The following is a 55,733-nucleotide window of genomic DNA, read 5'->3' on the forward strand; positions in this document are numbered from 1 at the left end:
CAGGCCGGATATATGGCAGCAACCTGTACCTGCATCGATGAACGGAGCCTTGCAAGCCGGGAGGAGACCATATAGGGGTTCACAGCGCCCCCTCGACGGTCCGGCGCTCCGGGGCCTGTCGCCGGAAAAGCCTCGAGCATAATAGTCATCTTCGACTGCCTGGAATCCGAAGAAAAGCCCCGCGCTGCAGGGCAGGGCGGGGCGCTGGGGCAACGAGGGGCCGGTGCTATGCCTCGAGGCGGCGCTGCGGCTCGCCGCGGGCGGGGGCGTCGCCCGCGACGTAGTAGGGCGCGTCGCTACGCGGCAGCGGCTCGCGGCCGCGGATCCGGTCGGCGAGCTTCTCGGCCAGCATGATGGTCGGCGCGTTGAGGTTGCCGGTGGGGATCAGCGGGAAGAGCGAGGCGTCCACGACCCGGAGCCCCTCCACGCCGTGCACCCGGCCCTGGCCGTCCACCACGGCGTCCTCGCCCTCGCCCATGCGGCAGCTGCCGCAGGGATGGTAGGCGGTCTCGGCATGGGCCTTGACGAAGGCGTCCAGCTCGGCGTCGGACTGCACCTCGGGCCCTGGCGAGATCTCCCGGCCGCGGTAGGCTTCGAAGGCGGGCTGGTTGATGATCTCCCGGGTCAGGCGGATGGCGTCGCGGAACTCCTGCCAGTCCTTCTCGGTGGACATGTAGTTGAAGAGGATGCTCGGTGCGGCCTCCGGGTCCCGGGAGGCGAGGCGGATGCGGCCGCGGCTCTCCGAGCGCATGGAGCCCACGTGGGCCTGGAAGCCGTGGGCCTGCACCGCGCTCTTGCCGTTGTAGCTGATGGCGATGGGCAGGAAGTGGTACTGCAGGTTGGGCCAGGGCTCCTCGTCGCTGGTGCGGATGAAGGCGCAGGACTCGAACTGGTTGCTGGCGCCGATGCCGCGGCCGAGGAAGAGCCACTCGGCACCGATCTTCGGCTGGTTGTGCCACTTCAGCGCCGGGTAGAGGGAGATCGGCTCCTTGCACTCGTACTGGATGTACATCTCCAGGTGGTCCTGGAGGTGGGCGCCGACGTTGTCGTTGACGTGCACCGCCTCGATGCCGAACTCGTCGAGCACCTCGCGGGGGCCCACCCCGGAGCGCTGCAGGATCTGCGGCGAGGCGATGGCGCCGGCGCAGAGCAGCACCTCGCGGCGGGCACGTACCCGCTGCGCCTGGCCCTTGTGCTCATAGCGCACGCCCACGGCGCGCCTGCCCTCGAACTCGATGACGTCGGTGGTGGCCCGGGTCTCGATGGTCAGGTTGGGGCGCGGCTTCGCCATGTCCAGGTAGCCCCTGGCGGTGGAGGCGCGACGTCCCTTCGGGGTGACGAAGCGGTCCATGGGGCCGAAGCCCTCCTGGCGGTAGCCGTTGACGTCCTCGGTCTCGGCGTAGCCGGCCTGCCTGCCCGCCTCGATGAAGGTGCGATAGAGCGGGTTGTTGCCGGCCTTCGGGGTCGTGACGCTCACCGGCCCGTCGCCGCCGTGGTAGTCGTCGGGCCCGATGTCGCGGGTCTCGGCCTTCCTGAAGTAGGGCAGGCAGTCGGCGTAGGTCCAGTCCTCGAGGCCCGGCGCCTTGGCCCAGTTGTCGTAGTCCAGGGCGTTACCGCGGATGTAGCACATGCCGTTGATCAGCGAGGAGCCGCCGAGCCCCTTGCCGCGGCCACACTCCATGCGCCGGCCATCCATGTGCGGCTCGGGGTCGGTCTCGAAGGCCCAGTTGTAGCGCTTGCCCTGCAGCGGGTAGGCCAGGGCCGCCGGCATCTGGGTGCGGAAGTCGAAGCGGTGGTCGGGGCCGCCGGCCTCCAGCAGCAGCACCGATATGTCCGCCTCCTCGGTGAGGCGGGTGGCGAGCACGTTGCCGGCCGAGCCGGCGCCGATGATCACGTAGTCGAATTCACGAAGCTCGGACATGTCGCCTCCTTAAAAGACCGATTCGAAGGGGCCCATCTCCACCTGCACCGACTTGGTCTGGGTGTAGTGGGCCAGGGTCTCGAGGCCGTTCTCGCGGCCGACGCCCGACTGCTTGTAGCCGCCCACCGGCATCTCGGCGGGGGACTCGCCCCAGGTGTTGATCCAGCAGATGCCCGCCTCCAGGCGGTGAATCACCCGGTGGGCGCGGTTGAGGCTCTCGGTGAATACCCCGGCGGCCAGCCCGTAGTGGGTGTCGTTGGCGCGGCGGATCACCTCCTCCTCGTCATCGAAGGCGAGGATCGCCATCACCGGGCCGAAGATCTCCTCGCCCACGATGCGCATCTCGTCGTTGCAGTCGGTGAACACCGTGGGGGCCGCCCAGGCGCCCTGGCTGAAGTCACCGCTGTTCCAGCTCTCGCCGCCGGCGAGCAGGGTGGCGCCCTCCTGCCGGCCCAGGGCGATGTAGGAGAGCACCTTGGCCTGGTGCTCGAAGCTCACCAGGGGACCGAAGTTGACGCTCGGGTCCAGCGGGTCGCCGGCGCGGATGCGTGCCACGCGCTCGGCGATCTTCGCCTCGAAGTCGTCCTTCACCGAACGCTCGACGAAGACCCGGGTGCCGTTGGTGCAGATCTGTCCGCTGGAGTAGAAGTTGGCCATCATGGCGGCGTCGGCGGCGCGGTCCAGGTCGGCATCATTGAAGACCACGAAGGGCGACTTTCCGCCCAGTTCCATGGTCACCTCCTTGAGGGTGGAGCCGCCGGCGGCGGCCATCACCTTCCTGCCGGTGCCCACCTCGCCGGTGAAGGAGACCTTGTCGATGCCGGGATGCCCGGTGAGCAGGGCGCCCACCTCGCCGGCACCGTGGACCACGTTGAAGACGCCGTCGGGCAAGCCCGCCTCGGTGAGGATCTCGGCCAGCTTCATGGCGGTGAGCGGGGTCACCTCGCTGGGCTTGAAGACCACGGCGTTGCCGGCGGCCAGGGCCGGGGCCGCCTTCCAGCAGGCGATCTGGATGGGGTAGTTCCAGGCGCCGATGGCGCCGACCACGCCCAGCGGCTCGCGGCGGGTGTAGACGAACGAATCCTCGCGCAGCGGGATCTGGGTGCCCTCGATGGCGGCAGCGAGGCCGGCATAGTACTCCAGGGCGTCGGCGCCGGTGACGATGTCCACCGCAGCGGTCTCGCTGATCGGCTTGCCGGTGTTGCGGGTCTCGAGTTCGGCGAGCTCGTCGTTGCGCTCCCGGAGCAGCGCCACGGCACGCTGCAGGATGCGCCCGCGGGCCATGCCGCTCATGGCGGCCCATTCGCGCTGGCCGCGCCGGGCGGCCGCCACGGCGGCGTCCACGTCGGCCGCCGAGGCCTGCTGGACGCGGGCCAGCAGACTGCCGTCGAAGGGGTTCACGACCTCGAAGGTCTCGCCGGCGGTGGCGTCCACTTCGCGGCCGTCGATGTAGAGGGGCAGGGAATCGCGCTGGGTCATGGGGAGTCTCCTTCAGTCGGTGGTGGCGGTGGCAGCGAGCAGCTGGTCCAGGGTGTCGAGGGCCGTGCGGCGCGCCGAGTCGGCATCCAGGCCCCCCGGGGTCAGGGCGCCGCGCAGCCACAGGCCATCGATCACCGCGGCGAGGGTACGTGAGGCCTGGCGCGCCTCGTCGCGCGCCATGACGCGCCGGAACTGGGCGCACAGGTTCGAGTAGAGGCGGCGGTCGTTGACCTGCTGCAGCCGCGACAGCTGAGGCCGGTGCATGCTGCTGGCCCAGAAGTCCAGCCAGGTCTTGGCCACCGGACCGGTCACCTGGCTGCGATCGAAGTTGCCTTCGATGATGGCCCTCAGGTGCGACCGGGGGCTGTCGTCCACCAGGGCGCGTCGCCGTGCGGCCACGGCATCCCCCAGGTCGCTCAGGATCTGACGCATGGTTGCCTCCAGCAGGCCGTCCTTGCCGCCGAAGTAGTGGCTGATGATGCCGGCGGAGACGCCGGCGTGGCGGGCGATGCGCGCCACGGTGGCGTCGGCCAGGCCGACCTCGTCGATGGCCGCCATGGTCGCCTTGATCAGCTGCTGGCGGCGAATGGGTTCCATTCCTACCTTGGGCACCTCGAGACCTCCTTGTTGATGGGCAGAGTTGCTGGGCAGACTTGCCACCACACCGGTGAGCATGGTTAGGATAGACACAGCCTGCCATTTTTTTATTGAACGTTCAATCAATAACGTTCGATCGACACGTTCCCGGCCGGCATCGTCTCGCCTCGGCCTGTCGCCGAGCCCGTTTCGTCAGACATCCCAAGGAGGTTTTCCCATGACCGCATCTCCCATGACTCGCCGCCTGGCCCTGGGCCTGGGTGCCGCCGCCACCCTGGGGGCGACGCCGCTCTACGCCCAGGAGCCGGAAAGCTGCGCCACGGTGCGTTTCGCCGAGGTGGGCTGGACCGACATCACCGCCACCACCGCGCTGACCACCGAGGTGCTCGAGGCGCTGGGCTACGACACCCGCATCGACACGGTCTCCGTGCCCATCGCCTACCAGGGCATGAAGAACGACGACTTCGATGTCTTCCTGGGCAACTGGATGCCCTCCATGGCGTCGATCAGCGATCCCTACGTGGAGGAGGGCAGCGTCGAGCGGCTGGGGGCCAACCTGGAGGGCGCCAAATACACCCTGGCGGTGCCGCAGTACGTCCATGACGCCGGCGTCACCTCGGTGGCCGATCTGGCCGAGCACGCCGAGGCGTTCGACAGCACCCTCCACGGCATCGAGGCCGGCAACGACGGCAACGAGCTGATCCAGCAGATGATCGATGACGACGCCTTCGGCCTCGGCGACTGGCGGCTGGTCGATTCCAGCGAGGCGGGCATGCTCGCCGAACTGCGCGCCCGGGTACCGGAAGAGCGCTGGATGGTGTTCCTGGGCTGGGAGCCGCATCCCATGAATACCAACTTCGACATGGCCTACCTGGAGGGGGCCGACGATTACTTCGGTCCCGACCTGGGCGGCGCCACCGTCTACACCAACACCCGCGGTGGCTACGTCGAGGAGTGTGCGAATGTCGGGACGCTGCTTTCGAACCTCGCCTTCACCCTGGAGATGGAGAACCAGCTGATGGCCGAGATCATGGACGCGGGCGAGGATCCCCGGGATGCCGCCCGCGCCTACCTGCAGGCCAACCCCGAGGTGCTGGAAGCCTGGCTCGAGGGTGTCGAGACCCGCGATGGCGAGGAGGGCCTGGCCGCGGTACGCCGGGCGCTTGACCTGGACGCCTGAGGTGCCGGCGGTGGGCTTGCCAAGGGGCGGCCCACCGTGCATAATTCACCCCCGTCGCACGGCGCATTGGCGTCGGCGCATTGGCGTCGAGGCGGTGGAAAATGGCTACGTAGCTCAGCTGGTTAGAGCACATCACTCATAATGATGGGGTCCCCTGTTCAAATCAGGGCGTAGCCACCAGAACGCTCGCAAGACGCCCGCCAGGCCCTCGTCCCGGCGGGCGTTTTCCGTTGTGTGGCTGCCGGTTGCGGGGGCGTCGGAAGCCCAAACGGCCCTTGACCTGGCAGGCGTGATCCGTATACTACGCCCCGTACTCGACGCCGTTCCTCGATAGCTCAGTTGGTAGAGCAAGTGACTGTTAATCACTGGGTCGCAGGTTCGAGTCCTGCTCGAGGAGCCAACGTCGGTTCGAGTACGCTGCGGTAACGGTCGATCCTCGATAGCTCAGTTGGTAGAGCAAGTGACTGTTAATCACTGGGTCGCAGGTTCGAGTCCTGCTCGAGGAGCCAGCCGCCGCACCCCTCTGCAGTATCCGGTCATTCCCCGATAGCTCAGTTGGTAGAGCAAATGACTGTTAATCATTGGGTCGCAGGTTCGAGTCCTGCTCGGGGAGCCATCCGTATTTTCCTGTCGTCGCGCTGATGCCGCCGCGGGCTCCCGTCAGGGTTCCCGATCTCTTGCCGTGCCCGGATGACGGCCGGGTTCACCGCGCCGGTCCGGCGCTCGCCTCCGCGTCGCCTCCAACGCAGTGCGCCGGCCCCAGGGGCCGGCACACGGTGTGGCGGTGCTCGGTGATCGGGCCGTATCAGTCCCGGTTGGCCAGCCGGTAGCCGCCGCTGAGCTTCGCGTAGTCGAGCAGGATATGGGCGGCTTCCACCACCTGCACCTGCTCCACCGGCTCGTCGTCGCTCTCCTCGCCGCGGGCGTCGATCCACTCCTCGAGGGGGTCCAGGCCCAGTGCCAGGCGGCGCTGGTTCTCCAGGGCGAGCTGCTCGGCCTCCTGGGCCTCCACCTCGCGCTGGCGCTGTTCGCGGTTGAGGCTGACGCTGGTGTTCTGCTCGCGCATCCGGCGGGTCAGCTCGGCCTGCTGCTCCAGGTAGCGGAAGTTGGGCAGTTCCTCGGCGCGCTGGCGATGGCGGTCCTTGAGGGACTCCATGTGGCGCCAGGGCTCGCCGTAGTTGCGGTACTGCACCGAACGCACGGTGTCCCAGTCGAGGGCGTTGTCGAGGCTGCTTTCGCCGATCAGCGCCGGGTCGATCAGGCTCGGGAAGATGATGTCGGGCTCGACGCCGCGGTGCTGGGTGCTGTCGCCGGAGATCCGGTAGAACTTGGCACGGGTCAGCTTGATCTGGCCATGGGAGAGTTCGTTGAGGGTCTGCACCGTGCCCTTGCCGAAGGTCGGCGTGCCCATCACCAGGCCGCGGCCGTAGTCCTGGATGGCGCCGGCGAAGATCTCCGAGGCCGAGGCCGAGAGGCGGTTGACCAGCACGCCCAGCGGGCCGTCGTAGATGGCGCCGGCCTCGGTGTCGCCGTAGAGGCTGATGCGGCCGCGGGCATCCCGCACCTGCACGGTGGGGCCGCGATCGATGAACAGGCCGATCAGCGAGTTGGCCTCCTGCAGGGCGCCGCCGCCGTTGTTGCGCAGGTCGAGCACGATGCCCTCGACGCCCTCGGCCTTGAGGCGCTCGATCTCCCGGGCCACGTCGCGGGTGGTGCTGCGGAACTCCTCCTCGCCGGCCTGCCAGGCGTCGAAGTCCACGTAGAAGGTGGGAATCTTGATGCTGCCGATGCGGTGGATGCCGTCCTCGCGTTCGATCTCGATCACCTCGCCGCGGGCCGCCTGGTCCTCGAGGTTGACGGTGTCGCGGGTGATCTCGACGACCTTGGAGCGGGTCATGTCCACGGCCTGGGCCGGCACCACGTCGAGGCGCACCACGGAGCCCTTGGGCCCGCGGATCAGGTCGACCACGTTGTCCAGGCGCATGCCCACCACGTTGACCATCTCGCCCGCTTCCTGGCCCACGGCGATGATGCGGTCGGCGGGTTCCAGGGCCCCGGCGCGGTCGGCGGGGCCGCCCGGCACCAGGCTGGCCACCTTCACGTACTCGCCGTCGGACTGCAGCAGGGCGCCGATGCCTTCCAGCGACAGTCGCATCTGGATGTCGAAGGATTCGCCCTGACGCGGGGAGAGGTATTCGCTGTGCGGGTCGATGCTGCTGGTGACGGCGGCCATGAAGAGGCCGAAGACGTCCTCCTCGTTGGTCTGGCGAACCCGGGAGAGCTGACCCTCGTAGCGCTGGCGCAGGTTCTCGACCACCTGCTCGTCGTCCTGGCCGCTGATGGCCAGGGTCAGCGCCGCATTCTTCTGCCGCTTGAACCAGAGGTCGTCCAGCTCGTCCAGGCTCTCGGCCCAGGGGGCCTCGTCGCGGTCGATCTCGAGGCGCAGGTCGCTTTCGTAGCGGAAGGCCAGGCCCTCGTCCAGGCGCTCCAGCAGCCATTCGAAACGCGCCTCGGCGCGCTGGTGATAGCGATCATAGAGCGCGAAGGCATCGTCGAGCTCGCCGTCCAGCAGGGCGTCGTCGAGGCGTTCCTCCAGATGGCGGAAGTCGGCGACATCATCGGCCAGCAGGAAGGCCCGCTGGCCGTCGAGGACGTCCAGGTAGCGCTCGAAGGCCTGGCGCGACCAGGCGTCGTCGAGGCGGATGTCGGCATAGTGGCCGTAGCGCAGCGACTCGGCGACCTCCACGGCCGCCTGGCGCTGCGCATCGGTGGGTTGCGGCTGGGCCAGCGCGACGGTGGCGACCAGCAGCAGCCCGACCAGAGCAGTGGTCGAACGCCCCAGGTTGGCAAGCAGGCTCATCAATGAAGCACTCCCGGTTTCATGTACACTCTATTCCCTTGACCCTCGCCCGGTTCATGAGTTGCGTGAACCGAGCAGGCATTGTAGCAGCTTCGGTTGTCATCCCATGACATCTATGTAGAGGAACCCATGTCCCAGGACGACCTGGTCGAGCGTCTGCTCGACTTCCTGCGCCGCTCTCCCACTCCCTGGCATGCCGTCGCCAGCATGGCGTCGCGCCTCGAGGCCGCCGGCTTCCGGCGGCTCGACGAGCGCGAGCCCTGGCAGCTGGCCCCCGGCGAGCGGGTCTACGTGACCCGCAACGACTCCTCGATCATCGCGCTGCAGCTGCCCCGCGAGCCGCTGGCCGCGCTGCGCATGATCGGCGCCCATACCGACAGCCCCGGCCTGCGTCTCAAGCCCCATGCCGCCCAGAGTGCCGCCGGCTGGCTTCAGCTTGGCATCGAGATCTACGGCGGCATGCTGCTCGCGCCCTGGTTCGACCGCGACCTGGGGCTGGCGGGGCGGGTCCATGTGCGCCACCCCGACGGTCGCCTGGAGGGCGTGCTGCTGCATGTCGACCGGCCGGTGGCGATCATCCCGAGCCTGGCCATCCACCTCGATCGCGAGGCCAACAACGGGCGGGCCATCAACGCCCAGACCGAGATGGCGCCGGTGCTCCTCCAGGGCGGCGGGTCGCCGGACCTGGAGCGCCTGCTCAAGGCGTGGCTTGCCGAGCAGCATGGCCTGGAGGACATCGAGCTGCTCGACTTCGAGCTCGGCCTCCATGACACGCAGCCGCCGAGCCGGGTCGGCGTCGAGGGGGAGCTGATCGCCAGCGCCCGGCTCGACAACCTGCTCTCCTGCTTCGTCGGGCTGGAGGCGCTGCTCGCCTCGGATGGCCGCCAGGGGGTGGTACTGGTGGCCAACGACCACGAGGAGGTGGGCAGTGCCAGCGCCTGCGGGGCCCAGGGGCCCTTCCTCGGCGACGTGTTGCGGCGGGTCTGCGGGCAGTTGGGGCAGGGCGGCGATGAGGCCATCATCCGCCTGATCCAGGCGTCGCGGATGATCTCCTGCGACAACGCCCATGCGCTGCACCCCAACTTCCGCGACAAGCACGATGCCGCCCACGGGCCGGCGCTCAACGGTGGCCCGGTGATCAAGGTCAACGCCAACCAGCGCTACGCCACCAACAGCGCCACGGCGGCGATGTTCCGCGACCTCTGCCGCCAGGCCGAGGTGCCGGTGCAGACCTTCGTGACCCGCGCCGACATGGGCTGCGGCAGCACCATCGGGCCGATCACCGCCACCGAGCTCGGGGTGCCGACCCTGGACGTGGGTGCCCCCCAGTGGGCCATGCACTCGATCCGCGAGACCGCGGGCAGCCACGACGTCGCCTACCTGGCCCGGGTGCTGACCGCCTTCTGCAACCGCCAGGTGCTGGACTGACGGCGAGGCCGCGGGTCCGAAAACGACGAAACCCGGCGCCGAGGCGCCGGGTTTCTGCTGTCTGGTGGCTACGCCCTGATTTGAACAGGGGACCCCATCATTATGAGTGATGTGCTCTAACCAGCTGAGCTACGTAGCCGTACAACGGGGGCGAAGTCTACGGCCCGGCCCCCGGGATGTCAAGTGCGCGGCGGTCAGACGTTGAAGCGGAAGTGGATCACGTCGCCGTCCTGGACGATGTACTCCTTGCCCTCCAGGCGCCACTTGCCGGCGTCCTTGGCGCCCTGCTCGCCGCCCAGGCTGACGAAGTCGTCATAGGCAATGGCTTCCGCACGGATAAAGCCCTTCTGGAAGTCGGTGTGGATCACGCCGGCCGCCTCGGGGGCGGTGGCGCCCACCTTGACGGTCCAGGCGCGCACCTCCTTGACCCCGGCGGTGAAGTAGGTCTGCAGGCCGAGCAGGGCGTAGCCGGCGCGGATCACCCGGTCGAGGCCCGGTTCCTCCATGCCCATCTCGTCGAGGAACATGGCGCGCTCCTCGTCGTCGAGCTCGGCGATCTCGGCCTCGAGCTGGTTGCACACCGGCACCACCACGGCGCCCTCCTCGGCGGCGATCTCGCGGACCACGTCCAGGTAGGGATTGGCCTCGAAGCCGTCCTCGTTGACGTTGGCGATGTACATGGTGGGCTTCAGCGTCAGGAAGCCGAAGCCCTTGAGCTGCTTCTGCTCGTCCGCGTCGAGGCCGAAGCTCCTCAGCGGCAGGCCCTCGGCCAGGTGGGGCTGGATGCGCTCGAGGATCGCCTTGGTGGCGATGGCCTCCTTGTCGCCGCCCTTGGCGACCCGCACCAGGCGCTGGATGGCGCGCTCGACGGTGTCGAGGTCCGCCAGCGCCAGCTCCATGTTGATGATCTCGATGTCGGAACGCGGGTCGACCTGGTTGGCCACGTGGATGACGTTGTCGTTGTCGAAGCAGCGCACCACGTGGGCGATGGCCTGGGTCTCGCGGATGTTGGCCAGGAACTTGTTGCCGAGCCCCTCGCCCTTGGAGGCGCCCGCCACCAGCCCGGCGATGTCGACGAACTCCATGGTGGTGGGGATCACCTTCTCGGGCTTGACGATCTCGGCCAGCGCGTCGAGGCGCGGGTCGGGCATCGGCACGATGCCGACGTTGGGCTCGATGGTGCAGAAGGGGAAGTTCTCGGCGTCGATGCCGGACTTGGTGAGGGCGTTGAAGAGGGTCGACTTGCCGACATTGGGCAGGCCGACGATACCGCAGTTGAAACCCATGGGATCGTCCTGGAAAGCGTGTTCGCGATTGGAAGGTGGCGACTATTCTACAGGCGCTAGGCGCTCGTGAAACTGTGCAGCCGGTTCATGGCCTTCGCCCACTGGCCGTCGAGGGCGTCGGGCAGGGTGGCCAGGCACTCGTCGATGGCCGCCTCGATGGCGCCGTGCTCGGCCTTGCCGGGGCGCCCCAGCACGTAGTGGGTGACCTGGCGCGAGTCGCCGGGATGGCCGATGCCGATGCGCAGGCGGTGGAAGCCGCGCTCGTTGCCCAGGGCGCTTGCGATGTCGCGCAGCCCGTTATGGCCGCCGTGTCCGCCGCCGGTCTTGTAGCGGGCGGTCCCGGGGGGCAGGTCCAGCTCGTCGTGGGCCACCAGCAGCTCGTCCGGGGCGATCCGGTAGAACTGGCAGAGCGCCGCCACCGCGCCGCCGCTGCGGTTCATGAAGGTGGTCGGGTTGAGCAGGTGGAGGTCGTGGCCCTCGAACTGGACCCGTGCATGGAGGCCCAGGAACTTCCGGTCCGGGCGCAGTTCGCCGCCGCCGCGGCGGGCCACGGCCTCCACCAGCCAGGCGCCGGCATTGTGTCGGGTGGCCTCGTAGTCGGCACCGGGGTTGCCCAGTCCGATGATCGCTCTGACCTGGCTCATGGGGGTTGCCTCCAACCAATCATCTGGAATGATTCTTGACGTCGCTTTAGCGGCGGCCACAAAAAAAATCAAGCGCCGAGGCGCTTGATCGGGAAGGGGAGGGGCCGTGCCGGGCACGGCCCCGAGGCGGGCGCGATTACTCGGCGCTTTCGCCGCCTTCTTCACCTTCGGCGCTCTCTTCGCCGTCTTCCTCGCCGCCGCGGACCTTGGGCTTGGTGATGCTGAGCACGGCGTTATCGTGGTCCTCGCCGTGGGTCAGGTCGACCAGGATCACGCCGGCCGGCAGGGTCAGGTCGGAGAGGTGCAGGGTGGTGCCCAGCTCGACCTCGGTGATGTCGACTTCCAGGAAGTCGGGCAGGTCCTTGGGCAGGCAGCTGATCTGGACCTCGTTGGAGAGCACGTGCAGCTCGCCGCCGTCGTCCTTGATGCCCTTGCACGTCTCCTCGCCCACCACGTGCAGCGGCACGTTGATGGTGATCTCGTGGGTGGCGTCCACGCGCAGGAAGTCGGCGTGGGTGACCAGCGGCTTGAAGGGGTGGCGCTGCAGGTCACGCACCACCACCTGCTCGCTCTTGCCGTCGACGACCAGGTTGATCACGGAGGAGAAGAAGGACTCGTCCTCGATGGCCTTGTAGAAGGCGGACTTCTCGAGGGAGATCGGCTGCGGTGCGGACTCGCCACCGTAGACGATGGCCGGCACCTGGAGGTTCGCACGACGCAGGCGGCGGCTCGCACCTTTCCCCAGGTCGTTACGAACGCTGGCGTTAAGGGTAAAATCGGACATGATGTTGCCTCTTGCTTGAAGTAGGGAAAGCGCCGCGGCCCGCGACCTGACCGTGACGTTTCCGGGAGCCCCGAAGGGCGTTGCTCCGGCGCCTGTTCCCTGGTGCTGTGACTCAGTGGAACATGGCGCTGACGGATTCCTCGTTGCTGACCCGACGGATCGCCTCGGCGATCAGGCCGGCCACGCTCAGCTGGCGGATCCGGCCGCTGCGCCGCGCGGTATCGGACAGCGGGATGGTATCGGTGACGACGACCTCGTCGAGCACCGAACCGGTGATGTTGTCCACCGCCGGTCCGGACAGGATCGGGTGGGTGGCGTAGGCCACGACGCGGTGGGCGCCATGCTCCTTGAGGGCCTCGCCGGCCTTGCAGAGGGTGCCGGCGGTGTCGATCATGTCGTCGACCACCACGCAGTTGCGCCCCTCGATCTCGCCGATGATGTGCATCACCTGGGCCTGGTTGGCCGAGGGGCGACGCTTGTCGATGATGGCGAGGTCGGCGTTGAGCTGCTTGGCGATGGCCCGGGCGCGCACCACGCCCCCCACGTCGGGGGAGACCACCACCAGGTTCTCGTAGTTCTGGCGCTCGATGTCGTCGAGCAGGATCGGCGAGCCGTAGACGTTGTCCACCGGCACGTCGAAGAAGCCCTGGATCTGGTCGGCGTGCAGGTCCATGGTCATCACCCGGTCGACCCCGGCCTTGACCATCATGTCGGCGACGATCTTGGCGGAGATCGGCACCCGGGCGGAGCGCACGCGACGGTCCTGACGGGCGTAGCCGTAGTAGGGCACCACGGCGGTGATCCTGGTGGCCGACGCCCGGCGCAGGGCATCGATCATCAGGATCAGTTCCATCAGGTTGTCGTTGGTCGGTGCACAGGTGGACTGCAGGACGAACACATCCTTGCCGCGCACGTTCTCGTTGATCTCGACGGCGATCTCTCCGTCGCTGAACTGCCCGACCGTGGCATTGCCCTGGCGGGTGTCCAGACTCTCGGCGATCTTCCTGGCGAGTTCGGGATTGGCATTCCCGGCGAAAACCATCAATTTTGACACGCGCGGCCACCTATGCAGTGTTTGGGGATCTCTGGGGGACATGTCGCCTGGCCGGTGCGCAAAACGCGGCGGTGGGGCCCGTCAGCGATCCAGGGCGACATGAAGAGGAGAGCGGTTCAGGCCGCGGGCCTTGAAGGCCTGCCAGCGTTCCCGGGCCCGGGCCAGCAGGCGGTCGGCCTCGGCCTCGTCGTCCAGCCTGGCAAAGACGCAGGCGCCGGTGCCGGTCAGCATGGTCGGTGCCCGCTCCGACAGCCAGTCGATCGCTTCGGCCACTTCGGGATAGAGGGCCCGGACCGTGGCCTCGCAGTCATTGCGCCAGCTCGACGCTCCCCCCTGCAGTGCGCGCGCCATGGTAATCGGGGGGGTGTCGCGTGTCAATTCGACCGCCCCGAACACCGCAGGGGTGGAGACCGCCACGCCGGGGTGGATCACCACGAACCAGGGGGTGTCGAGGTCCACGGGGATCAGCCGCTCGCCGACCCCTTCGCCCCAGGCGGCGTGGCCACGCACGAAGACCGGGACATCGGCGCCCAGGCGCAGGCCGAGGTCGGCCAGGTGCGCGAGGGAGAGCCCCAGCTGCCACAGCCGGTCGAGGCCGAGCAGCGCGGTGGCGGCATCAGAGCTGCCCCCGCCCAGGCCGCCCCCCATGGGCAGGCGCTTGTCGAGGTGGAGTTCGGCCCCCAGCCGGCAGCCGGTCTCGGCCTGGAGCAGGCGGGCGGCGCGCACGATCAGGTTGTCCTCGGGGGCCACGTCGGGGAGCTCGGGCGTCAGGCGGATCTCGCCGTCGCCGCGGCGGCCGAGGTGCAGGGTGTCGCCGTGGTCGAGGAACTGGAACAGCGTCTGCAGCTCGTGGTAGCCGTCGGGGCGGCGGCCGGTGATCAGCAGCAGCCGGTTGAGCTTGGCCGGCGCCGGCAGGGTCATCGTCGCATCGCTCATGGCGCGGTTTCAGTCCTCCACCACCGGGCGCCAGTCGTTGACCACCAGGGTGACGCGCAGGTCGCCGTAGGTCATGACCAGCCGGCGCGGCAGCCACAGCGTCTCGGCCAGGACCCAGTCGCGATAGTCGATCTCCCAGCCGTCCTGGGCGATGCGCCGGGGGAAGCCGAGTTCGTCGTGCTCGATCCGGTGGCGACTGCCCTCGGCCGGCAGGCCGCGTACCCAGTCGGAGAGGGCGCCGAGGGGCAGCGACCAGCCGAGCTGCTCTTCCATCAGGGCCTCGGGGGTCTCGGCCTCGAAGCGGCCCTCGCCGGTGGTCAGTGAGAAGCGCCCCTCGCGACCCTCCAGGGTGCTGCGGCCGCTGCCGAAGGGGCCGCTGATCAGCAGGCGATAGTAGTGGGGGTGCTGGCTCCAGTCGAGGTTGGCGCTGGTCGATTCCTGCGGGGTGCGCAGCCCGGCCTTGCCGGCCAGCACCCAGGTGTCCAGGGCCGCGAGCCGCTCTTCCTGGGCCTCCCACTGGCCGGCGGCGCGCTCGCCGTCGGGCACCGGGGTCCGCCCGGCGCAGCCGGCCAGCAGGGCCAGGATCAGCAGGAGGGGCAGCGGTCGCAGGAAGCGTGGCGGTGTCATGGCGGGTCTCGTCCGGTGGGTGGCGGCAGGCTCAGGGGGCCAGTTCGGGGAGGCGCTCGAGCAGCTCGTCGAGCACCGGGCGATCATCGAAGAGCTCGAGGGCCTCGCGCACCAGCTGGCGGGCCTCGTCGCGCCGCTCCAGCACCCACAGGACCTCGGCCAGGTGGGCGGCGATCTCCTGGTCGGGCAGGGTGGCGTAGGCGCGTTCCAGCCAGGGCAGGGCGCCCTCCGGGTCGCCGAGGCGGAAGCGGACCCAGCCCATGCTGTCGAGGATGGCCGGGTTGCCGGGCTCGAGGTCGTGGGCGCGCTCGATCATCTCGCGGGCCTCCTCCAGGCGCTCCTCCAGGCCCAGGTCGGCCAGGGTGTAGCCCAGGGCGTTGAGCGCCATGGCGCTGTCCGGGTTGCGCTCGATGATGCGTCCCAGGTCCCGCTCCATGGCCTCCAGGTCGCGCTGCTCCCAGGCGCGCATGGCGCGCAGGTAGAGCAGCTGCTCGTCGTTGGGGGTGCGGTCCAGCTCCCGGTCGAGCAGGGCATCGGCCTCGGCGGTGAGCCCTTCGCGCTCGAGCAGCTCCACCTCCAGCGAGACCAGGTCGGAGAAGCTGGCCTCGTGGCGCAGCCGCTCGATGCGCAGGAAGGCGCGGGCGTCGAGCAGGCGGTCGTCGGCGATCAGCATCTCGGCGGCACGCAGCCGGGCGGCCAGGAACTCGTTCCCCTCAGCGACCTGGCGGTAATAGAGGAGGGCGTTGTCCACCTCGCCCTCCGCCTCGGCGATGGCGCCGAGCAGGTAGAAGGCCATGGGCGGGGTGTCGGGGGCATCGACCAGCGGCAGCAGCAGGCGCCGGGCCGGTTCCGGATGGCCCTCGTCGAGGTAGAGGCGCGCCAGGGCCAGGCGCAGCTCGTGGTTGCCGGTATGGTCGTCGAGCAGGGCGTCGGTCTGCGCCTCGGCGGCGGCCACGTTGCCCAGCCGCAGCTCGCTCTGGGCGATCAGCAGGATGAAGCGCGCATCCCCCGGCGAGACGGCCAGGCCGCGGCGGGCGGCATCCCGGGCGCCGGCGTGGTTGCCGTTCTCCTGGGCCAGCCTGGCGCGGGTCAGCCACAGCGCCGGCAGCTCCGGGGCGCTCTGGCCCAGGCGCTCCAGGCGGCGCCGGGCCGCGTCGTTGTCGCCGGCGGCCACCTCGAGCAGGGCGGTGGCCAGCTCGGCATCGTGGCGCCGGGCGCCGGGGCCGGTACGCGCCAGGTGGTCCCGCAGCCGCGCCAGCAGGGGGGCGGGGTCGGCCCCCTCGGCCAGCGCCGACTCGACGAAGGCCGCCAGGTCGCTTTCCCCGCCGCGCTCGACGAGCCGCAGCCGCTGTTCGAGGGCCGCCGGCCAGTCGCCGCGCTGGATCGCCAGGCCGGCCAGCAGGCGAGAGGGGGGCTCGTCGTCGGGTGCCAGCCGCTGCCACTCGCCGGCGGCGCGTGCCAGCAGCTCGGGGTCGCTGCTGAAGCTGGCCGCCAGCGCCGCCCGGGCGGCCAGGGCGGCAGAGCCATAGCGCTCGGTGGCCGCCAGGTAGCCCAGGGTGGCCCGGCGGTAGTCGCCGCGCTGCCCGGCCAGTTCGGCGGTCAGCAGGCCGGCCAGCCCCTCGGCATCCAGGCCGCGCGTGACGGGCGGGGCGCCGGCCATGGGGTCGTCCTCCGCGCCCCCGGGGGCGTCGGCGGCGGGCAGCGCCTGGCAGCCGGCGACCAGGGTCGCCAGGGCCAGGGGGGCCAGGCCAGCGCGCGTGGCGCGACGAAGGGTGTCGAGTCCGGATGGCATGAGCGTCTCGTTCATAAGGCCGAGCCGCCAGCATAACGGCTCGGCCGGTGCGGGCAAAGGACATCGCCCTTGCGCCGCGTCATCTCCTGGCGCGATAGCCCGGCACGGGGCGCCCAAGGGGATTTCGCTGTGGTAGACTCATGGCCTTCATTTCACGACTCCGCCGTTGCCGGATGCCACTAGCGAAGACCTCCGACGCATGACGCTGCTTGCCCTGGGAATCAATCATCGGACCGCGACCGTGGAGGTGCGTGAGCAGGTTGCCTTCACGCCGACCCAGCTGGAGTCGGCGCTCGGCGAACTGCGCGGCCTGCCCGAGGTCAAGGAGGCGGCGGTCCTCTCCACCTGCAACCGCACCGAGCTCTACTGCATCACCGAAGAGCAGGGCGAGCGGGTGGTGCTCGACTGGTTGGGACGCTTCCACGGCCTGGCGGTCGAGGACCTGTCGCGCTGCGCCTACCACTACCTGGACAACGAGGCGGCACGTCACCTGATGCGGGTCGCCGTGGGGCTCGACTCCATGGTGCTGGGCGAGCCCCAGATCCTCGGCCAGCTCAAGGACGCCTACCAGGCCAGCCGCCACGCCAGGGGGCTCGGCAAGGAGCTGGAGTGCCTCTTCCAGCACACCTTCGCCGTGGCCAAGCAGGTGCGCACCGAGACCGGTATCGGCCGCAACCCGGTGTCGGTGGCCTATGCGGCGGTGAGCCTGGCCAGCCGGATCTTCGATGACTTCGGCCGCGCCCGGGCGCTGCTGATCGGCGCCGGCGAGACCATCGAGCTGGTGGCGCGCCACCTGCACGAGGCGGGGGTGCGCCAGCTGACCGTGGCCAACCGCACCCGCGAACGGGCCGAGCTGCTCGCCGCCCCGCTGGCCGGCCGCGCGATCACCCTCGACGAGATCCCCGACGCCCTGGTGGACGCCGACATCGTCATCTCCTCCACCGCGGCGCCCCTGCCGATCCTCGGCAAGGGGATGGTGGAGCGGGCGCTGAAGAAGCGCCGCCACCGCCCCATCTTCATGGTCGATATCGCCGTGCCCCGGGACATCGAGCCCGAGGTGGGCCAGCTCGCCGACATCTTCCTCTATACCGTCGATGACCTGCAGGAGGTGATCGAGGAGAACCGTCGCCACCGCCAGGTGGCCGCCGACCAGGCCGAGTCGCTGATCGAGCACGGCGTGGGCGCCTGGCTCCACGAGCGGCGCATCCGCGGCGGCGGCGAGCTGATCCGCGACTACCGCGAGAGCGCCGTGGCGCTGCGCGAACTCTCCGAGCAGCAGGCCCTGGCCCGCCTGGCGCGCGGCGAGGATCCCGAGGCGGTGATCCACCGCCTGGCCCACCAGCTGACCAACCGCCTGCTGCATCGCCCCACCGTGGCGCTGCGCGAGGCGGCCTCCGCCGAGCGCCACGACCTGCTCGAGGCCGCCGCCACGCTGCTGCTCGAAGCCTCCCCCGACAAGACCCGATAGGACCGATTCATGAAAGCATCCCTGCGTCAGCGCCTGGACGCCTTCGGCGAGCGCTTCGAGGAGCTCTCCGCCCTGCTGGCGGAGCCCGAGGTGATCGGTGACCAGTCCCGGTTCCGCGACTACTCCCGCGAATATGCCGAGCTCGAGGCGCTGGTCGAGGCCTGGCGCGAGTATCGTGCCATCGAGGGGGACATCGAGGGCGCCGAGCAGCTCGCCTCCGACAGCGACCCGGAGATGCGCGAGCTGGCCGAGCTGGAACTGGCCGAGGGGCGCGAGAAGCTCGAGGCGCTCGACGTGCGGCTCAAGCAGCTGCTGGTGCCCCGCGACCCGGACGATGACCGCAGCGTCTTCCTCGAGGTGCGCGCCGGTACCGGCGGCGACGAGGCGGCGCTGTTCGCCGGCGACCTGTTCCGCATGTACGCCCGCTACGCCGAGAAGCGCGGCTGGAAGGTGGAGGTGGTCAGCGCCAGCCACGGCGAGCAGGGCGGCTACAAGGAGATCATCTCGCGGGTCAAGGGCGACGGCGTCTATGCGCGCCTCAAGTTCGAGTCCGGTGCCCATCGGGTGCAGCGGGTGCCGGCCACCGAGTCCCAGGGGCGCATCCATACCTCCGCCTGCACCGTGGCGGTGATGCCCGAGGCCGATGCGGTGGGCGACATCGAGATCAACCCCGCCGACCTGCGGGTGGATACCTTCCGCTCCAGCGGCGCCGGCGGCCAGCATGTCAACACCACCGACTCCGCCATCCGCATCACCCACCTGCCCAGCGGGGTGGTGGTGGAGTGTCAGGAGGAGCGCAGCCAGCACAAGAACCGCGCCAAGGCCATGTCGCTGTTGGCTGCCCGCCTCAAGCAGAGCGCCGAGTCCTCCGCCCGCCAGGCCCAGGCCGACGAGCGCAAGAGCCTGGTGGGCTCGGGGGATCGCAGCGAGCGCATCCGCACCTACAACTTCCCCCAGGGGCGGGTCACCGACCACCGCATCAACCTCACCCTCTACAAGCTCGGCGAGGTGATCAGCGGCGAGCAGCTCGACGAGGTGATCGAGCCGCTGATCCACGAGTACCAGGCGGAGCAGCTCGCCGCCCTGCAGCAGGAGGCCTGACGTGCCGGGCGGGAGCGTGCGCCTCGATGCGCTGCTGGCCCGGGCCGCCGGGCGGCTGCAGGCCGCCGGCTCGCCCACGGCGCGCCTGGATGCCGAGGTGCTGCTCTGCCACGTGCTCGGCGTCGACCGCACCTGGCTCTACACCTGGGGGGATCGCCCGGCGCCGACCCTCGAGCGCGCCCGCTTCGAGGCGCTGGTGGCGGCCCGTGCCGCCGGCCGGCCGGTGGCCTACCTCACCGGGGAGCGGGAGTTCTGGGGGCTGCGGCTGGCCACCGACCCCAGCACCCTGATCCCCCGCCCCGATACCGAGACCCTGGTGGAGGCGGCCCTGGAGCGGGCCGTGGCGGCCGGCGGCCGGCTGCTCGACCTGGGCACCGGCAGCGGTGCCATCGCCCTGGCGTTCGCCAGCGAGCGACCCGGCTGGCGGGTGCTCGGCGTCGACATCCGGCCCGAGGCGGTGGCGCTCGCCCGGCGCAACGCCGAGCGCCACCGGCTGGGCAACGCCGCGTTCCGGCAGAGCGACTGGTTCTCGGCGCTGGGCGAGGGCGAGGCCGCCGAGCGCTTCGCGCTGATCGTCTCCAACCCGCCCTATCTCGCCGATGACGACCCGCACCTGGCCCGTGGCGACGTGCGCTTCGAGCCGCGCTCGGCGCTGGTGGCCGGGGAGCGCGGCCTGGCCGACCTGCGCCGCCTGGTGGACCAGGCCCGCGGCCACCTGCTGCCCGGCGGCTGGCTGCTGCTGGAGCACGGCGCCGAGCAGGGGGCGGCGGTGCGCGAGGCGCTGGTGGCAGCCGGCTATGGCGAGGTCGCCTCGCGGCGCGATCTCGGCGGCCACGAGCGGGTCAGCCTGGGGAGGACGGCGGGGCGTTGAGCCGGGCCTCTGGCGCCGGGACGGCCCCGCGCGACAGGCGTCGTCCTCGAGGCCCGGGGCGTTGAGGGGGCGGCTGGCAGTGGTGCGCTCGGCTGTGGTACACCTTCAGCAGGTGAAATTTCCAGCCGCCGCCGTGATTTCCGGACCGAACACCACAGCGCCCCTGCCGGCCCGGGTATTTCCAGTCGAATCGCCTGTCATGGTGGCGGGCCCAGCCACTCCTCCGACCGGCGTGAACCCAGACGACAATGAAAGCCAAGACCCGCTCGCTCGACCGCATCGACCTGAAGATCCTGCGCTGCCTGCAGGAGAACGCCCGCATCTCCTACGTGGACCTGGCCGCCCAGGTGGGCCTCTCCACCACGCCGTGCCTGGAGCGCGTCAAGCGCCTGGAACGGGCCGGGGTGATCCGCGGCTACAAGGCGGTGCTCGATCCCCGGGCGCTCAAGGCCAACCTGCTGGTGTTCGTCGAGATCAGCCTGGAGACCCAGTCGCCGGCGGTGTTCGACGAGTTCCGCCGCGCCGTGGCCAAGCTGCCCCAGATCCAGGAGTGCCACCTGGTGTCGGGGCAGTTCGACTACATCCTCAAGTGCCGGATCCCGGAGATGTCCGCCTATCGCCAGCTGCTCGGCGACGTGGTGCTGACCCTGCCCGGGGTCAAGGAGTCCAAGAGCTACGTGGTGATGGAGGAGGTCAAGGAAGAGTTCTCCCTCCACGTGCCCGATATCGAGGAGTTCGACAGCAAGTGAGTCCCCCCATGAACGACCGGGCGCTGCTGCGCTACAGCCGCCAGATCATGCTCGAGGCCATCGACATCGAGGGCCAGGAGCGGCTGCTGGCCGGCCATGCCCTGGTGGTCGGTGCCGGCGGGCTCGGCTCGCCGGTGGCCCTCTATCTCGCCGCCGCCGGGGTCGGGCGCCTGACCCTGGCCGATGCCGACGCGGTGGAGCTCTCCAACCTGCAGCGCCAGATCGCCCACGGTGAGGCGGACCTCGGCCGCAACAAGGCGGCCTCGGCCCGTGAGTCGGCGCTGGGCCTGAACCCCGAGTGCCGGATCGAGGCGGTGGAGACCCACCTGGCGGGCGAGGCCCTGGCGGCGGCGGTGGCCGCGGCCGACGTGGTGCTCGACTGCACCGACCGCTTCTCCAGCCGCTACGCCATCAACGCCGCCTGTCGGGCCGCCGGGGTGCCGCTGGTCTCGGGGGCGGCGATACGTTTCTCGGGCCAGCTGGCGGTCTTCGATCCCCGCGATCCCGAGGGCCCCTGCTACGCCTGCCTCTACCCGCCGGACGACAGCGGCGACGAGGCGCTCTCCTGCGCCGAGAGCGGCGTGGTGGCGCCCCTGGTGGGGCTGGTCGGCAGCTTCCAGGCCCTGGAGGCGATCAAGCTGCTCAGCGGCGCCGGCACGCCCCACCGGGGGCTCTCCACCTTCGACGGCCTCACCGGCCAGTGGCGCCACTTCCGGGTGCCCCGCGACCCGGCCTGCCCGGTCTGCGGCGGCTGAGGCCATGGCGCGCCACCAGGCCTTCCCGGGCCGCGTCACCGACTTCGATATCCGCCTGCTGCGGGTCTTCCGCGCGGTCGCCGAGTGCGGCGGCTTCTCCGCTGCCGAGGCGGAGCTCGGCCTCAGCCGCTCGGCGATCAGCCTGCACATGGGTGACCTGGAGCGACGGCTGGGCCTGCGGCTGTGCCGGCGAGGGCGCGCCGGCTTCTCCCTCACCGAGGAGGGGCGCGAGGTGCTGGAGGCCACCGAGACGCTGCTGGCCAGCCTCGAGACCTTCCGCACCGAGGTCAACGCCCTGCATGACCACCTGCGTGGCGACTTCAACATCGGCATCACCGATACCCTGGTGACCCTGCCCCGGATGCGCATCACCCACGCCCTGGCCGAGCTCAAGGCGAGCGGCCCCGAGGTGCGCATCAACATGCAGATGGAGCCGCCCGGCGAGATCGCCCGGGCGGTGCTGGACGGCCGCCTCCACCTCGGCGTGGTCCCGGACGTCAACCTGCCCGCGAGCCTCGAGGCGCGCCCGCTCTACCACGAGGTCTCGCGCCTCTACTGCGGCGCGGGGCACCCGCTGTTCCGGGCCGACCCCGCCCCCTCGGCGCTGGGCGAGCTCGATGCCGTGGTGCCCTCCTACCCGCTGCCCGAGGGGGCACGACGCCAGCATGCCCGGCTGCACGCCACCGCGACCGCCTCCGATCGCGAGGGCGCCGCCTTCCTGATCCTCACCGGGGCCTACATCGGCTACCTGCCCGAGCACCAGGCGGCCTCCTGGGTGGCGGAGGGGCGCCTGCGCCCGCTGTGTCCCGATGATTGTCATTTCTTGACGCCCTTCGTGGCGATCACGCGTCGCGACCGCCGCCCGAATCGCGTGCTGGATGCCTTCCTCGAGGCGCTGGGCAGAGGTGGCGACGAGGACGTCGCAGCCGGCGAGGGCGAGACCGCGGGGAAGCGTTGTTATTGAATACTTGACATCGACTGTCCGCCTGGTGTCAAACTGAGGGGGCACAGGATGCCGATCCCAACAACAACCAGCGCACCGCGCACGACCGCAAGGGCTCCCGACATGTCATCGCTGAACCAGCGCCCCACCTCCTGGTACCGCGACTCCATCGCCGTCGACCTCGGCCCCTGCCCGCCCCTGGCGGGCGAGGTCCGCGCCGACGTCTGCGTGATCGGCGGCGGGGTGACCGGCTGCTCGGCGGCGCTGCACCTGGCCGAGCGCGGCTACCGGGTGGTGCTGCTGGAGGCGGAGGAGATCGGCCACGGCGCTTCCGGGCGCAGCGGCGGCCAGATCCTGCCGGGGCTGGGTACCGACATCGCCACGGTGGCGCAGGCGCTGGGCCTCGAACGGGCCCGGGAGGTCTGGGAGATGAGCCGCGAGGCGGTGCGCCTCACCGCCGACCTGGTCGAGCGCCACGCCATCCCCTGCGACCTCGCCTGGGGCTACCTGCATGCCGCGGTGAAGCCGCGCCATGTGGACGAGCTCAAGGCCTTCCGCGATCGCCTGGCCCGCGACTACGGCTACCAGGCCCTGACCTGGCTCGAGGGCGACGCCCTGCGCGAGCACGTGGTCACCGACGCCTACCCCGGGGCGCTCCTCGAGAGCGAGGGCGGGCACCTGCATCCGCTCAACTACACCCTGGGCCTGGCCCGGGCCGCCCGCCAGGCCGGCGCCACCCTCCATGCGGGCAGCCCGGTGGTGGAGGTGCGTCCCGGCCGGCCCGCCGTGGTGGCCACCGCCCGGGGGCGGGTGACCGCCGACTTCGTGGTGATGGGCACCAACGCCTTCCAGGGCGGGCTGGTGCCCCAGCTCGAGGGTCGGGTGATGCGCGCGGCCAACTACATCATCGCCACCGAGCCCCTCTCGGCCGAGCGCGCCGCCCGGGTGCTGCCCAGGAACGATGCCCTGTCGGACGCCAACTTCGTGCTCGACTACTACCGCCTCAGCGCCGATCGCCGGCTGATCTACGGTGGCGAGGTAAGCTATACCGGGCGCGAGCCGCGAGGGCTCCAGGCGCGGATGGACGCCAAGATCGCCAGCCTCTTCCCGATCCTGCGCGGCGTGGGCATCGACTACCGCTGGGGCGGCGAGGTGGCGATCACCCTCAACCGCGCGCCGGACTTCGGCCGGGTGGAAGGCAACCTCTACTATGCCCAGGGCTACTCCGGGCACGGCATGGCCCTGGCGGGGCTCGCCGGCAAGCTGATGAGCGACGCCATCGCCGGGCAGAGCGAGCGCTTCGACGTCTTCGCCGCCATGCCCCACCGGCGTTTCCCGGGCGGCGAGCGGCTGCGCACGCCGCTGCTGGTCCTGGCCACCACCTTCTACAAGCTGCGCGATCGACTCTAGCGACCGCCCGACGACCGGGCGACAGACGAGGTTCCCATGAAAGACCTGGAAAGCTGGCTCAAGGAGCGGCATATCACCGAGGTGGAATGCCTGGTCTCGGACATCACCGGCATCGCCCGCGGCAAGATCGCCCCGGTCTCGAAGTTCGTGGCCGAGAAGGGCATGCGCCTGCCCGAGAGCGTGCTGCTGCAGTCGGTGACCGGCGACTACGTCGAGGACGAGCTCTACTACTCGCTCCTCGACCCGGCCGATATCGACATGGTCTGCAAGCCGGACCCGGATGCCGCCTACCCGGTGCCCTGGGCGCTGGAGCCCACCGCCCAGGTGATCCACGACTGCTTCGACAAGATGGGCAACCCCATCGAGCTCTCGGCACGCAACCAGCTCAAGAAGGTGCTGGCGCTCTATGCCGAACAGGGCTGGCAGCCGGTGGTGGCCCCGGAGATGGAGTTCTACCTGACCAAGCGCTGCGAGGACCCCGACCTCCCGCTGCAGCCGCCCATCGGCCGCAGCGGGCGCCAGGAGACCGGCCGCCAGTCCTTCTCCATCGACGCCGCCAACGAGTTCGACCCGCTGTTCGAGGACATGTACGACTGGTGCGAGGCCCAGGGGATCGACATCGATACCCTGATCCACGAGGAGGGCACCGCCCAGATGGAGATCAACTTCCGTCACGGCAGTCCCCTGGTGCTGGCCGACCAGGTCTTCCTGTTCAAGCGCACCATGCGCGAGGCGGCGCTCAAGCACGACGTGGCGGCCACCTTCATGGCCAAGCCGGTGACCAACGAGCCGGGCAGCGCCATGCACATCCACCAGAGCGTGCTCGACGCGAAGAGCGGCCGCAGCGTCTTCTCCAACGACGACGGCACCATGAGCCAGCTGTTCCTCCACCACCTCGGCGGGCTGCAGAAGTTCATTCCCGAGGCGCTGCCGCTGATGGCCCCCAACGTCAACTCCTTCCGTCGCTTCCTGCCCGATACCTCCGCCCCGGTGAACGTGGAGTGGGGGGAGGAGAACCGCACCTGCGGGCTGCGCGTGCCGGATTCCACGCCCCAGAATCGCCGCGTGGAGAACCGCCTGCCGGGTGCCGACGCCAACGCCTACCTGGCCATCGCGGCGAGCCTGCTGTGCGGCTACCTGGGCATGATCCAGAAGGTCAATCCCTCGGCCCCGGTGCAGGGCCGCGCCTTCGAGCGGCGCAACCTGCGCCTGCCCTTCACCCTGGAGCAGGCCCTGGACCGCATGGAGCACTGTGCCGAGCTCGAGACCTACATGGGCAGCAAGTTCGTCACCGGCTTCGTGGCGGTGAAGCGGGTGGAGAACGAGAACTTCAAGCGGGTGATCAGCTCCTGGGAGCGGGAGTTCCTGCTGCTCAGCGTGTAGCAGGCCGCCGTGCGCCCGCGGGCGCACTCGCCAGCGTTGAGACCGCCGCGAGGCAGGCTGGGTACGCTGGGTCACAGTCGGACGAGCCGTTGGGGCTGCCGATAACAACAAGCGACGAAGAGGTGACAGGATGATGCACAGCAAGCGACTCTCCCTGGCCGTGGCCACCGCCAGCCTGGCGCTGGCCGCCGCCGCCGCCCAGGCCAACGAGGTACGCATCTACAACTGGTCGGACTACATCGCGCCGGACACCCTGGAGAAGTTCACCGAGGCCACCGGCATCGAGGTGGTGTATGACGTCTACGACAGCAACGAGGTGCTCGACGCCGCGCTGCTGGCGGGCCGCTCGGGCTACGACGTGGTGGTGCCCTCCAACCACTACCTCACCCGCCAGGTCAGCGCCGGGGTCTACCAGGAGCTGGACCACGACAAGCTGCCCAACCTGGCCAACCTCAACCCCGACCTGATGGACGACCTGGAGTCTGTGGATCCCGGCAGCCGCTACTCGGTCCCCTACATGTGGGGCACCAACGGCATCGGCTACAACGTCGACCGGGTCACCGAGATCCTCGGCGAGGACGCGCCCACCGACTCCTGGGCGCTGATCTTCGAACCCGAGGTGACCGCCGCGCTGCGCGAGGGGGGCTGCGGCATCTCCATGCTCGACTCCGGCGACGAGATGCTCTCGCCGGCCATGGCCTACCTGGGCCTCTCGCCGCTCTCCGAGGAGCGCGAGGACCTGGAGGCCGCCGGTGACCTGATCGCCGCGGTGCGCGACAACATCACCTACTTCCACTCGTCGCGCTACATCTCGGACCTCGCCAACGGCGACATCTGCGTGGCGGCGGGCTACTCCGGCGACATCTTCCAGGCCGCCGATCGTGCCGAGGAGGCCGGACGCGACTTCACCATCGCCTACAGCATCCCCAAGGAGGGCGCGGCGCTGTGGTTCGACATGATGGCGATCCCCGCCGACGCGCCGAACCCCGACAACGCCCACGCCTTCATCAACTTCATCCTCGAGCCCGAGATCGCCGCCGCGATCACCGAGTACGTGGTCTATGCCAACCCCAACCGGGCGGCCAACGACTACCTCGACCCCGAGATCCTCGCGGACACCTCGATCTATCCCGACCAGGCGGTGATGGACAACCTCTACGTGGCCGAGGAGAAGCCGCTGGCCGTGCAGCGGATCCGCACCCGGGTCTGGAATCGCGTCAAGTCCGGCATGTAGCCATGACCGGCCGGCCCGCCGGGCCGGCCCCCGACAGTCGCGGCGGCCCGGCAGCGGGCCCCGCGCCAGACAACTGCCACGGAGACCCCACCATGGCCCCATCCCAGACGGCGCTCTCGGGTCGCGAGCGACCCGACGCGGCGGCCGACACCGCCCGGCCCGGGAGCGCCCCCGGCCGTCGTCCCAGCGACGACGTGCTGGTCGAGATCCGCCGCATCACCAAGCGCTTCGACGGGGCGCTGGCGGTGGACGACGTCAACCTGACCATCCGCCGGGGGGAGATCTTCGCCCTGCTGGGGGGCTCCGGCTCCGGCAAGTCGACCCTGCTGCGCATGCTGGCGGGCTTCGAGAAGCCCAGCGACGGGCAGATCCTCCTCGACGGCCAGGACATCACCGCCATGCCGCCCTACGAGCGGCCCATCAACATGATGTTCCAGTCCTACGCGCTCTTCCCGCACATGACGGTGGAGCAGAACATCGCCTTCGGCCTCAAGCAGGACCGGCTGCCCCGGGACGAGATCCGCGACCGGGTCGCCGAGATGCTCAAGCTGGTGCACATGGAGGCCTTCGCGAAGCGCAAGCCCCACCAGCTCTCCGGCGGCCAGCGCCAGCGGGTGGCGCTGGCGCGGTCACTGGCCAAGCGGCCCAAGCTGCTGCTGCTGGACGAGCCCATGGGCGCGCTGGACAAGAAGCTGCGCACCGAGATGCAGCTCGAGGTGGTGCAGATCCTCGAGCGGGTCGGGGTGACCTGCATCATGGTCACCCACGACCAGGAGGAGGCCATGACCATGGCCGACCGGGTGGCCATCATGGCCGATGGCTGGATCGCCCAGGTCGGTACCCCCATGGATGTCTACGAGAGCCCGGCGAGCCGCATGGTGGCCGAGTTCGTCGGCACCGTGAACCTCTTCGAGGGGGAGATCGTCGCCGACGAGGCCGACCACTGCATCATCGAGAGCCCCCAGCTGGGCCGGCGGATCTACATCAGCCACGGGGTCAGCACCCAGGCCGACGAGCGGCGGGTGTGGGTGGCGGTGCGCCCGGAGAAGACCTGGCTGGGTCGCGAGACGCCCGAGGGCGACTACAACTGGGCGGCGGGCACGGTGGAGGACATCGCCTACCTGGGCGGGCTCTCGGTCTACTTCGTGCGCACCGAGCAGGGCCACCTGGTCAAGGTCAGCATGACCAACGTCGAGCGGCGCGGCGACCGGCCGAGCTGGGACGACCGCGTGTTCATCCACTGGGACGACCGCAGCGCCGTCGTCCTGCATGACTGAGCCCGGCTCAAGGTGAGGTCCGACATGACGCCATCTCCCGTCCCGCGGCTGCGCCGCTGGCTGCGCCCGCGCCGCGGCTGGGTCATCGCCGTGCCGCTGGTGTGGCTGACGCTGTTCTTCCTGGCGCCCTTCGCCATCGTGCTCAAGATCAGCCTCTCGGAGGCGGCCATCTCGGTGCCGCCCTACGCGGCGATCCTCGACTACAGCGCCGAGACCCTCAACGTTGCCCTCAACCTCGGCAACTACCTGTTCCTGCTCTCCGACTCCCTCTACGTGTCGGCCTACTGGGGCTCGGTGAAGATCGCCTTCCTCTCCACCGTCTTCTGCCTGCTGATCGGCTACCCCATGGCCTACGCCATGGCCCGGGCGCCGGCGCGCTGGCAGCTGGTGCTGCTGCTGCTGGTGATGCTGCCCTCCTGGACCTCCTTCCTGATCCGCGTCTACGCCTGGATGGGGATCCTCAGCAACACCGGCCTGCTCAACAACCTGCTGCTGTGGGTCGGGCTGATCGATTCGCCGATCCGCATGATGAACACCAACTTCGCGGTGATGCTGGGCATCGTCTACGCCTACCTGCCGTTCATGATCCTGCCGCTCTACGCCAACCTGACCCGGCTCGACGGCTCGCTGCTGGAGGCCGCCTCGGACCTGGGCTCGCGGAAGTTCAACACCTTCCTCAAGGTGACCCTGCCGCTCTCGAAGGGAGGCATCATCGCCGGCTCCATGTTGGTGTTCATCCCCGCGGTGGGGGAGTACGTGATCCCCGAACTGCTCGGCGGCCCCAACACGCTGATGATCGGCAAGGTGCTGTGGGAGGAGTTCTTCCACAACCGCGACTGGCCGGTGGCCTCGGCGCTCGCCATGGTGATGCTGCTGCTGCTGCTGATCCCCATCGCGCTGTTCCATCGCTACCAGTCCTGCGAACTGGAGGAGTGACATGACCCGCAAGCCCTCGTTCACCACGGTGATGCTGATCCTCGGCCTGCTGTTCCTCTACCTGCCGATGGTCGTGCTGGTGTTCTACTCCTTCAACTCCTCGCGGCTGGTCACGGTGTGGGCGGGCTTCTCCGGGCGCTGGTACCTGGAGCTGCTGCGCGACCGCCAGATCCTGGCGGCGGTATGGACCAGCCTGCGCATCGCCTTCTTTGCGGCCTCCATGGCGGTCTGCCTGGGCACCCTGGCGGCCTTCGTGATGACCCGGTTCGCCCGCTTCCGCGGCAAGACCGCGCTCTCCAGCATGGTCACCGCACCGCTGGTGATGCCCGAGGTGATCACCGGCCTGTCGCTGCTGCTGCTGTTCGTGCAGATGGCCCAGATCATCGGCTGGCCGGCCGACCGCGGCATGGTCACCATCTGGATCGCCCACACCACCTTCTGCAGCGCCTACGTGGCGGTGGTGGTCTCGTCGCGGCTGCGCGAGGTGGATCGCTCCATCGAGGAGGCGGCCATGGACCTGGGCGCGCCGCCGGTGAAGACCTTCTTCCAGATCACCCTGCCGGTGATCGCCCCGGCCCTGGCCGCCGGCTGGCTGCTGGCCTTCACCCTGTCGCTTGACGACCTGGTGATCGCCAGCTTCGTCTCCGGCCCCGGGGCCACCACCCTGCCCATGGTGGTGTTCTCCTCGGTGCGCATGGGCGTCTCGCCCAAGATCAACGCCCTGGCCACCCTGATCATCCTGACGGTGTCGCTGGCCACCTTCCTGGCCTGGTACTTCATGCGCCGCAGCGAGGCGCGCCGCCGCCAGGCCCTGGCGGCGGCGGAGGAGGGGGCCTGAGCCGGCCGGGGCGGGCGCTCCAGCGGGGCGCGGCAGCCTTCCTCCTCGAGTGTTGAGCAATCCATGTCACGTGGATTGTAGTGTCACCGCCTGTGCGGGTATCATCGTTAATATCCGTTGATTAAAATCACCATCCGGGAGCTCCCATGTCTGTCTCGTTCGACCGCGGCCATGCCGCATCCTGGTATGCGGCGACCGCCAACCCGGCGCCGGAGCGCCCCGCCCTGGACGGCGAGATCACCTGCGATGTCTGCGTGGTGGGGGGCGGCTTCACCGGCATCTCCGCCGCCCTGCACCTGGCCGAACGCGGGCTCTCGGTGGTGGTACTGGAGGCCGTGCGGGTCGGCTACGGCGCCTCCGGGCGCAATGGCGGCCAGATCGTCAACAGCTACAGCCGCGACATGGACGTGATCGAGGCGAAGTACGGCGCCGAGACCGCACGGGCGCTCGGCGACATGGCCTTCGAGGGCAACCGCATCATCCGCGAGCGCGTGGCGCGTTACGGCATCGACTGCGACCTCGCCGACGGCAACCTCTTCGCCGCCTGCAACGCCAGGCAGCTGGCGGGGCTGCGCGAGCACCAGGCGCTCTGGGAGCGCTACGGCTACCGGGAACTCGAGCTGCTGGAGGGCGAGGCGCTGAAGCGCGAGGTGAACAGCGAACGCTACGTGGGCGCGCTGGTGGACCACGGTGGCGGCCACCTGCACCCCCTCAACCTGGTGCTGGGCCAGGCCGCGGCGCTGGAGTCGCTGGGCGGGCGCATCCTCGAGCACTCCCCGGTCACCGCCGTGGAGCACGGCGAGCCCGTCACGGTGCGCACCGCCGGCGGCTGCGTGCGCGCCGAGCGGGTGGTGATGGCCGGCAACGCCTACCTGCGCGGCGTGCTTCCCGAGATCGAGGGGCGCTCGATGCCCTGCGGGACCCAGATCATCACCACCGAGCCGCTGGGTGAGGCGCGGGCCCGCGAGCTGATCCCCAACGGCCTGGCGGTGGAGGACTGCAACTACCTGCTCGACTACTATCGCCTGACCCGCGACAACCGCCTGCTCTACGGCGGCGGGGTCAACTACGGCGGCGACGACCCCGCCGACATCGAGGGCGTCATCCGGCCCAAGATGCTCAGGACCTTTCCGTCGCTTGCCGACGTGAAGGTGGAGTACGCCTGGAGCGGGACCTTCCTGATGACCCTGAGCCGCCTGCCCCAGTTCGGGGTGGTCAACGGCAACGTCTACTACGCCCAGGGCTATTCCGGCCACGGCGTGACCTGCACCCATCTGGCGGGCAAGCTGATCGCCGAGGTGATGCACGGCCAGGGCGAGCGCTTCGACGCCTTCGCCGGCCTTCCCCACCTGCCGTTCCCCGGCGGGCGCCTGCTGCGGGTGCCGCTCTCGGCACTGGGCGCCTGGTACTACTCGACCCGCGACCGCCTGGGCCTCTGAGGCCGGCCTGTCCTCGACCGTGGTCCGGTCGCCCGCGACCTCCACGCCGCGGCGTCCGGTGCGGGTGTCGCCGCGGGGAGACAGTCGGTCAGATAATGTGGAAGCCGGCCACCACGGCTCCCGCGGGCGGTCCGTAGGCCTATACTGTGGCACGACCGGGCGGAGCAGGATGCACCGCCCCTCATCGTCCTTTCTTTTCCCTTCGTCATGCACGCCTGGAGCGAGCCTGCGGCCACGAGGCCTTGAATCGTCAGTCCAAGAGGCGCCCCTGCGCCCTCCAGGAGGTGAACAATGAGCAAGTCGATAATGGTAGGAACCACCCTGGCCGTGCTGGGTCTTGGCGGCCTGGCCTTCGGTGCCTGGCAGGTCCAGCAGCAGGAGCGAGGGCCGGAGTACGCCGAGATCGTCGGCGTCGAGGCCCTGTCGCGCAGCGTGGAGACGCCTCGCGAGGTCTGCGAGGAGGTGGTGGTGCAGGTCGCGCCCCAGGCCGCCCCGAGTCAGGGGGGAAGCCGCGACCCCCACCGGGTGGTCGGCACCGCCGCGGGGGCCATCGTCGGCGGCCTGCTGGGCAACCAGGTGGGCGGCGGCAGCGGCAAGAAGCTCGCCACCGTGGCCGGCGCCGTGGGCGGCGGCCTGGCCGGCCGCGAGGTGCAGGAGCGCGTCGAGGCGCGCCAGCACGCCCAGGCGGCCCAGTCCCAGGCGCCGCAGACCACCACGCGCCAGGAGTGCCACACCGTGGTGGAGACCCATCAGGAACCCGACGGCTACGAGGTGACCTGGCGCTACGGGGAGGTCATGCAGACCAGCCGCCTGGACCGCGCGCCCCAGGGGGATCGTGTGCCCCTCGAGGAGGGGCAGCCGAACTGGGAAGCGGCGATCCCCGCGGAGGGGTGAGGCGAGGCGGGCGGCGGCGCGCTCAGCGCAGCCGTTCCCGCAGCCGGTAGTAGCCCATGCCGGCGGCCAGCAGGGCGTTGCCCAGGCGGTCGCCGAAGGGGACCCGCCAGTGCCTCACCTCGGCGAAGGCGTCGAAGGCCTCCAGGCTGCCGCCGACCGCCTCGGCGAGGATCTCGCCGACGATGTGGGAGGTGGCGATGCCGTGCCCCGAGTAGCCCTGGGCGTAGTAGACGTTGGGGGACAGTCGGCCCAGCATGGGCACGCGATTGATCACGATGCCCGCCATGCCCTGCCAGGCGAAGTCGATCGCTACCCCCTCGAGCTGCGGAAAGGTGTGCTCCAGGCGCGGGCGCAGCTCGGCGGCGATGTCCGGCGAGTGGCGTCCCGAGTAGTTGGCCCCGCCGCCGAACAGCAGCCGGCGGTCGGCGGTGAGCCGGTAGTAGTCGAGCACGAAGCGGGTGTCGTAGACCGCGAGGTCCTCGGGGTTGATCGCGGCCGCCGTGGCGGCGTCCAGCGGGGCGGTGGCGACGATCCCCAGCGAGGCCGGGAAGAGCCGGCCGCCCAGCCGCCGCCGCTCCAGGCGGTGATAGGCGTTGCCGGCCAGGATCACGCTGTCGGCGACCACCCGGCCGCGCTCCGTGACCACCGCCGGCGCCGCCCCGTGGGTGATCTCCATCACCGGCGAATCCTCGAAGATCAGCGCGCCGAGCCCCGCGGCCGCCCGGGCCTCGCCCAGGCAGAGGTTCAGCGGGTGCAGGTGCATGTTGTAGTCGTTGCGCAGGGCGCCATGGTAGCGCCGGGTGCCGAGCAGCTCACCGACCCGGTCCCGGTCCAGCCAGGCGACGTGGTCGCCCATGCCATGGGCCTGGCAGGCCTCGAAGTCGTCCCGCAGCGCCGCCAGGTGGCTCGGCTGCCAGGCGGCCTGCAGGTGGCCGTGCTTGAGGTCGCAGCGGATGGCGTAGGTCTCGACGCGGCGGCGGATGATCTCGTGGCCCCGCCAGCGCAGGTGCCAGATGAAGTCCGCGGCCTCCTCGCCCAGGGTGCGGCGCATCTGCCGCCGCATGGTCGCCTCCCCCGAGAGGCTGCCGGTGACCTGGCCGCCGTTGCGCCCGCTGGCCCCCCAGCCGATCCGGTTGGCCTCGACCACCGCGACCCGATAGCCCCGCTCGGCGAGCTCCACCGCCGTGGCCACGCCGGTGAAGCCGCCGCCGACGATGGCCACATCGACGCGGTGCTCGCCCTCCAGGCGCGGATAGCCGGATGCCTCGACGATGGAGGCGGCGTAGTACGAGGGGCCGAGGGGCTCAGACATGGCGCAGGTACCAGTCGTGCTCGAGGCGACTGACGTGCTGCATGGCCTGGTCGCGCTCGGCGCGGCGGTTGGCCAGGAACACCCCGAGGAAGTCCTCGCCCAGCGCCGCGTTCAAGGGCTCGCTGGCCTCGAGCAGGTCGAGGGCCTGGCACCAGCTGTTGGTGAGGCTGGGCGGGAACTGCTCGTAGGCGTTGCCGGTGACCGGCGCGGGCGGGCTGAGCTCTCCGGCCAGGCCGTGCTCGATGCCGGCCAGCAGCGCCGCCATCAGCAGGTAGGGGTTGGCGTCCGCCCCCGCCACGCGGTGCTCGAGGCGACGCGCCGCGTTGGGGCCCGAGGGGATGCGCACCGCCACCGAGCGGTTGTCGAAGCCCCAGGTGGGCGCCATGGGCACGTAGAGCCCCGGCTGGAAGCGGCGGAAGGAGTTCAGGTTGGGGGCGAACAGCGCCATGCTGGCCGGCATCAGGTCGAGCAGCCCGGCGATGGCCTGCTTCAGCGCAGGGGTGCCGAGCGGGTCCCCCGCCTCGGCGGCGAAGACGTTGTCGCCGGCCGCATCCAGCAGGCTGACGTGGACATGGGTGCCGTTGCCCGCCTCCAGGCCGTAGGGCTTGGCCATGAAGGTGGCCTCGACGCCGTGGTTCTGCGCCACCCCCTTGATCAGCCGCTTGAGCAGCACCGCGGCATCGCAGGCGGCCAGGACGTCGGCGCCGTGCCGGAGGGTGATCTCGAACTGCCCCGGGGCGCACTCCTTGAGCATGGTGTCCAGGGGCAGGCCCTGGACCTCGGCGGCGGCCTGCACCTCGCCCAGGAAGGCGGCATACTCGTCGAGCTCGGTGACCGAGTAGAGCTGGCTCTGGGACGCCCGCTCGCCGGTGGCCGGCGAGCACGGCGGCTGGATCATGCCCCGTTCACCCCGCTCGCGGTCCACCAGGTAGAACTCCATCTCCACGGCGACCACCGGGGTCAGGCCGCGGGCCGCGAGACGCTCCAGCCGGCGGGCCAGCACGCGACGCGGTTCGGCGAAGAAGGGCGTGCCGTCGGCCTCCTCCATCGCCATCAGCAGCTGGGCCTGGCGGCCCCCGCGGCGCCAGGGGGTCGGCATCAGGGTGCCCGGCAGGGGCCGGCAGACCCGGTCGCCGTCGCCGATCGCCAGCCCCAGGCCGGTCTCCTCGATGGTGTTGCCGAGGATGTCCAGGGCGTACACCGAGGCGGGCAGGTTGATGCCCTGGGTGTAGGCCTTCTCCAGGCTCTCGCGGCCGATGCGCTTGCCGCGCAGCACGCCGTTGAGGTCGCTGATCAGCAGGTCGATGGCATCGACCTCGGGGTGGCGGGCGAGAAAGGCCCTGGCCTCGGCGGCGGCATCTGACGACATGACGATAGAATCCCCAAGTTGGCTAACGCATGGGGCACACTGTGTGATGGAGGGTGCATGTTGTCAAATTCTTTACGCTCGGCCGCGGCGCGTCCCGTGCCTGTCGCCCCGGGAAGAGGCGGCCTCTATTGCCCAATGTCGTCGGATCGGGTGTGGGAGGCAATGGCTTGGCATCCACTTCGTGACCGGTTATGTTGAGCAAAGCATAACATCCAGGTCCATCGACGAGAGGAGAGCGCCATGTCGACCCGGCCCCTGGTGGGCGTGATCGCCTGCCGACGCGAGGTGGAGGGACATCCCGCCCACATGGTGACCGACAAGTACCTGGCCGCGCTGCGCGAGTTCGGCCTGGCGCCGGTGATCCTGCCGGTGTGGGAGGACGCCGTGGCCGGCGACCTGCCCGACCACCTGGACGGCCTGCTGCTGACCGGCAGCTATACCAACGTCGAGCCGCATCGCTATGGCGCCGAGCGCGTGCCGGAGAACACCCGCGACGACGCTCACCGCGACGCCGCCGCGCTGGCCTGGATTCCCGCGGCCCTGGACCTGGGGCTTCCGCTGCTGGGCATCTGCCGCGGCTTCCAGGAGATCAACGTGGCGTTCGGGGGCACGCTCCACCAGGCGGTGCAGACGGTGCCGGGCCTGATGGACCACCGCGAGCCCGAGGGGCCCCGCGAGACGCAGTACGCCCCCTCCCACGACCTGGCCATCGTGCCGGCCGGCCGGCTGGCCGCGCTCCACACCGAGCCCGCCGCGCGGGTGAACTCGCTGCACCAGCAGGGCATCGCCGAACTGGGGCCGGGGCTCGTCGCCGAGGCGCACGCCCCGGATGGGCTCATCGAGGCCATCTCGGTACGCGACGCGGCCGGCTTCGCCCTGGCGGTGCAGTGGCACCCCGAGTGGCGGCCCCGCGAGCACCCCCTCTACCGGGCGCTGTTCGAGGGCTTCGCGGCCGCCTGCCGGGAGCGACATGCGGCGCGGGCGGCCGCCCGCCAGGGAGACCGCCATGCAGACGCCTGACTACCAGCGGCTGGACCGCGCCCACCACCTGCATCCCTTCACCGACTTCAAGGCGCTGGGCGAGGAGGGCAGCCGCATCATCGAGCGCGCCGAGGGGGTCTATATCCATGACGCCGAGGGCCATCGCATCCTCGACGGCATGGCCGGCCTGTGGTGCGTCAACCTCGGCTATGGCCGCGAGGAGCTGGTGGCCGCGGCCACCGAGCAGCTGCACCGGCTCCCCTACTACAACAACTTCTTCAAGACGACCCACCCGCCGGCGGTGAAGCTCGCCGAGAAGCTCTGCCGCCTGGCGCCGGCGCACCTCAACCATGTGTTCTTCACCGGCTCCGGCTCCGAAGCCAACGACACCGTGCTGCGCATGGTGCGTCGCTACTGGGCCCTGAAGGGAAAGCCCGAGAAGCAGTGGGTGATCGGCCGCGAGAACGGCTACCACGGCTCCACCGTGGCCGGCATGAGCCTCGGCGGCATGGCGCCCATGCATGGCCAGGGCGGCCCCGGCGTGCCGAAGATCGCCCACGTGCGCCAGCCCTACTGGTTTGGAGAAGGGCGGTTTGGAGAGGGGCGGCCGGCCGGCCAGGATCCGGAGGCCTTCGGCCGCGAGTGCGCCGCGGCGCTGGAGGCGAAGATCCAGGAGTTGGGAGAGGATCAGGTGGCCGCCTTTATCGCCGAGCCGGTGCAGGGGGCCGGCGGCGCCATCATCCCGCCGGCGAGCTACTGGCCGGCGGTAAAGGCGGTGCTGGCGAAGTACGACATCCTGCTGGTGGTGGACGAGGTGATCTGCGGCTTCGGCCGCCTGGGCGAGTGGTTCGGCAGCGTCCACTACGGCCTCGAGCCCGACCTGATGCCCATCGCCAAGGGGCTCTCGTCCGGCTACCTGCCCATCGGCGGAGTGCTGGTGGGCGACCGGGTCGCCGAGACCCTGATCGAGGAGGGTGGCGAGTTCTTCCACGGCTTCACCTACTCCGGCCATCCGGCCTGCGCCGCGGTGGCGCTCAGGAACCTGGAGCTGATGGAGGCCGAGGGGGTGGTCCAGCGGGTGCGCGACGACGTCGGCCCCTACCTGGCGGAACGCTGGGCCGCGCTCGCCGGCCACCCCCTGGTCGGCGAGGCGCGCTCGCTGGGGTTGATCGGCGCCCTGGAACTGGTCGACCCCGCCAGCGGCGAACGCTTCGACAGCGCCCGGGGCGTCGGACCCCTGTGCCGCGACCTCTGCTTCGCCGGCGGCCTGGTGATGCGCTCGGTGGGTGATACCATGATCATCTCGCCGCCATTGGTGATCTCCCATGCCGAGATCGACGAGCTGATGGAGAAGGCCCGCGCGGCACTGGATGCCACCCTGGCCCGTCTGGCCACCCCGACCACCCCGACCACCCCCAAGCAGGAGGAGAGCCTCCCATGAGCCGCTCCCACCCCCCGAAGACCCATGCCGACTGGCAGGCCCTGGCCGCCTCCCTGACGGACGAGAAGGGGCTCGAGACCCGCGCCTTCGTCGACGACGCCTTCGTCGAGGCCGCCAGCGGCGAGACCTTCGCGACCACCAACCCGGCCACCGGCGAGACCCTGGCCCATGTCGCCAGCTGTGACGCCGCCGATGCCGAGATCGCCGTGGGCCACGCCCGGGCGGCCTTCGACGGCGGTGCCTGGTCGCGCCTGGCGCCGGGCCGCCGCAAGAAGGTGCTGCTGCGCCTGGCCGACCTGATGGAGGCCCACAAGCACGAGCTGGCGCTGCTCGATACCCTGGACATGGGCAAGCCGGTGGGCAGCTCGCTGGGCGACATGGCCGGGGCGATTGCCTGTTTCCGCTACCAGGCGGAGTGCATCGACAAGCTCTACGGCGAGGTGGCCCCCACCGGCGAGGAGACCCTGGCGCTGGTGCTGCGCGAGCCGCTCGGCGTGGTGGCCTCCATCGTGCCCTGGAACTTCCCGCTGATGATGACCGCCTGGAAGGTCGCCCCGGCGCTGGCCGCCGGCAACAGCGTGATCCTCAAGCCCTCGGAGAAGTCGCCCCTCTCGGCGCTGCGCCTGGCCGGGCTGGCCAGGGAGGCCGGGCTGCCCCGGGGCGTCTTCCAGGTGCTGCCGGGCTTCGGCCACACGGTGGGCAAGGCGCTGGCCCTCTCCATGGGGGTGGACTGCCTGGCCTTCACCGGCTCCACCGCGGTGGGCAAGCAGCTGATGCAGTATGCCGGCGAGTCCAACCTCAAGCGGCTCTACCTGGAGTGTGGCGGCAAGTCCCCCAACCTCGTGTTCGCCGACTGCCGGGACCTGGACCGGGTGGCGAAGCACGCCGCGGAGGCGATCTTCCACAACCAGGGCGAGGTGTGCATCGCCGGCTCGCGGCTGCTGGTGGAGAACACCATCCGCGAGGCCTTCATCGACAAGGTGGTGGCCGCCGCCGAGACCATGCAGCCCGGTGATCCCCTGGACCCGGCGAGCTTCATGGGCGCCATGGTCGACGAGACCCAGTATCGCCGCGTGCTGGACTTCATCCGCCAGGGCCAGGAGGAGGGCGCCCGGCTGCGTGTCGGGGGCGAGGCCCTGGAGGGTCCGGGGCTGTTCATCCCGCCCACGGTATTCGATGGCGTGATGCCCGAGATGACCATCGCCCGGGAGGAGATCTTCGGCCCGGTCCTCTCGGTGTTCGGCTTCGACCGCGAGGAGGAGGCGGTGGCCATGGCCAACGACAGCCCCTATGGTCTGGCCGCGGGGCTCTGGAGCCAGGACATCGACCGCATCATGCGCGTGACCCGGCGCCTCCATTCCGGCCAGGTGTTCGTCAACAACTGGGCCGGCGGCGACCAGACCATGCCCTTCGGCGGCGTCAAGCAGTCGGGCAACGGCCGCGACAAGTCCCACCACTCCCTGGAGGAGTACTCCGAGCTCAAGAGCGTCTGGATGTCGCTGGCGACCTGACGCCATCGCGACGCGACAAGGCCGGCGCCATGGGCGCCGGCCTTGTCGTTGCGGGAGGAGCGGGTGTCAGCCGGGGCCGCCGCCGGCACTCCCCCCGGCACCAGCGCCATTACCGGCACCCCCGGCACCCCCGCCATTACCCGCACCGCCACCGGCGTTACCGGCGCCGCTGCCGCCGGCGTTACCCGCATTGCCAATACCTTCCGCTGCCGCTGCGCCCATGCCGCCGTCCCGGGCATCGCTGCTGCGCCCATCGCTTGCCGCGTCGCCCACGGCCGTGCCGTCCACGCCTCCGTCGCTGACCGCTTCCCGGGCCGTTTCCAGGCCGAATACCGCGGCTTCGGGGTTGTTCTCGATGGCCGCATCGAGGCTGTCCTGCGCCTGCGAGGTGACGGGCTCGCTCTCCTCCACGACCACGTCGTTGACGGCCTCTTCCTCGGCCTCCTGGGCCAGTGCCGCCATGGGCATCAGCCCGATGGCCAGAAGCGCCATGGTACGGGTTGCCATCGTCATCTCATGTCCTCCCCAGGGTAAAGCAAGTCTCGCTGCCGGCCGCCCTCCTGGTGGGACCGGCGCGTCATGGTTTCCCTTCGGACACCTGCGTGTGGCCTCTTGTCGGTGTGGCCTGGTGACAGGATGCGGTAGGCGTGGCAGCGAGGCAAGGGGGCGTCAGGAGGCTTTTATATGTACAGATACTTTTCCCTGTATAGCATCTGTACAGAAAATGGCATAGTCTGGCGTCACTGCCACGACAGGAGAAGACCCATGTTCGGACTCTTCAAGACGGACCCGACCAAGAAGCTGCAGAAGGCCTACGAGCAGAAACTGGAGCAGGCGATGCATGCCGCACGCAACGGCGACATGCGCGCCAACGCCTCGCTCACCGAGGAGGCGGAGGCGCTGCGTGCAGAGATCGAGAAACTCAAGAAGGGCTGACGCCGCGCGGGGTCAGAAGGCCCGGGCGGGGGTCGCGCAGCTCACCAGGCGGCAGGGCTCGCTGCCCGGGTTGCGGAAGCGGTGGGGCACGTTGGTCTCGAAGTAGTAGGCCTCGCCGGGACCGAGCAGGCGGGTCTCGGCGCCGATGGTGATCTCGATCTCGCCCTCCAGCACCACGCCGGCCTCCTCGCCCTGGTGGGCGATCATCTCGCGGCCGGTGTCGGCGCCGGGCGGGTAGGTCTCCACCATGAACGAGAGGGCGCGATCGCGGCGGTCGGCCCCCACCAGCTTGTAGATGACGTCCCCCGAGCCCACGTCGGCCAGGTCCTCGGCCGAGTAGAACACCCGGCGGCCGTTCTCCAGGTCCATGGTGAAGAAGTCCCCGACGCTCATGGGAATGGCGTCGAGGATCTTCTTCAGCGAGCTGACCGAGGGGCTGACCTTGCCCTGCTCGATCAGCGACAGGCTGGAGTGGGTCACCCCGCAGCGCTTGGCCAGCTCCCGCTGGGAGATGCCGCGCAGGGTACGCAGCGCGCGCAGCCGCGCGCCCACATCATCCGCCATGCCGTGCTCCCCCTGCCCGGGTGGTGCCCGCGTGCCCGGCCATCAGCAGAGCGCGTCCAGCTTCTCTTTCAGCAGGGCGTTGACCTGCTGGGGATTGGCGGTGCCGCGGGAGGCCTTCATCACCTGGCCGACGAAGTAGCCGATCATCTTGCCGCGCTTGTCGGGCTCGGCGTCGCGGTACTGGGCCACCTGGGCAGGGCTGTCCGCGATCACCTGGTCGATCATCGCCTCGATGGCGCCGCTGTCGGTGACCTGCTTGAGGCCCTTGGCCTCGATCACCTCGTCGGCGCTCTGGCCCTGGCCGTTCCACAGCGCCTGGAAGACCTGCTTGGCCGCCTTGCCGTTGATGGTGTCGTCCATCACCCGCGCGATCAGCCCGCCGAGCTGGGCGGCCGAGACCGGGCTGTCCTGGATCGGCAGGCCCTCGCGGTTCAGGGCGCCGGAAAGCTCGCCTTGCACCCAGTTGGCGGCCTGCTTGGCATCGCCGCAGGCCTCCTTGACCGCCTCGAAGTACTCGGCCATCTCGCGGCTCGCCGAGAGCACGCCGGCGTCGTAGGCGGAGAGGCCCAGTGCGTCCTGGAAGCGGGCGCGCTTCTCGTCGGGCAGCTCCGGCAGGCGGTCGCGCAGGTGGTCCACGTAGGCCTGGTCGAGCACCACCGGCAGCAGGTCGGGGCAGGGGAAGTAGCGGTAGTCGTTGGCCTCCTCCTTGGTGCGCATGCTGCGGGTCTCGTCGCGCTCGGGATCATAGAGGCGGGTCTCCTGCACCACCGTGCCGCCATCCTCCAGCAGCTCGATCTGGCGCTCCACCTCGAAGGCGATGGCGCGCTCGACGAAGCGGAAGGAGTTGACGTTCTTGATCTCGGCCCGGGTGCCGAACTCGGCCTGGCCCGCCGGGCGCACCGAGACGTTGACGTCGCAGCGCATGGAGCCCTCGGCCATGTTGCCGTCGGAAATCCCCAGGTAGGTGACGATCGAGTGGATCGCCTTCAGGTAGGCGGCCGCCTCCTTGGCCGAGCGCATGTCCGGCTCGGAGACGATCTCCAGCAGCGGGGTCCCGGCGCGGTTGAGGTCGATGCCGGTCATGCCGTGGAAGTCCTCGTGGAGCGACTTGCCGGCATCCTCCTCCAGGTGGGCATGGTGCACCCGGATGCGCTTGGTGCCGCCGTCGTCCAGGGTGATCTCCACCTCGCCGGGGCCGACGATGGGGTGGTACATCTGGCTGGTCTGGTAGCCCTTGGGCAGGTCCGGGTAGAAGTAGTTCTTGCGGTCGAACACCGAGACCTCGGGGATCTCGGCGTGGATGGCCAGGCCGAACTGCACGGCCATGGCCACGGCGGCCTCGTTGAGCACCGGCAGCACTCCGGGCATCCCCAGGTCAACCGCGCAGGCCTGGGTGTTGGGCTCGGCGCCGAAGGCGGTGGAGGCGCCGGAGAAGATCTTGGAGCGGGTGGCGAGCTGGACGTGCACCTCCAGCCCGATCACGGTTTCCCATTGCATCAGAGGGTCTCCTCGGCGATGGCCGGCCGACGGCGGTGCCAGTCGGTGGCCTGCTGGAACTGGTGGGCGACGTTGAGCAGGCGCGGCTCGGCGAAGTGGGTGCCGAGTATCTGCAGGCCCACGGGGCGGCCCTTGACGAAGCCCGCCGGCACGCTGATGCCGGGGATGCCGGCCAGGTTCACGGCGATGGTGTAGATGTCCTGCAGGTACATGGAGACCGGGTCCTTCTTCGCCCCCAGGTCGAAGGCGGGCGTGGGCGAGGCCGGGCCCATCAGCACGTCCACCTCCTCGAAGGCGTCGAGGAAGTCCTGGCGGATCAACCGGCGCACCTGCTGGGCCTTCTTGTAGTAGGCGTCGAAGAAGCCCTCGGAGAGGGTATGGGTGCCGATCAGGATGCGCCGCTTGACCTCCTCGCCGAAGCCCTCGGCGCGGGAGCGCTTGTAGAGGTCGATGAGGTCGGTGGGGGCCTCGCAGCGGTGGCCGAAGCGCACGCCGTCGTAGCGGGAGAGGTTCGACGAGGCCTCTGCCGGCGCGATCACGTAGTAGGCCGGGATGGCGTAGTGGGTGTGCGGCAGGCTCACCTCGCGCACGCTGGCGCCCAGCGCCTCGAAGACGCGGATCGCCTCGCGGGTGGCGGCCTCGACCTCGGGGTCCAGGCCGTCGCCGAAGTACTCCCGGGGCAGGCCGATCTTGAGGCCGGTGAGCGGCGCGTCGAGCTCCTCGGTGTAGTCCGGCACGCCGCGGGCCACGCTGGTGGAGTCGCGGGGGTCGTGGCCGGCGATGGCATTGAGCAGCAGGGCGCAGTCCTCGGCGGTGCGGGCCATGGGGCCGGCCTGGTCGAGGCTCGAGGCGTAGGCGATGATGCCGTAGCGCGACACCCGGCCATAGGTGGGCTTGAGCCCGGTGATACCGCAGAAGGCCGCCGGCTGGCGGATCGAGCCGCCGGTGTCGGTGCCCATCGCCGCCGGCACCAGGCCCGCGGCCACGGCGGCGGCGCTGCCGCCGGAGGAGCCGCCGGGTACCGCCGCGGCGTCCCAGGGGTTCTTCACCGCGCCGAAGGCGCTGTTCTCGTTGGAGGAGCCCATGGCGAACTCGTCCAGGTTGGTCTTGCCGAGGCTCACCGTGCCGGCGGCCTTGAGCTTCTCCACCACGGTGGCGTCGTAGGGGGCGACGAAGTTGCCCAGCATCCTGGAGCCGGCGGTGGTGCGCACGCCGTCGGTGCAGAGCAGGTCCTTGATCGCCAGGGGCAGGCCGGTCAGCGGGCCGGCCTGGCCGCGGGCGCGGCAGGCGTCGGCGGCATCGGCCGCGGCGAGGGCCTGCTCGGTGGTCACGGTGATCAGGCTGTTGAGGTGGCCGTCGAGGCGCTCGATGCGTGCGAGCAGGTGTTCGGCCAGCTCGCGGCTGGTGAACTCGCCCGCGGTGAGGGCGGCGGCGAGTTCGCTCAGTGTCTTGTCATGCATGGGCCGGTGGCTCCGTAAGGCTTGCCGTTGCGATGCAGAGGGGGGAGGGCATGCGGGCGGTCACTCCACCACGCGGGGCACCAGGTAGAGGCCCTGCTCCACCGCCGGGGCGCAGCGCTGGAAGTGGTCGCGCCGGTCGGTCTCGGTGACCTCGTCGGCGCGCAGGCGCTGGGTGGCGTCGAGGGGGTGGGCCAGCGGCGCGACGCCCTCGGTATCCAGGGTCTGCAGCTGGTCGACCATCTCCAGGATGCGGCCGAGGTCCTCGAGATAGTGGGCGGCATCAGCGTCGCTCAGGCCGAGACGGGCCAGGTGGGCGGCCCTGAGAACGTCAGCGTGTTCAAGCGCCATGGTCGGATGTCCTCGGAAGGGGAAACAAAACGCAGAAGGTACCACATCCGGCGCCTCGCGGGCAGGCCCGTGGTGCGCGGTTCCCGGCGGGTCTTCCGCTTGCTGCTGGGGGGCCGCGGTGATACCGTTTGCATCCGCACAGGGTTCCCGGACTGCACTAGGTAACGACTTCCATGTTCAAACGCTTGAGGGGGCTGTTCTCCAGCGATCTGTCGATCGATCTGGGCACGGCCAATACGCTGATTTACGTGCGCGGTCGCGGCATCGTGCTCGACGAGCCGTCGGTCGTGGCCATCCGCCAGTCCGGCAACATGCGCAGCGTGGCCGCCGTGGGTTCCGATGCCAAGCGCATGCTGGGCCGGACCCCCGGCAACATCACTGCCATCCGGCCGATGAAGGATGGCGTCATCGCCGACTTCACCGTCACCGAGCAGATGCTCCAGCACTTCATCCGCAAGGTCCACCAGAGCACCTTCCTCACCCCGAGCCCGCGGGTGCTGGTCTGCGTGCCCTGCATGTCGACCCAGGTGGAGCGGCGTGCCATCAAGGAGTCCGCCGAGGGCGCCGGCGCCCGCGAGGTGTTCCTGATCGAGGAGCCCATGGCGGCCGCCATCGGTGCCGGCCTGCCGGTGGAGGAGGCCCAGGGCTCCATGGTGGTGGACATCGGCGGCGGCACCAGCGAGATCGCCATCATCTCCCTCAACGGCATCGTCTACTCCGAGTCGATCCGCGTCGGCGGCGACCGCTTCGACGAGGCGATCATCGGCTACGTGCGCCGCCACTACGGCAGCCTGATCGGCGAGGCCACCGCCGAGCGCATCAAGGAGGAGATCGGCTGCGCCTATCCCGGCGGCGAGCTGCGCGAGATCGACGTGCGCGGTCGCAACCTGGCCGAGGGCATCCCGCGGAGCTTCACGCTCAACTCCCACGAGATCCTCGATGCCCTCCAGGAGACCCTGGCCTCCATCGTCTCCGCGGTGAAGAATGCCCTGGAGCAGTCGCCCCCGGAGCTCGCCTCCGACATCGCCGAGCGCGGCCTGGTGCTGACCGGCGGTGGCGCGCTGCTGCGCGACCTGGACAAGCTGATCGCCGAGGAGACCGGCCTGCCGGTGATCGTCGCCGAGGACCCGCTGACCTGCGTGGCCCGCGGCGGCGGCAAGGCCCTGGAGATGATCGACCAGCATACCTTCGAGCTGCTTTCCAGCGACTGACCCGGGGCTGACTTTAGGGGAGAACGCCTATCAAGCCGCTGTTCTCGCATGGTCCGCTGCCCGGCTATCGCCTGCTGCTGTGCGTGCTCGCCTCCGCGGCGCTGATGTTCGTCGACTCGCGCTTCACGCGCATGGAGGAGATCCGCGCCCAGCTCTCCACGGTGGTGGCGCCCATCCAGTGGGCGGTGAGCATTCCCAGCGACGTGCTCAACTGGGGCTCCCTGGCGCTCTCCGACCAGCGCGCCCTGCTGGAGGAGAACCGGCGCCTGCGTGAGCAGATCCTGACCCTCTCCCACCGCGTGCAGCGCATGGCCAGTCTTACCGCCGAGAACGTGAGGTTGCGCGAGCTGCTGGAGGCCGGCGACCAGAACGACGTGCCCTTCATCACCGCCGAGCTGCTCTCCCTGGACCCGGACCCCTTCGCCCACCAGATGGTGATCGACCGCGGGCGACGCAACGGCGCCTACGTGGGCCAGCCGGTGATGGATGCCTCGGGGCTGGTGGGGCAGGTCACGGCGGTGTCGGCCTACTCGAGCCGGGTGCTGCTGCTGGCCGATGCCAGCCATGCGCTGCCGGTGCAGGTCAACCGCAACGGCCTGCGCTTCATCGTCCAGGGCGGCGGCCGCTACGATGCCCTCAGCGTGCTGCACGTGCCCGACACCGCCGACATCCGCGAGGGCGACCTGCTGGTCACCTCGGGCCTGGCCGGGCGCTTCCCCGCCGGCTATCCGGTGGCCCGGGTCGCCGAGGTGGTCCATGACCCCGGGCAGCCCTTCGCCCGGGTCATGGCCACGCCGGTGGCCCAGCTGCAGCGTTCCCGCCACTTCCTGCTGCTCTTCCCGCCCCCCGTCCCCGACGTGGACGAGTCGGCCTGGGTGCACGAGCTCACCCCCGAGGCCGTGGAGGCGGCGCGGGCGCTGATCGGCCTCACCCCCGACGAGGAGACCCCCTGATGGCCCCCCCGTCCGCCGCCAACCTGGCCCTGCCGTGGATCTGGCTGTCGCTGCTGCTGGCGCTCTGCCTGCAGGTGATGCCGCTGGCCGACGGCTGGCAGATCTGGCGGCCCGACTGGCTCGGCCTGATGCTGATCTACTGGTGCATGAAGGCGCCGCTGCGGGTCGGGGTCTTCCACGGCTTCGTGCTCGGCATCCTGCTCGACCTGATCGAGGGGGCGACCCTGGGCCAGAATGCCCTGACCCTGTCGCTGCTGGCCTTCCTCTGCGCGCTGGTCTATCCGCGCTTCCGCGCCTACTCGCTGGTCCAGCAGGCGGTGCTGATCCTGGTGCTGCTGGGCACCGTCCAGCTGGCCGAGCAGTGGCTGCGCACCCTGCTCGGGCCCTTCTCCATCCATCTCTCCTTCCTGCTGCCCTCGCTGATCGGCGCCCTGCTCTGGCCCTGGCTGGCCACCCTGTTCGAGGCGCTGGGTCGGCGGCTGGCGAGGGAGTGACCCGGAGGCCTGCCATGACTGACGCCCCCCGTTCCCCGGTGCTCTGCCTGGCGTCGGCCTCGCCGCGCCGCCGCGACCTGCTGGCCACCATCGGTGTGGCCGTGGAGGTCCGGCCGGTGGACATCGACGAGACGCCGCGACCCGGCGAGCAGGCCGAGGCCTACGTGCTGCGCCTGGCCCGCGAGAAGGCCCTGGCCGGCGCGCGGCTCAGTGCGCTGCCCGTGCTGGGCTCCGATACCGCGGTGGTCTGCGACGGCGAGATCCTCGGCAAGCCGGAAGGGCCCGGGCACGCCGCGACCCTGCTGCGTGCGCTCTCCGGGCGCGCCCATGAGGTGCTGACCGCGGTGGCGGTCACCGGGCCTGCCGGCATGCTCGACGCCTGCGTGGCGACCCGGGTCGAGATGCGCGAGCTCGCCGACCACGAGATCGCCGCCTACTGGGCCACCGGCGAGCCCATCGACAAGGCCGGCGGCTACGCCATCCAGGGGCTGGCGGCGGTGTTCGTCGAGCGCATCGCCGGCAGCCACTCGGCGGTGGTGGGCCTGCCGCTGTACGAGACCGCCGCGCTGCTGCGCCGCCAGGGCGTTCCGTTGTGGAACGGGGCGCTGCCGAGCGGGCCTATGTCATAATGGCGACAGACTCTTCTGGACAAGGAATTCCGCATGAGCGGTGAAGTACTCATCAACCTGACGCCGATGGAGACCCGCGTCGCCGTGGTAGAGAACGGCGTGCTGCAGGAGGCCTTCATCGAGCGCAGCCGTCGGCGCGGCATCGTCGGCAACATCTACAAGGGCCGGGTGGTGCGCGTGCTGCCCGGCATGCAGGCGGCGTTCGTCGACATCGGCCTGGATCGCGCGGCCTTCATCCACGCCCACGAGGTGATGCCCCCCGGCACCGCGGCCGACGAGCAGCTCTCCATCGGCCACCTGCTCCACGAGGGGCAGGCGCTGGTGGTGCAGGTCACCAAGGACCCCATCGGTTCCAAGGGCGCGCGGCTGACCACCCACCTCTCGGTGCCGTCGCGCTACCTGGTCTACATGCCGGACGCGCCCCACCACGGGGTCTCCCAGCGCATCGAGGACGACGGCGAGCGCGAGCGGCTGCGCGGCCTGATCGAGGAGGCCCAGGCCCAGCAGAGCCTGGAGGTGACCGGCGGCTTCATCGTGCGCACCGCCGCCGAGGGCGTGGGGCTCGACGAGCTCGCCGGGGACATGCACTTCCTGCTGCGCCTGTGGCGCAAGGTCAGCGAGCGCAAGGTCACCGCCTCCGCCCCCAGCGTGATCTACGACGACCTGCCGCTGTTCATGCGCATCCTGCGCGACGTGATGCGCGACGAGATCGAGAAGGTGCGCATCGACTCCCGGGAGAACTATGTCAAGCTGATCGAGTTCGCCGAGGAGTTCATGCCCGATGCCCTGGAGCGCATCGAGCACTACGCCGGCGAGCGGCCGATCTTCGACCTCTACAGCGTCGAGGACGAGATCCAGAAGGCCCTGGGGCGCAAGGTGCAGCTCAAGTCGGGCGGCTACCTGGTCATCGACCCCACCGAGGCGATGACCACCATCGACGTCAACACTGGCGGCTACGTGGGGCATCGCAACCTCGAGGAGACCATCTTCAAGACCAACCTCGAGGCCGCCACCGCCATCGCCCGCCAGCTGCGCCTGCGCAACCTGGGCGGCATCATCATCATCGACTTCATCGACATGGAGGACCCGGAGCACCAGCGCCAGGTGCTGCGCATGCTCGAGAAGTCGCTGGAGCGCGACCACGCCAAGACCAAGTGTACCGGCGTCACCGAGCTCGGCCTGGTGCAGCTGACCCGCAAGCGCACCCGGGAGAGCCTGGAGCAGACCCTCTGCGAGGCCTGCCCCACCTGTGCCGGGCGCGGCACCCTAAAGACCCCCGAGACCGTCTGCTACGAGATCTTCCGCGAGATCCTGCGCGAGGAGCGCGCCTACAGCGCCGAGACCTACATGGTGCTGGCGGCCCAGGCGGTGGTGGACCGGCTGCTCGATGAGGAGTCGGCGGCCGTCGCCGACCTGGAGGAGTTCATCGGCAAGCCGATCCGCTTCCAGGTCGAGGCCCACTACTCCCAGGAGCAGTACGACATCGTGCTGATGTGAGCCCATGTCCCCGACGCGTCTGGTATTGCGCTGGAGCCTGTCGCTGGTGGCGCTGCTGCTGGCATCGGTGGCGCTGCTGCTGCTGGCGCTGCGCCTGGCTCTTGGGCTGGCCGACGGCCTGACGCCACGGCTCGAGGCGCTGCTCTCACTGCGTTTCGGTGCCGAGGTGGCCATCGACGAGCTCGATACCCGGCTGGTGCGCCTCGACCCCCAGGTCTCCCTGGACGGCCTGACGATCCATGCCCGACCCGACCGCGTCGCCCTGCCGCTGCTCGAGGTGACCCGCGGGCAGTTGCGGCTGGATACCCTCGCCACCCTGCGCCAGGGCGTGCCGGTGGTGGAGGATGCCCGCGTGTCCGGCGTGACGATCCACCTCTACCAGACCGAGGCGGGGGGCTGGCACTGGCCCGACCCCGCCGAGCTCCCTCCCGAGCTGAGGCCCCGCGGCGACTTCGACCTGGAGCGGCTCGACTTCTGGGTCGGGGTGCTGCTGCGCCAGCGCGCCTGGGTCGAGGAGCTGCGCCTGGTGCTGCATGGCCGCGAGCGCCGGGTGGAGCTCGAGGCGCCGCGGCTGCTGATGACCGGCGACGCCCGTCGCGCCCACCTCGAAGGGGAGATTCGTCTGGTCGGCCAGCGCGACGCCGCCATGCAGGCGGCCCTCGAGGTCCTGCCCGGCCCCTCGGGCTTTCGCGACTTCAACGCCGCGCTGCAGGCCGAGATGAAGCTCGACAGCCTGGTCGGGCTGGTGGAGGTGCTGGGCCGCAACGAACCCCTGCGCCTCGACACCGCCAGCGGCGATGCCCGGCTCTGGGGGCGCTGGCACCGCGGCGAGCTGGCCGATGCCCGCCTTGAGCTGGATGTCGCCCGGCTGGCCATGAGCCATGACGACGACCAGGGCGAGCGCCGCGTCGTCGCCCTGGAGGACCTGGTGGCCCGTGGCCAGTGGCTGCGACGCAGCCAGGGCTGGGAGGCGTGGCTGGAAGGGGACGCCACCACGCCCGAGGCGGTGGAGCCCGAGACGCCGGAGACGCGCTGGGGTCCCCCGCTGCCGCACCGCTGGCACTTCACCGGCGGCCGCGAGGGCTGGTGGCTCAATACCAGCGAGTTCGACCTGGGTTCCCTGGCGGCCTGGCGACACCGGGTGCCGCTGCCCGAGGCGCTGGCCCGGGTCATCGATACCCTGGATCCCCGCGGCCGCGTCGCCGGCTTCGGGCTCGGCCAGCAGGCGGGGCACTGGCTGGCTCGCACGGCACTCCATGAGGTGGAAATCTCGCCCTGGCAGCAGGCCCCCGGTGTCGGCCCGCTGGACATGTGGGTCGAGGCCCGTGACTTCACCGGCCGGGTGAGCTTCCGCGGTGGCCAGGACACCGAGCTGCACTTCCCCGAGGTATTCGCCGCGCCGATGGTCCTCGACCATGCCGCCGGCCAGGTGAGCTGGGCCTACGACGGGCCGCGCAGCATGGTCAGCGGCCGCGACCTGCGCGTCGGGTGGAACGGGGCCGAGGTGGAGGGCGGCTTCGGGCTCTCGACGGGCCGCGGTGCGCGGGGCGGCTTCGGGCTGTCGCTGGGCTTTCGCGACGTGGATGCCGTCGACACCCCGCTGGTGGACTGGCTGCCGGTGGCGATCCTCGGCGAGGACCTGCTCGACTGGCTCTCGACCGGCGTGGCCGGACGCGTCCCGGCGGGCTCGCTGCGGCTGCATGTGCCCCTGGCCGGGGGCGCGAGCCGCCTCCCGCCCTCGTTCGGCCTGGAGCTTGCGATCGAGGAGGGTCGCCTGCCCTTCGCGCCGGAGTGGCCGGCACTGGAGGGCGTCGAGGGCCGCCTGAGCCTGCAGGACACCACCCTCGAGGCCCGCGTCGATCGGGCGGAGAGCCTCGGGGTCGAGGCCCGCGATGGTCGGGCCACCCTGGTCGATCAACGGCTGTCGGTCAGCGGTGGCCTCTCGGCTTCGGCCGAGGCGCTGCGCCGCTATCTGCTGGCCATGCCGGTGGAGGGGATCGAGGCGGTCGCCGACTGGCAGGGCGAGGGCTCGGCCAGCGGGACACTGGCGCTCGAGCTGCCCCTCGGCGGCGACGCTGCCGAGCCCCTGGCGCTCGAGATCGCCGCCGAGGCCGCCTTCCCACGCCTGGCGTACCAGCCCCTGGGGCTGGTGTTCCGTGACCTCGAGGGCCCGCTGACCTGGCGCCAGCAGGGCGAGGTGGGCGGCCTCGAGGGGCGCGTGGAGGGACGCCTGCTGGGCGGCCCCGTGCGGGCCGACATCGACACCCTGGCCGGCGGGCTCGACCTCGCCGGGAGCGCCGAGGGGGCCGCCCTGGCCGACTGGGCCGAGAGCCCGGCCCTCGCCGAGCGACTCCGGGGGCGCTTTCCCTGGCAGGGGCGCCTGGCCATCGGCGACGCCGGCAGCAGCTTGCGGCTCGAGAGCGCCCTGGAGGGGCTGGCCATCGACCTGCCCGCGCCGCTGGGCAAGGCGGCGAGCGAGCGCCGCGCGCTGAGGCTCGATGCCGACCTGACCGCCGGCCGGTTCGAGGGACGGCTGGGGGACGCCCTGTCGCTGCGCTGGCGAGAGCGGGCTGGCGCCGGCCAGGGCCAGCTGTGGCTGGGCCGGCCGCCCACCCCGGCGTGGCCCGAGGGCGACGGCTGGTGGGTAGAGGCCTATCAGCCGCGGCTCGACCTGGCCGAGTGGGGCGGGGCACTGTCGGGCCTGGTCGGGGGCGCCGGCGGCGACGGCCTGGCCGGCACCCTGCGTCAGCTGCACCTCGAGAGCGACTGCCTGTGGCATGACGGCCGCTGCCTGGGCTCGCTGCGGGTCGAGGGGCGACCCCAGGCCGGCGGCGGCTGGCGCCTGGCCCTCGACGGCAGCCTGCTGGCGGGCCACCTGGACTACCGCCCGCAGCTCGCCGAGCCGCTGGACATCGCGCTGATGCGGCTCTCGCTGGATGGCCTGGTGCCCGATGCGACGACGACGGGGTCGCTGCTCGACGAGATCGCCACGCCGCCGGACCCGGCGCCGTTGCCGGCCTGGGTGGCCGAGCTGCCCCAGGGGCGGTTGAGGATCGCCGACATCGAGCGTCGCGGGCAGCGCTTCGGCCCGCTCACCGCCCGCTGGCAGGGCTCACCGCAGCGCCTGACCATCGCCCCGCTGGGGCTGACCCTCGGCGAGGTCTCGGCCCGGGGGGAGCTGGTGTGGGAGGCCGCGGGGCCGGCCGACAGTCTGACCCGGGCACGCCTGGACCTCGACGGCCGCGACCTGGGCACGGTCTTCGAGCGGCTGGGCCAGCCGGCGGCGATCCGCAATCGCGAGACCCGGGTGACCAGCCAGCTGGCCTGGCCCGGGGCGCCCTGGCAGTTCGCGCTGGAGCGTTCCCGCGGCAGCATCGAGGTGCGGCTGCGCGACGGGCGCTTCGTCAACATCGACTCGCCCTCGGCGCGGCTGGTGGGGCTGCTCAACGTCGACAACCTGCTGCGCCGGCTGCGCCTGGACTTCTCCGACGTCACCGGTCAGGGCACCGCCTTCGATCGTGTCACCGGCGCCGCGACCCTGTATGGTGGCATTCTGGAGACGCGTGGGCCGGTGGAGATCGAGGGGCCGGCCACCCGCTTCACCCTGGACGGTCGCGTCGACCTGGCGCGGCGGGAACTCGACCAGCGGCTGAGCGTCACAGTGCCGATCAGCCGCAACCTGCCGCTGGCGGCGGTGATCGCCGGCGCCCCGGTGGTCGGCGGCGCCCTGTTCATCGCCGATCGGCTGTTCGGTGACGCCATCGACAGCGTGACTCGAATTCATTATCGCGTGCGGGGTCCCTGGACCTCGCCGCAGATCTCCGTGGAAAGTGCCGAATGACATCATCGCAACGTTCCCTGCTCGAAGACGCCGCCGACATCCTGCTCGCCCCGGGCGGGCTCGCCCTCGACGACCTGGACGGCGGCCTGGCGGCCGCCTTGGGGGCGGGCATCGACTATGCCGACCTCTACTTCCAGCGCAGCTGGCACGAGGGCTGGGTGCTGGAGGATGGCGAGGTCAAGGAGGCCAGCTACAACATCGACGGCGGCGTCGGCGTGCGCGCCATGGCCGGCGAGAAGACCGGCTTCGCCTACTCCAACCAGATCACCGGCGAGGCCCTCGCCGAGACCGGACGCACCGCCTCCGGCATCGTGCGCAGCGGCAGCCGCCTGGCGGTGGCGCCGCGGGTGGTGGTGAGTGCCGACGGTCGCTACGGCGGCGTGGACCCGCTCTCCGGCCTCAGCGCCGAGGAGAAGATCGCCATGCTCAAGCTGGCCGACCGGGTGGCCCGGGCCGCCGACCCCTCGGTCAGCCAGGTCAGCGCCTCGCTCTCCGGCGTCCACGAGGTGGTGCTGGTGCGGGCCAGCGACGGCACCCTGGCGGCGGACATCCGCCCGCTGGTGCGCTTCAACGTCAGCGTGATCGCCGTCCGCAACGGGCGCCGGGAGCGCGGCAGCGCCGGGGGCGGCGGCCGCTACCCCATGGCGCGGCTGCGCGACGACAACGTGGCCGAGCGCTTCGCGAAGGAGGCGGTGCGCCAGGCGCTGGTCAACCTGGAGGCGGTCGACGCCCCGGCCGGCCAGCTGCCGGTGGTGCTGGCCCCGGGCTGGCCCGGCATCCTGCTCCACGAGGCGGTGGGCCACGGCCTGGAGGGCGACTTCAACCGCAAGGGCAGCTCGGCCTTTGCCGGCCGCATGGGCCAGCGGGTGGCGGCCAGGGGGGTCACCGTGGTCGACGATGCGACCCTCGCCGACCGGCGCGGCTCGATGAGCATCGACGACGAGGGGACCCCGGGGCAGTACACCCCGCTGATCGAGGACGGCATCCTCACCGGCTACATGCAGGACAAGCTCAACGCCCGCCTGATGGGCATGGCGCCCACCGGCAACGCCCGCCGCGAGTCCTTCGCCCACCTGCCGATGCCGCGCATGACCAATACCTACATGCTGGCCGGCCAGGACGATCCCGCCGACATCCTGAAGAGCGTCAGGCGTGGCCTCTACGCCGTGAGCTTCGGCGGCGGACAGGTGGACATCACCTCGGGCAAGTTCGTCTTCTCGGCGAGCGAGGCCTACCTGATCGAGGACGGCCGGATCACCGCCCCGGTGAAGGGCGCGACCCTGATCGGCAACGGCCCCGAGGCCATGGGTCGGGTGTCGATGATCGGCCACGACATGGAACTGGATGCCGGCATCGGCGTCTGCGGCAAGGAGGGGCAGGGCGTGCCGGTGGGGGTGGGGCAGCCCACCCTCAAGCTCGACGAGCTGACGGTGGGAGGTACGGCCTCCTGATCGAGCGAGGGGCGCCGGGGGCAGGCCGAAGAGGAGGTCCTACGCCAGGGATGGCGTCGGTAGCGCCCAGGGAGGGGTTCACAGCGCCTCCTTGCAGGCCTGCCCCCGGATCAGCCCCGAGCGGCGTTATAGCCCCGCGGTATCGCGGATCAGCCTGAACAGCTTGCGGGCACTGGCGGGGGGCTTGTTCCGTTCGCGCTCGCGCTGGGCGTTGCGGATCAGCTGGCGCAGCGCCTGGCGATCGACGTCGGGGAAGTCGGCGATGAACGCCTCCACGGCGGCGTCACCCTCCTCGAGGAGGCGGTCCCGCCACTTCTCCAGGCGGTGGAAGGCGTGGTCGCGGCGCAGCGTCTCCTGCTCGATCTCGGCGTAGACGGCCCTGATCGCCTCGAGGTCCTCGCGGCGCATCACCTTGCCCACGTACTGCATGTGGCGCCGGCGCCCCTCGTGGGAGCGGACCCGGGCGGTCTCCTCCACGGCGGCCAGCATGTCGTCGGAGAGGGGGAAGCGGGCGCGCTCGGCGGGGGTCATGGCGATGATCGCCTCGCCCAGCGCCTGCAGGGCGTGCATCTCGCGCTTGAGCTGTGACTTGCTGGGGCGCTCGTCGTCATCGGGCTGCTGCTGGATAAGCTGCTCGAGCAGCTCGCGGGGAGAATCCTGGGACATGCCGCTTCCATGGTTGAGGCTGAAGATTCGACAGAGTATACCAGCCCGCGCTCGCGGGCTGTGTCACGAACATCACGACCCTTTCGGCCTGCGGGCCGGATGACGAGGAGAATCACATGACACAGGCTTTCGATGCCGCCGACCAGCAGGCCCTGCTGGAATCCCGTGCCCGCAGCGCCCTGGCGCTCGCCCGGCAGCTGGGAGCCGATGCCTGCGAGGTGGGCGCCAGCGTGGACCAGGGGATCGGCGTCAGCGTGCGCGAGGGCGAGGTGGAGACCGTGGAGCTCTCCCGCGACCAGGGCATCGCCGTCACGGTCTACGTGGGCCAGCGCAAGGGCAGCGCCTCCTCCACGGATGCCGGCGAGGACTCGATCCGCGCGGTGGTGGAGAAGGCCCTGGCGATCGCTCGCCATACCGGCGAGGACCCCGCCGCGGGGCTGGCCGATGCCGAGCTGATGGCCCGTGAGCTGCCGGACCTCCAGGTCCACCACCCCTGGGCCTTGACCACCGAGGAGGCCATCGAGCTGGCGCTGGCCTGCGAGGCGGCGGGCCGGGGGCGCGCCGGCATCAAGAGCTCCGACGGCGCCTCGCTCTCCAGCGGCGAGGGGGTGCGGGTCTACGCCAACAGCCACGGCTTCCTGGGTAGCCAGCGCGGCAGTCGCCACTCGCTCTCCTGCATGCTGATCGCCGAGGACGAGGGCGGCATGCAGCGCGACTACGACTACACCAGCGCCCGCGACCCCCGGCAGCTGCTGGCCCCGGAGGCGGTGGGCGAGAGCGCCGCCGAGCGTACCCTGCGGCGCCTGGGCGCGCGGCGACCGGCCACCGGTCGCCTGCCGGTGATGTTCGACCCGACGCTGGCCGCCGGGCTGATCGGCTCGCTGATGGGCGCCATCGCCGGCGGTGCGCTCTATCGCCAGGCCTCCTTCCTCTGCGACCGCCTGGGCGACCCGCTCTTCCCGGCGTGGTTCGGCCTGAAGGAGCGGCCCATGGAGGTGGGGGCCATGGCGAGTTCGCCCTTCGACAACGACGGCGTGCAGACCCGCGACAACGTGTTCATCGAGAACGGGCGGCTGGCCAGCTACATGCTCTCCGCCTACAGCGCCCGACGCCTGGGGAAGCAGACCACCGGCAACGCCGGCGGCGCCCGCAACCTGCGCCTCCTGGCGCCGCTCACCCCGCGTGAGGAGCTGCTGTCCCGCATGGGCCGCGGGGTGCTGGTGACCGAGCTGATGGGGCAGGGCGTCAACCCGGTGACCGGCGACTACTCCCGGGGCGCGGCGGGCTTCTGGGTGGAGAATGGCGAGATCCGGCACCCGGTGGAGGAGTTCACCATCGCCGGTAACCTGGAGGCGATGTTCCAGGGTCTGGTCGGCATCGGCAGCGACACCGACACCCGCGGCAGCATCCACACCGGCAGCTGGTTGATCGACGAGATGACCGTGGCCGGCAGCTGACATCGCCGAGTTGGCTCGGGAGTCCCGGTCTCCACCGGAGAGGGCCGAGCGCAGCCTTTCCGTTACTCATCCTCGTCGAAGCGGGCCTCGAAGAGGGCCTGTATGGCGTCCAGGGCCGCCTCGGCGTCATCGCCCTCGGCGCTCACGGTGAGCTCGGTCCCGCAGGGGGCGGCGAGCATCAGCAGCGACATGATGTTGGCGGCGTCGCCCTGCAGGGGGCCATTGGCCA

Annotated in this window: 48 protein-coding genes and 5 tRNA genes (1 of these 53 running past the window's edge); 32 read left to right on the forward strand and 21 right to left on the reverse strand. The window is 70.5% G+C overall.

Features of this window, described 5'->3' with window-relative positions; all coding sequences use genetic code 11:
- Positions 1 to 226: 226 nt before the first annotated feature.
- Genes betA through betI form a run of 3 tightly spaced genes read right to left on the reverse strand, consistent with a single transcriptional unit; the run spans position 227 to position 4,012 of the window.
- Positions 227 to 1,921, reverse strand: a complete 1,695-nt coding sequence (betA, locus tag BDK63_RS03860; protein ID WP_183330020.1) for a choline dehydrogenase — start codon at positions 1,919 to 1,921, stop codon at positions 227 to 229.
- Between the two features lie 9 nt (positions 1,922 to 1,930).
- Entirely contained in the window at positions 1,931 to 3,400 is a 1,470-nt protein-coding gene (gene betB, locus BDK63_RS03865; RefSeq protein ID WP_183330021.1) for a betaine-aldehyde dehydrogenase, read from the reverse strand.
- A 12-nt stretch (positions 3,401 to 3,412) separates the two neighbouring features.
- Positions 3,413 to 4,012, reverse strand: coding sequence for a transcriptional regulator BetI (gene betI, locus BDK63_RS03870; RefSeq protein WP_183330022.1), 600 nt, complete (start codon positions 4,010 to 4,012; stop codon positions 3,413 to 3,415).
- A gap of 202 nt (positions 4,013 to 4,214) precedes the next feature.
- Here betI and BDK63_RS03875 point away from each other — a divergent pair, with 202 nt between their 5' ends.
- The 5 genes from BDK63_RS03875 to BDK63_RS03895 all read left to right on the forward strand — a co-directional run bounded on the left by BDK63_RS03875 (position 4,215) and on the right by BDK63_RS03895 (position 5,793).
- Positions 4,215 to 5,177, forward strand: coding sequence for a choline ABC transporter substrate-binding protein (locus BDK63_RS03875; RefSeq protein ID WP_246385801.1), 963 nt, complete (start codon positions 4,215 to 4,217; stop codon positions 5,175 to 5,177).
- Between the two features lie 103 nt (positions 5,178 to 5,280).
- Positions 5,281 to 5,357, forward strand: a tRNA-Met gene (locus BDK63_RS03880).
- A gap of 144 nt (positions 5,358 to 5,501) precedes the next feature.
- A tRNA-Asn gene (locus BDK63_RS03885) sits at positions 5,502 to 5,577 on the forward strand.
- Positions 5,578 to 5,610: 33 nt separating this feature from the next.
- Positions 5,611 to 5,686: transfer RNA gene (locus BDK63_RS03890), tRNA-Asn, on the forward strand.
- A gap of 31 nt (positions 5,687 to 5,717) precedes the next feature.
- Positions 5,718 to 5,793 (forward strand) — tRNA-Asn (locus BDK63_RS03895).
- A 189-nt stretch (positions 5,794 to 5,982) separates the two neighbouring features.
- Here the strand turns inward: BDK63_RS03895 and BDK63_RS03900 are convergent.
- On the reverse strand, positions 5,983 to 8,037 hold the full coding sequence (locus BDK63_RS03900; protein WP_183330023.1) for a carboxy terminal-processing peptidase: 2,055 nt from the start codon (positions 8,035 to 8,037) through the stop codon (positions 5,983 to 5,985).
- Between the two features lie 129 nt (positions 8,038 to 8,166).
- Between BDK63_RS03900 and BDK63_RS03905 the strand changes: the two genes are divergently transcribed.
- A complete protein-coding gene (locus BDK63_RS03905; protein ID WP_183330024.1) occupies positions 8,167 to 9,465 on the forward strand; it encodes a M18 family aminopeptidase in 1,299 nt (432 codons plus the stop codon).
- Between the two features lie 62 nt (positions 9,466 to 9,527).
- Here BDK63_RS03905 and BDK63_RS03910 read toward each other — a convergent pair.
- The 8 genes from BDK63_RS03910 to BDK63_RS03945 form a co-directional block, all read right to left on the reverse strand.
- Positions 9,528 to 9,604 (reverse strand) — tRNA-Met (locus BDK63_RS03910).
- A gap of 55 nt (positions 9,605 to 9,659) precedes the next feature.
- Positions 9,660 to 10,751 carry a redox-regulated ATPase YchF gene (gene ychF / locus BDK63_RS03915; RefSeq protein WP_183330025.1) on the reverse strand — a complete coding sequence of 364 codons (1,092 nt, stop codon included), beginning with the start codon at positions 10,749 to 10,751 and terminating at the stop codon, positions 9,660 to 9,662.
- A gap of 56 nt (positions 10,752 to 10,807) precedes the next feature.
- A complete protein-coding gene (gene pth, locus BDK63_RS03920; protein WP_183330026.1) occupies positions 10,808 to 11,395 on the reverse strand; it encodes an aminoacyl-tRNA hydrolase in 588 nt (195 codons plus the stop codon).
- Between the two features lie 136 nt (positions 11,396 to 11,531).
- A complete protein-coding gene (locus BDK63_RS03925; RefSeq protein ID WP_183330027.1) occupies positions 11,532 to 12,179 on the reverse strand; it encodes a 50S ribosomal protein L25/general stress protein Ctc in 648 nt (215 codons plus the stop codon).
- Between the two features lie 112 nt (positions 12,180 to 12,291).
- Positions 12,292 to 13,233 (reverse strand): ribose-phosphate pyrophosphokinase, encoded by a 942-nt coding sequence (locus tag BDK63_RS03930; RefSeq protein WP_183330028.1) that lies wholly within the window; start codon positions 13,231 to 13,233, stop codon positions 12,292 to 12,294.
- An 81-nt stretch (positions 13,234 to 13,314) separates the two neighbouring features.
- Positions 13,315 to 14,169 (reverse strand): 4-(cytidine 5'-diphospho)-2-C-methyl-D-erythritol kinase, encoded by an 855-nt coding sequence (ispE, locus tag BDK63_RS03935; RefSeq protein WP_183330029.1) that lies wholly within the window; start codon positions 14,167 to 14,169, stop codon positions 13,315 to 13,317.
- A gap of 9 nt (positions 14,170 to 14,178) precedes the next feature.
- Positions 14,179 to 14,796, reverse strand: a complete 618-nt coding sequence (lolB, locus tag BDK63_RS03940; protein ID WP_183330030.1) for a lipoprotein insertase outer membrane protein LolB — start codon at positions 14,794 to 14,796, stop codon at positions 14,179 to 14,181.
- Positions 14,797 to 14,827: 31 nt separating this feature from the next.
- Positions 14,828 to 16,588: a tetratricopeptide repeat protein gene (locus tag BDK63_RS03945; protein ID WP_183330031.1), complete on the reverse strand. Its 1,761-nt coding sequence runs from the start codon at positions 16,586 to 16,588 to the stop codon at positions 14,828 to 14,830.
- 199 nt (positions 16,589 to 16,787) lie between these two features.
- Here BDK63_RS03945 and hemA point away from each other — a divergent pair, with 199 nt between their 5' ends.
- The 14 genes from hemA (at position 16,788) to BDK63_RS04015 (ending at position 31,886) form a co-directional block, all read left to right on the forward strand.
- Complete coding sequence (gene hemA / locus BDK63_RS03950; RefSeq protein ID WP_183330032.1) at positions 16,788 to 18,056, forward strand: glutamyl-tRNA reductase; 1,269 nt, start codon at positions 16,788 to 16,790, stop codon at positions 18,054 to 18,056.
- A 9-nt stretch (positions 18,057 to 18,065) separates the two neighbouring features.
- Complete coding sequence (gene prfA, locus BDK63_RS03955) at positions 18,066 to 19,157, forward strand: peptide chain release factor 1 (protein WP_183330033.1); 1,092 nt, start codon at positions 18,066 to 18,068, stop codon at positions 19,155 to 19,157.
- 16 nt (positions 19,158 to 19,173) lie between these two features.
- The gene (gene prmC, locus BDK63_RS03960; protein WP_183330213.1) at positions 19,174 to 20,028 is read left to right on the forward strand and encodes a peptide chain release factor N(5)-glutamine methyltransferase; all 855 of its coding nucleotides are present in this window, start codon (positions 19,174 to 19,176) and stop codon (positions 20,026 to 20,028) included.
- A gap of 248 nt (positions 20,029 to 20,276) precedes the next feature.
- A complete protein-coding gene (locus tag BDK63_RS03965) occupies positions 20,277 to 20,777 on the forward strand; it encodes an Lrp/AsnC ligand binding domain-containing protein (protein WP_183330034.1) in 501 nt (166 codons plus the stop codon).
- An 8-nt stretch (positions 20,778 to 20,785) separates the two neighbouring features.
- Positions 20,786 to 21,532: a HesA/MoeB/ThiF family protein gene (locus BDK63_RS03970; protein WP_183330214.1), complete on the forward strand. Its 747-nt coding sequence runs from the start codon at positions 20,786 to 20,788 to the stop codon at positions 21,530 to 21,532.
- 4 nt (positions 21,533 to 21,536) lie between these two features.
- The gene (locus BDK63_RS03975) at positions 21,537 to 22,496 is read left to right on the forward strand and encodes a LysR family transcriptional regulator (protein ID WP_183330035.1); all 960 of its coding nucleotides are present in this window, start codon (positions 21,537 to 21,539) and stop codon (positions 22,494 to 22,496) included.
- 102 nt (positions 22,497 to 22,598) lie between these two features.
- Entirely contained in the window at positions 22,599 to 23,885 is a 1,287-nt protein-coding gene (locus tag BDK63_RS03980) for an NAD(P)/FAD-dependent oxidoreductase (RefSeq protein ID WP_183330036.1), read from the forward strand.
- 36 nt (positions 23,886 to 23,921) lie between these two features.
- The gene (locus BDK63_RS03985) at positions 23,922 to 25,268 is read left to right on the forward strand and encodes a glutamine synthetase family protein (RefSeq protein ID WP_183330037.1); all 1,347 of its coding nucleotides are present in this window, start codon (positions 23,922 to 23,924) and stop codon (positions 25,266 to 25,268) included.
- A gap of 130 nt (positions 25,269 to 25,398) precedes the next feature.
- On the forward strand, positions 25,399 to 26,502 hold the full coding sequence (locus BDK63_RS03990; protein ID WP_183330038.1) for a polyamine ABC transporter substrate-binding protein: 1,104 nt from the start codon (positions 25,399 to 25,401) through the stop codon (positions 26,500 to 26,502).
- Positions 26,503 to 26,594: 92 nt separating this feature from the next.
- Positions 26,595 to 27,779 (forward strand): polyamine ABC transporter ATP-binding protein, encoded by a 1,185-nt coding sequence (gene potA / locus BDK63_RS03995; RefSeq protein ID WP_183330039.1) that lies wholly within the window; start codon positions 26,595 to 26,597, stop codon positions 27,777 to 27,779.
- Between the two features lie 24 nt (positions 27,780 to 27,803).
- The gene (locus BDK63_RS04000; RefSeq protein ID WP_183330040.1) at positions 27,804 to 28,715 is read left to right on the forward strand and encodes an ABC transporter permease subunit; all 912 of its coding nucleotides are present in this window, start codon (positions 27,804 to 27,806) and stop codon (positions 28,713 to 28,715) included.
- Position 28,716: 1 nt separating this feature from the next.
- Positions 28,717 to 29,553 carry an ABC transporter permease subunit gene (locus tag BDK63_RS04005; RefSeq protein ID WP_183330041.1) on the forward strand — a complete coding sequence of 279 codons (837 nt, stop codon included), beginning with the start codon at positions 28,717 to 28,719 and terminating at the stop codon, positions 29,551 to 29,553.
- A 146-nt stretch (positions 29,554 to 29,699) separates the two neighbouring features.
- Positions 29,700 to 30,992 (forward strand): NAD(P)/FAD-dependent oxidoreductase, encoded by a 1,293-nt coding sequence (locus BDK63_RS04010; protein WP_183330042.1) that lies wholly within the window; start codon positions 29,700 to 29,702, stop codon positions 30,990 to 30,992.
- A gap of 291 nt (positions 30,993 to 31,283) precedes the next feature.
- Entirely contained in the window at positions 31,284 to 31,886 is a 603-nt protein-coding gene (locus BDK63_RS04015; protein ID WP_183330043.1) for a glycine zipper 2TM domain-containing protein, read from the forward strand.
- Positions 31,887 to 31,908: 22 nt separating this feature from the next.
- Here BDK63_RS04015 and BDK63_RS04020 read toward each other — a convergent pair whose 3' ends face one another.
- Together BDK63_RS04020 and BDK63_RS04025 are read right to left on the reverse strand one after the other, a co-directional pair.
- Positions 31,909 to 33,198 carry an NAD(P)/FAD-dependent oxidoreductase gene (locus BDK63_RS04020; RefSeq protein ID WP_183330044.1) on the reverse strand — a complete coding sequence of 430 codons (1,290 nt, stop codon included), beginning with the start codon at positions 33,196 to 33,198 and terminating at the stop codon, positions 31,909 to 31,911.
- The gene (locus tag BDK63_RS04025; RefSeq protein WP_183330045.1) at positions 33,191 to 34,567 is read right to left on the reverse strand and encodes a glutamine synthetase family protein; all 1,377 of its coding nucleotides are present in this window, start codon (positions 34,565 to 34,567) and stop codon (positions 33,191 to 33,193) included. The genes BDK63_RS04020 and BDK63_RS04025 overlap by 8 nt, the downstream gene beginning before the upstream one ends.
- A 240-nt stretch (positions 34,568 to 34,807) precedes the next feature.
- Between BDK63_RS04025 and BDK63_RS04030 the strand changes: the two genes are divergently transcribed.
- The 3 genes from BDK63_RS04030 to BDK63_RS04040 are packed head-to-tail and all read left to right on the forward strand — an operon-like array spanning position 34,808 to position 38,500.
- Complete coding sequence (locus BDK63_RS04030; RefSeq protein WP_183330046.1) at positions 34,808 to 35,587, forward strand: gamma-glutamyl-gamma-aminobutyrate hydrolase family protein; 780 nt, start codon at positions 34,808 to 34,810, stop codon at positions 35,585 to 35,587.
- Positions 35,574 to 36,989: an aspartate aminotransferase family protein gene (locus BDK63_RS04035; protein ID WP_183330047.1), complete on the forward strand. Its 1,416-nt coding sequence runs from the start codon at positions 35,574 to 35,576 to the stop codon at positions 36,987 to 36,989. Before BDK63_RS04030 ends, BDK63_RS04035 begins: the two co-directional genes overlap by 14 nt.
- Positions 36,986 to 38,500 (forward strand): aldehyde dehydrogenase, encoded by a 1,515-nt coding sequence (locus BDK63_RS04040; protein WP_183330048.1) that lies wholly within the window; start codon positions 36,986 to 36,988, stop codon positions 38,498 to 38,500. Before BDK63_RS04035 ends, BDK63_RS04040 begins: the two co-directional genes overlap by 4 nt.
- A gap of 66 nt (positions 38,501 to 38,566) precedes the next feature.
- Here the strand turns inward: BDK63_RS04040 and BDK63_RS04045 are convergent, their stop codons facing one another.
- On the reverse strand, positions 38,567 to 39,007 hold the full coding sequence (locus tag BDK63_RS04045) for a hypothetical protein (protein WP_183330049.1): 441 nt from the start codon (positions 39,005 to 39,007) through the stop codon (positions 38,567 to 38,569).
- 258 nt (positions 39,008 to 39,265) lie between these two features.
- Here BDK63_RS04045 and BDK63_RS04050 point away from each other — a divergent pair, with 258 nt between their 5' ends.
- Positions 39,266 to 39,436, forward strand: a complete 171-nt coding sequence (locus BDK63_RS04050) for a DUF6435 family protein (RefSeq protein WP_183330050.1) — start codon at positions 39,266 to 39,268, stop codon at positions 39,434 to 39,436.
- Positions 39,437 to 39,448: 12 nt separating this feature from the next.
- On the opposite strand, the gene BDK63_RS04055 is transcribed toward BDK63_RS04050, so the two are convergent.
- From BDK63_RS04055 to gatC, 4 genes are read right to left on the reverse strand one after another with little or no spacing between them, the layout of a single operon-like run.
- Complete coding sequence (locus BDK63_RS04055; RefSeq protein WP_183330051.1) at positions 39,449 to 40,000, reverse strand: cupin domain-containing protein; 552 nt, start codon at positions 39,998 to 40,000, stop codon at positions 39,449 to 39,451.
- 42 nt (positions 40,001 to 40,042) lie between these two features.
- Entirely contained in the window at positions 40,043 to 41,497 is a 1,455-nt protein-coding gene (gene gatB / locus BDK63_RS04060) for an Asp-tRNA(Asn)/Glu-tRNA(Gln) amidotransferase subunit GatB (protein WP_183330052.1), read from the reverse strand.
- A complete protein-coding gene (gene gatA, locus BDK63_RS04065) occupies positions 41,497 to 42,957 on the reverse strand; it encodes an Asp-tRNA(Asn)/Glu-tRNA(Gln) amidotransferase subunit GatA (protein WP_183330053.1) in 1,461 nt (486 codons plus the stop codon). The genes gatB and gatA overlap by 1 nt, the downstream gene beginning before the upstream one ends.
- 60 nt (positions 42,958 to 43,017) lie before the next feature.
- Positions 43,018 to 43,305, reverse strand: a complete 288-nt coding sequence (gene gatC, locus BDK63_RS04070; protein WP_183330054.1) for an Asp-tRNA(Asn)/Glu-tRNA(Gln) amidotransferase subunit GatC — start codon at positions 43,303 to 43,305, stop codon at positions 43,018 to 43,020.
- A 173-nt stretch (positions 43,306 to 43,478) separates the two neighbouring features.
- Between gatC and BDK63_RS04075 the strand changes: the two genes are divergently transcribed.
- Genes BDK63_RS04075 through tldD form a run of 7 tightly spaced genes read left to right on the forward strand, consistent with a single transcriptional unit; the run spans position 43,479 to position 53,381 of the window.
- The gene (locus tag BDK63_RS04075) at positions 43,479 to 44,516 is read left to right on the forward strand and encodes a rod shape-determining protein (RefSeq protein WP_183330055.1); all 1,038 of its coding nucleotides are present in this window, start codon (positions 43,479 to 43,481) and stop codon (positions 44,514 to 44,516) included.
- 38 nt (positions 44,517 to 44,554) lie between these two features.
- Positions 44,555 to 45,469, forward strand: coding sequence for a rod shape-determining protein MreC (mreC, locus tag BDK63_RS04080; RefSeq protein ID WP_221202513.1), 915 nt, complete (start codon positions 44,555 to 44,557; stop codon positions 45,467 to 45,469).
- Positions 45,469 to 45,963 carry a rod shape-determining protein MreD gene (gene mreD, locus BDK63_RS04085; protein WP_183330056.1) on the forward strand — a complete coding sequence of 165 codons (495 nt, stop codon included), beginning with the start codon at positions 45,469 to 45,471 and terminating at the stop codon, positions 45,961 to 45,963. Before mreC ends, mreD begins: the two co-directional genes overlap by 1 nt.
- Positions 45,964 to 45,977: 14 nt before the next feature.
- On the forward strand, positions 45,978 to 46,592 hold the full coding sequence (locus BDK63_RS04090; protein WP_183330057.1) for a Maf family protein: 615 nt from the start codon (positions 45,978 to 45,980) through the stop codon (positions 46,590 to 46,592).
- A gap of 33 nt (positions 46,593 to 46,625) precedes the next feature.
- Positions 46,626 to 48,089 (forward strand): ribonuclease G, encoded by a 1,464-nt coding sequence (gene rng / locus BDK63_RS04095; protein WP_183330058.1) that lies wholly within the window; start codon positions 46,626 to 46,628, stop codon positions 48,087 to 48,089.
- 4 nt (positions 48,090 to 48,093) lie between these two features.
- Complete coding sequence (locus tag BDK63_RS04100) at positions 48,094 to 51,930, forward strand: YhdP family protein (RefSeq protein WP_183330059.1); 3,837 nt, start codon at positions 48,094 to 48,096, stop codon at positions 51,928 to 51,930.
- Positions 51,927 to 53,381 (forward strand): metalloprotease TldD, encoded by a 1,455-nt coding sequence (gene tldD / locus BDK63_RS04105; RefSeq protein ID WP_183330060.1) that lies wholly within the window; start codon positions 51,927 to 51,929, stop codon positions 53,379 to 53,381. Before BDK63_RS04100 ends, tldD begins: the two co-directional genes overlap by 4 nt.
- Positions 53,382 to 53,507: 126 nt before the next feature.
- On the opposite strand, the gene yjgA is transcribed toward tldD, so the two are convergent.
- On the reverse strand, positions 53,508 to 54,047 hold the full coding sequence (gene yjgA / locus BDK63_RS04110) for a ribosome biogenesis factor YjgA (RefSeq protein WP_183330061.1): 540 nt from the start codon (positions 54,045 to 54,047) through the stop codon (positions 53,508 to 53,510).
- A 116-nt stretch (positions 54,048 to 54,163) separates the two neighbouring features.
- Here yjgA and pmbA point away from each other — a divergent pair, with 116 nt between their 5' ends.
- Positions 54,164 to 55,504 (forward strand): metalloprotease PmbA, encoded by a 1,341-nt coding sequence (gene pmbA / locus BDK63_RS04115; protein WP_183330062.1) that lies wholly within the window; start codon positions 54,164 to 54,166, stop codon positions 55,502 to 55,504.
- A gap of 62 nt (positions 55,505 to 55,566) precedes the next feature.
- On the opposite strand, the gene BDK63_RS04120 is transcribed toward pmbA, so the two are convergent.
- Positions 55,567 to 55,733, reverse strand: partial view of an HPr family phosphocarrier protein gene (locus BDK63_RS04120; protein ID WP_183330063.1) — the 3' portion only. It continues 103 nt past the right edge of the window; the window shows 167 of its 270 coding nt (coding positions 104-270); the start codon falls outside the window, past its right edge — the gene reads right to left on this strand; its stop codon occupies positions 55,567 to 55,569.

Source organism: Halomonas campaniensis, assembly GCF_014193375.1.
Lineage (GTDB): Bacteria > Pseudomonadota > Gammaproteobacteria > Pseudomonadales > Halomonadaceae > Halomonas > Halomonas campaniensis.

Excerpts from the sequence above, each read along its gene's own strand:
- betA (WP_183330020.1), bottom strand. The coding sequence starts at position 1,921 with ATGTCCGAGCTTCGTGAATTCGACTACGTGATCATCGGCGCCGGCTCG.
- betB (WP_183330021.1), bottom strand. The coding sequence starts at position 3,400 with ATGACCCAGCGCGATTCCCTGCCCCTCTACATCGACGGCCGCGAAGTG.
- BDK63_RS03875 (WP_246385801.1), top strand. The coding sequence starts at position 4,215 with ATGACCGCATCTCCCATGACTCGCCGCCTGGCCCTGGGCCTGGGTGCC.
- BDK63_RS03900 (WP_183330023.1), bottom strand. The coding sequence starts at position 8,037 with ATGAGCCTGCTTGCCAACCTGGGGCGTTCGACCACTGCTCTGGTCGGG.
- BDK63_RS03905 (WP_183330024.1), top strand. The coding sequence starts at position 8,167 with ATGTCCCAGGACGACCTGGTCGAGCGTCTGCTCGACTTCCTGCGCCGC.
- ychF (WP_183330025.1), bottom strand. The coding sequence starts at position 10,751 with ATGGGTTTCAACTGCGGTATCGTCGGCCTGCCCAATGTCGGCAAGTCG.
- pth (WP_183330026.1), bottom strand. The coding sequence starts at position 11,395 with ATGAGCCAGGTCAGAGCGATCATCGGACTGGGCAACCCCGGTGCCGAC.
- BDK63_RS03925 (WP_183330027.1), bottom strand. The coding sequence starts at position 12,179 with ATGTCCGATTTTACCCTTAACGCCAGCGTTCGTAACGACCTGGGGAAA.
- ispE (WP_183330029.1), bottom strand. The coding sequence starts at position 14,169 with ATGAGCGATGCGACGATGACCCTGCCGGCGCCGGCCAAGCTCAACCGG.
- lolB (WP_183330030.1), bottom strand. The coding sequence starts at position 14,796 with ATGACACCGCCACGCTTCCTGCGACCGCTGCCCCTCCTGCTGATCCTG.
- BDK63_RS03945 (WP_183330031.1), bottom strand. The coding sequence starts at position 16,588 with ATGCCATCCGGACTCGACACCCTTCGTCGCGCCACGCGCGCTGGCCTG.
- hemA (WP_183330032.1), top strand. The coding sequence starts at position 16,788 with ATGACGCTGCTTGCCCTGGGAATCAATCATCGGACCGCGACCGTGGAG.
- prfA (WP_183330033.1), top strand. The coding sequence starts at position 18,066 with ATGAAAGCATCCCTGCGTCAGCGCCTGGACGCCTTCGGCGAGCGCTTC.
- BDK63_RS03965 (WP_183330034.1), top strand. The coding sequence starts at position 20,277 with ATGAAAGCCAAGACCCGCTCGCTCGACCGCATCGACCTGAAGATCCTG.
- BDK63_RS03970 (WP_183330214.1), top strand. The coding sequence starts at position 20,786 with ATGAACGACCGGGCGCTGCTGCGCTACAGCCGCCAGATCATGCTCGAG.
- BDK63_RS03975 (WP_183330035.1), top strand. The coding sequence starts at position 21,537 with ATGGCGCGCCACCAGGCCTTCCCGGGCCGCGTCACCGACTTCGATATC.
- BDK63_RS03980 (WP_183330036.1), top strand. The coding sequence starts at position 22,599 with ATGTCATCGCTGAACCAGCGCCCCACCTCCTGGTACCGCGACTCCATC.
- BDK63_RS03985 (WP_183330037.1), top strand. The coding sequence starts at position 23,922 with ATGAAAGACCTGGAAAGCTGGCTCAAGGAGCGGCATATCACCGAGGTG.
- BDK63_RS03990 (WP_183330038.1), top strand. The coding sequence starts at position 25,399 with ATGATGCACAGCAAGCGACTCTCCCTGGCCGTGGCCACCGCCAGCCTG.
- potA (WP_183330039.1), top strand. The coding sequence starts at position 26,595 with ATGGCCCCATCCCAGACGGCGCTCTCGGGTCGCGAGCGACCCGACGCG.
- BDK63_RS04000 (WP_183330040.1), top strand. The coding sequence starts at position 27,804 with ATGACGCCATCTCCCGTCCCGCGGCTGCGCCGCTGGCTGCGCCCGCGC.
- BDK63_RS04005 (WP_183330041.1), top strand. The coding sequence starts at position 28,717 with ATGACCCGCAAGCCCTCGTTCACCACGGTGATGCTGATCCTCGGCCTG.
- BDK63_RS04010 (WP_183330042.1), top strand. The coding sequence starts at position 29,700 with ATGTCTGTCTCGTTCGACCGCGGCCATGCCGCATCCTGGTATGCGGCG.
- BDK63_RS04015 (WP_183330043.1), top strand. The coding sequence starts at position 31,284 with ATGAGCAAGTCGATAATGGTAGGAACCACCCTGGCCGTGCTGGGTCTT.
- BDK63_RS04020 (WP_183330044.1), bottom strand. The coding sequence starts at position 33,198 with ATGTCTGAGCCCCTCGGCCCCTCGTACTACGCCGCCTCCATCGTCGAG.
- BDK63_RS04025 (WP_183330045.1), bottom strand. The coding sequence starts at position 34,567 with ATGTCGTCAGATGCCGCCGCCGAGGCCAGGGCCTTTCTCGCCCGCCAC.
- BDK63_RS04030 (WP_183330046.1), top strand. The coding sequence starts at position 34,808 with ATGTCGACCCGGCCCCTGGTGGGCGTGATCGCCTGCCGACGCGAGGTG.
- BDK63_RS04035 (WP_183330047.1), top strand. The coding sequence starts at position 35,574 with ATGCAGACGCCTGACTACCAGCGGCTGGACCGCGCCCACCACCTGCAT.
- BDK63_RS04040 (WP_183330048.1), top strand. The coding sequence starts at position 36,986 with ATGAGCCGCTCCCACCCCCCGAAGACCCATGCCGACTGGCAGGCCCTG.
- BDK63_RS04045 (WP_183330049.1), bottom strand. The coding sequence starts at position 39,007 with ATGGCAACCCGTACCATGGCGCTTCTGGCCATCGGGCTGATGCCCATG.
- BDK63_RS04050 (WP_183330050.1), top strand. The coding sequence starts at position 39,266 with ATGTTCGGACTCTTCAAGACGGACCCGACCAAGAAGCTGCAGAAGGCC.
- BDK63_RS04055 (WP_183330051.1), bottom strand. The coding sequence starts at position 40,000 with ATGGCGGATGATGTGGGCGCGCGGCTGCGCGCGCTGCGTACCCTGCGC.
- gatB (WP_183330052.1), bottom strand. The coding sequence starts at position 41,497 with ATGCAATGGGAAACCGTGATCGGGCTGGAGGTGCACGTCCAGCTCGCC.
- gatA (WP_183330053.1), bottom strand. The coding sequence starts at position 42,957 with ATGCATGACAAGACACTGAGCGAACTCGCCGCCGCCCTCACCGCGGGC.
- gatC (WP_183330054.1), bottom strand. The coding sequence starts at position 43,305 with ATGGCGCTTGAACACGCTGACGTTCTCAGGGCCGCCCACCTGGCCCGT.
- BDK63_RS04075 (WP_183330055.1), top strand. The coding sequence starts at position 43,479 with ATGTTCAAACGCTTGAGGGGGCTGTTCTCCAGCGATCTGTCGATCGAT.
- mreD (WP_183330056.1), top strand. The coding sequence starts at position 45,469 with ATGGCCCCCCCGTCCGCCGCCAACCTGGCCCTGCCGTGGATCTGGCTG.
- BDK63_RS04090 (WP_183330057.1), top strand. The coding sequence starts at position 45,978 with ATGACTGACGCCCCCCGTTCCCCGGTGCTCTGCCTGGCGTCGGCCTCG.
- rng (WP_183330058.1), top strand. The coding sequence starts at position 46,626 with ATGAGCGGTGAAGTACTCATCAACCTGACGCCGATGGAGACCCGCGTC.
- BDK63_RS04100 (WP_183330059.1), top strand. The coding sequence starts at position 48,094 with ATGTCCCCGACGCGTCTGGTATTGCGCTGGAGCCTGTCGCTGGTGGCG.
- tldD (WP_183330060.1), top strand. The coding sequence starts at position 51,927 with ATGACATCATCGCAACGTTCCCTGCTCGAAGACGCCGCCGACATCCTG.
- yjgA (WP_183330061.1), bottom strand. The coding sequence starts at position 54,047 with ATGTCCCAGGATTCTCCCCGCGAGCTGCTCGAGCAGCTTATCCAGCAG.
- pmbA (WP_183330062.1), top strand. The coding sequence starts at position 54,164 with ATGACACAGGCTTTCGATGCCGCCGACCAGCAGGCCCTGCTGGAATCC.